Annotated in this window: 46 protein-coding genes (2 of these 46 cut by a window edge); 26 read left to right on the plus strand and 20 right to left on the minus strand. The window is 62.9% G+C overall.

Features of this window, described 5'->3' with window-relative positions; all coding sequences use genetic code 11:
• Positions 1-1,056, minus strand: partial view of a type VI secretion system contractile sheath large subunit gene (gene tssC / locus F757_RS0113100; RefSeq protein WP_027211777.1) — the 5' portion only. Its footprint begins 498 nt before the window's first position; 1,056 of the gene's 1,554 nt are visible here — the first part of the coding sequence; it begins with the start codon at positions 1,054-1,056; the stop codon falls past the left edge of the window.
• Positions 1,057-1,082: 26 nt separating this feature from the next.
• The gene (gene tssB, locus F757_RS0113105; protein ID WP_013338149.1) at positions 1,083-1,592 is read right to left on the minus strand and encodes a type VI secretion system contractile sheath small subunit; all 510 of its coding nucleotides are present in this window, start codon (positions 1,590-1,592) and stop codon (positions 1,083-1,085) included.
• A gap of 713 nt (positions 1,593-2,305) precedes the next feature.
• Between tssB and tssA the strand changes: the two genes are divergently transcribed.
• Both tssA and tssJ read left to right on the plus strand, forming a co-directional pair.
• Complete coding sequence (gene tssA, locus F757_RS0113115) at positions 2,306-3,907, plus strand: type VI secretion system protein TssA (RefSeq protein ID WP_027211779.1); 1,602 nt, start codon at positions 2,306-2,308, stop codon at positions 3,905-3,907.
• A 149-nt stretch (positions 3,908-4,056) separates the two neighbouring features.
• Entirely contained in the window at positions 4,057-4,668 is a 612-nt protein-coding gene (gene tssJ, locus F757_RS33450) for a type VI secretion system lipoprotein TssJ (RefSeq protein ID WP_035466740.1), read from the plus strand.
• Between the two features lie 68 nt (positions 4,669-4,736).
• On the opposite strand, the gene F757_RS0113125 is transcribed toward tssJ, so the two are convergent.
• Positions 4,737-5,948, minus strand: a complete 1,212-nt coding sequence (locus F757_RS0113125) for an MFS transporter (RefSeq protein ID WP_027211780.1) — start codon at positions 5,946-5,948, stop codon at positions 4,737-4,739.
• Between the two features lie 395 nt (positions 5,949-6,343).
• Between F757_RS0113125 and xdhA the strand changes: the two genes are divergently transcribed.
• Genes xdhA through xdhC form a run of 3 tightly spaced genes read left to right on the plus strand, consistent with a single transcriptional unit; the run spans position 6,344 to position 10,899 of the window.
• Positions 6,344-7,897, plus strand: coding sequence for a xanthine dehydrogenase small subunit (gene xdhA, locus F757_RS0113130; protein WP_027211781.1), 1,554 nt, complete (start codon positions 6,344-6,346; stop codon positions 7,895-7,897).
• A gap of 36 nt (positions 7,898-7,933) precedes the next feature.
• Entirely contained in the window at positions 7,934-10,300 is a 2,367-nt protein-coding gene (gene xdhB, locus F757_RS0113135; protein WP_027211782.1) for a xanthine dehydrogenase molybdopterin binding subunit, read from the plus strand.
• 14 nt (positions 10,301-10,314) lie between these two features.
• The gene (gene xdhC, locus F757_RS33455) at positions 10,315-10,899 is read left to right on the plus strand and encodes a xanthine dehydrogenase accessory protein XdhC (RefSeq protein WP_035466742.1); all 585 of its coding nucleotides are present in this window, start codon (positions 10,315-10,317) and stop codon (positions 10,897-10,899) included.
• Positions 10,900-10,971: 72 nt separating this feature from the next.
• On the opposite strand, the gene F757_RS0113145 is transcribed toward xdhC, so the two are convergent.
• The 3 genes from F757_RS0113145 to F757_RS0113155 form a co-directional block, all read right to left on the minus strand.
• Positions 10,972-11,925, minus strand: a complete 954-nt coding sequence (locus tag F757_RS0113145; RefSeq protein ID WP_027211783.1) for a LysR substrate-binding domain-containing protein — start codon at positions 11,923-11,925, stop codon at positions 10,972-10,974.
• A 217-nt stretch (positions 11,926-12,142) separates the two neighbouring features.
• Positions 12,143-12,787, minus strand: a complete 645-nt coding sequence (locus tag F757_RS0113150) for a 2-hydroxychromene-2-carboxylate isomerase (protein WP_027211784.1) — start codon at positions 12,785-12,787, stop codon at positions 12,143-12,145.
• A 100-nt stretch (positions 12,788-12,887) separates the two neighbouring features.
• The gene (locus F757_RS0113155; RefSeq protein WP_027211785.1) at positions 12,888-14,510 is read right to left on the minus strand and encodes a TAXI family TRAP transporter solute-binding subunit; all 1,623 of its coding nucleotides are present in this window, start codon (positions 14,508-14,510) and stop codon (positions 12,888-12,890) included.
• Between the two features lie 517 nt (positions 14,511-15,027).
• On the opposite strand from F757_RS0113155, the gene F757_RS0113160 reads away from it, so the two are divergent.
• Positions 15,028-15,381: a BON domain-containing protein gene (locus F757_RS0113160; protein WP_027211786.1), complete on the plus strand. Its 354-nt coding sequence runs from the start codon at positions 15,028-15,030 to the stop codon at positions 15,379-15,381.
• A gap of 258 nt (positions 15,382-15,639) precedes the next feature.
• On the opposite strand, the gene arsH is transcribed toward F757_RS0113160, so the two are convergent.
• The 4 genes from arsH to F757_RS0113185 are packed head-to-tail and all read right to left on the minus strand — an operon-like array spanning position 15,640 to position 18,691.
• A complete protein-coding gene (gene arsH / locus F757_RS0113165) occupies positions 15,640-16,404 on the minus strand; it encodes an arsenical resistance protein ArsH (RefSeq protein ID WP_027211787.1) in 765 nt (254 codons plus the stop codon).
• Between the two features lie 11 nt (positions 16,405-16,415).
• The gene (gene arsN2, locus F757_RS35115; RefSeq protein WP_084530840.1) at positions 16,416-17,243 is read right to left on the minus strand and encodes an arsenic resistance N-acetyltransferase ArsN2; all 828 of its coding nucleotides are present in this window, start codon (positions 17,241-17,243) and stop codon (positions 16,416-16,418) included.
• Between the two features lie 9 nt (positions 17,244-17,252).
• A complete protein-coding gene (gene arsB / locus F757_RS0113180; protein ID WP_027211789.1) occupies positions 17,253-18,323 on the minus strand; it encodes an ACR3 family arsenite efflux transporter in 1,071 nt (356 codons plus the stop codon).
• Between the two features lie 35 nt (positions 18,324-18,358).
• A complete protein-coding gene (locus F757_RS0113185; RefSeq protein ID WP_027211790.1) occupies positions 18,359-18,691 on the minus strand; it encodes an ArsR/SmtB family transcription factor in 333 nt (110 codons plus the stop codon).
• Positions 18,692-19,088: 397 nt separating this feature from the next.
• On the opposite strand from F757_RS0113185, the gene F757_RS0113190 reads away from it, so the two are divergent.
• Positions 19,089-19,337: a hypothetical protein gene (locus tag F757_RS0113190; RefSeq protein WP_027211791.1), complete on the plus strand. Its 249-nt coding sequence runs from the start codon at positions 19,089-19,091 to the stop codon at positions 19,335-19,337.
• Positions 19,338-19,361: 24 nt separating this feature from the next.
• On the opposite strand, the gene F757_RS0113195 is transcribed toward F757_RS0113190, so the two are convergent.
• Both F757_RS0113195 and F757_RS0113200 read right to left on the minus strand, forming a co-directional pair.
• On the minus strand, positions 19,362-20,150 hold the full coding sequence (locus tag F757_RS0113195) for a sulfite exporter TauE/SafE family protein (protein WP_027211792.1): 789 nt from the start codon (positions 20,148-20,150) through the stop codon (positions 19,362-19,364).
• Between the two features lie 199 nt (positions 20,151-20,349).
• Positions 20,350-21,072 carry a LysE family translocator gene (locus F757_RS0113200; RefSeq protein ID WP_027211793.1) on the minus strand — a complete coding sequence of 241 codons (723 nt, stop codon included), beginning with the start codon at positions 21,070-21,072 and terminating at the stop codon, positions 20,350-20,352.
• A 269-nt stretch (positions 21,073-21,341) separates the two neighbouring features.
• Between F757_RS0113200 and F757_RS0113205 the strand changes: the two genes are divergently transcribed.
• The 5 genes from F757_RS0113205 (at position 21,342) to F757_RS0113225 (ending at position 27,853) form a co-directional block, all read left to right on the plus strand.
• A complete protein-coding gene (locus F757_RS0113205) occupies positions 21,342-22,235 on the plus strand; it encodes a LysR substrate-binding domain-containing protein (protein ID WP_027211794.1) in 894 nt (297 codons plus the stop codon).
• Between the two features lie 227 nt (positions 22,236-22,462).
• Positions 22,463-23,458, plus strand: a complete 996-nt coding sequence (locus F757_RS0113210) for a hydroxymethylglutaryl-CoA lyase (protein ID WP_027211795.1) — start codon at positions 22,463-22,465, stop codon at positions 23,456-23,458.
• Positions 23,455-24,714: a CaiB/BaiF CoA transferase family protein gene (locus tag F757_RS33465; protein ID WP_035466745.1), complete on the plus strand. Its 1,260-nt coding sequence runs from the start codon at positions 23,455-23,457 to the stop codon at positions 24,712-24,714. Before F757_RS0113210 ends, F757_RS33465 begins: the two co-directional genes overlap by 4 nt.
• An 82-nt stretch (positions 24,715-24,796) precedes the next feature.
• Positions 24,797-26,278 carry an MFS transporter gene (locus F757_RS0113220; protein ID WP_027211796.1) on the plus strand — a complete coding sequence of 494 codons (1,482 nt, stop codon included), beginning with the start codon at positions 24,797-24,799 and terminating at the stop codon, positions 26,276-26,278.
• A 489-nt stretch (positions 26,279-26,767) separates the two neighbouring features.
• Entirely contained in the window at positions 26,768-27,853 is a 1,086-nt protein-coding gene (locus tag F757_RS0113225) for a glycosyltransferase family 4 protein (RefSeq protein ID WP_027211797.1), read from the plus strand.
• A 70-nt stretch (positions 27,854-27,923) separates the two neighbouring features.
• Here F757_RS0113225 and F757_RS0113230 read toward each other — a convergent pair whose 3' ends face one another.
• The 3 genes from F757_RS0113230 to F757_RS0113240 all read right to left on the minus strand — a co-directional run bounded on the left by F757_RS0113230 (position 27,924) and on the right by F757_RS0113240 (position 33,016).
• Positions 27,924-30,308, minus strand: a complete 2,385-nt coding sequence (locus F757_RS0113230) for an RICIN domain-containing protein (RefSeq protein ID WP_027211798.1) — start codon at positions 30,306-30,308, stop codon at positions 27,924-27,926.
• A gap of 126 nt (positions 30,309-30,434) precedes the next feature.
• A complete protein-coding gene (locus F757_RS0113235; protein WP_027211799.1) occupies positions 30,435-30,887 on the minus strand; it encodes a GDP-mannose mannosyl hydrolase in 453 nt (150 codons plus the stop codon).
• A gap of 110 nt (positions 30,888-30,997) precedes the next feature.
• Positions 30,998-33,016, minus strand: coding sequence for a hypothetical protein (locus tag F757_RS0113240; protein WP_442856641.1), 2,019 nt, complete (start codon positions 33,014-33,016; stop codon positions 30,998-31,000).
• Between the two features lie 844 nt (positions 33,017-33,860).
• On the opposite strand from F757_RS0113240, the gene F757_RS0113245 reads away from it, so the two are divergent.
• From F757_RS0113245 to F757_RS0113285, 9 genes are all read left to right on the plus strand, one after another.
• Positions 33,861-34,844 carry a helix-turn-helix domain-containing protein gene (locus F757_RS0113245; RefSeq protein ID WP_027211801.1) on the plus strand — a complete coding sequence of 328 codons (984 nt, stop codon included), beginning with the start codon at positions 33,861-33,863 and terminating at the stop codon, positions 34,842-34,844.
• Between the two features lie 95 nt (positions 34,845-34,939).
• Positions 34,940-36,475: a mannose-1-phosphate guanylyltransferase/mannose-6-phosphate isomerase gene (locus tag F757_RS0113250; RefSeq protein WP_027211802.1), complete on the plus strand. Its 1,536-nt coding sequence runs from the start codon at positions 34,940-34,942 to the stop codon at positions 36,473-36,475.
• A gap of 52 nt (positions 36,476-36,527) precedes the next feature.
• Positions 36,528-37,913 carry an undecaprenyl-phosphate glucose phosphotransferase gene (locus F757_RS0113255; RefSeq protein WP_027211803.1) on the plus strand — a complete coding sequence of 462 codons (1,386 nt, stop codon included), beginning with the start codon at positions 36,528-36,530 and terminating at the stop codon, positions 37,911-37,913.
• Positions 37,914-37,982: 69 nt separating this feature from the next.
• Entirely contained in the window at positions 37,983-39,122 is a 1,140-nt protein-coding gene (locus F757_RS0113260) for a polysaccharide biosynthesis/export family protein (protein WP_027211804.1), read from the plus strand.
• Between the two features lie 52 nt (positions 39,123-39,174).
• On the plus strand, positions 39,175-41,409 hold the full coding sequence (locus F757_RS0113265) for a polysaccharide biosynthesis tyrosine autokinase (RefSeq protein ID WP_027211805.1): 2,235 nt from the start codon (positions 39,175-39,177) through the stop codon (positions 41,407-41,409).
• Positions 41,410-41,465: 56 nt separating this feature from the next.
• Positions 41,466-42,584, plus strand: coding sequence for a GDP-mannose 4,6-dehydratase (gene gmd / locus F757_RS0113270; RefSeq protein ID WP_027211806.1), 1,119 nt, complete (start codon positions 41,466-41,468; stop codon positions 42,582-42,584).
• Between the two features lie 5 nt (positions 42,585-42,589).
• Entirely contained in the window at positions 42,590-43,546 is a 957-nt protein-coding gene (locus tag F757_RS0113275; RefSeq protein ID WP_027211807.1) for a GDP-L-fucose synthase family protein, read from the plus strand.
• 25 nt (positions 43,547-43,571) lie between these two features.
• On the plus strand, positions 43,572-44,714 hold the full coding sequence (locus tag F757_RS0113280) for a glycosyltransferase family 4 protein (protein ID WP_027211808.1): 1,143 nt from the start codon (positions 43,572-43,574) through the stop codon (positions 44,712-44,714).
• A 62-nt stretch (positions 44,715-44,776) separates the two neighbouring features.
• Positions 44,777-46,108: a glycosyltransferase WbuB gene (locus F757_RS0113285; protein WP_027211809.1), complete on the plus strand. Its 1,332-nt coding sequence runs from the start codon at positions 44,777-44,779 to the stop codon at positions 46,106-46,108.
• Positions 46,109-46,137: 29 nt separating this feature from the next.
• On the opposite strand, the gene F757_RS0113290 is transcribed toward F757_RS0113285, so the two are convergent.
• A complete protein-coding gene (locus tag F757_RS0113290; RefSeq protein ID WP_027211810.1) occupies positions 46,138-46,623 on the minus strand; it encodes a hypothetical protein in 486 nt (161 codons plus the stop codon).
• A 182-nt stretch (positions 46,624-46,805) separates the two neighbouring features.
• Here F757_RS0113290 and F757_RS0113295 point away from each other — a divergent pair, with 182 nt between their 5' ends.
• The gene (locus F757_RS0113295; protein WP_027211811.1) at positions 46,806-47,420 is read left to right on the plus strand and encodes a DapH/DapD/GlmU-related protein; all 615 of its coding nucleotides are present in this window, start codon (positions 46,806-46,808) and stop codon (positions 47,418-47,420) included.
• Positions 47,421-47,591: 171 nt separating this feature from the next.
• Positions 47,592-49,325 carry an FAD-dependent oxidoreductase gene (locus F757_RS0113300; protein ID WP_027211812.1) on the plus strand — a complete coding sequence of 578 codons (1,734 nt, stop codon included), beginning with the start codon at positions 47,592-47,594 and terminating at the stop codon, positions 49,323-49,325.
• 85 nt (positions 49,326-49,410) lie between these two features.
• Here F757_RS0113300 and F757_RS0113305 read toward each other — a convergent pair whose 3' ends face one another.
• Together F757_RS0113305 and F757_RS0113310 are read right to left on the minus strand one after the other, a co-directional pair.
• The gene (locus F757_RS0113305; RefSeq protein WP_027211813.1) at positions 49,411-50,628 is read right to left on the minus strand and encodes a glycosyltransferase; all 1,218 of its coding nucleotides are present in this window, start codon (positions 50,626-50,628) and stop codon (positions 49,411-49,413) included.
• Positions 50,625-52,067: a hypothetical protein gene (locus F757_RS0113310; RefSeq protein WP_027211814.1), complete on the minus strand. Its 1,443-nt coding sequence runs from the start codon at positions 52,065-52,067 to the stop codon at positions 50,625-50,627. The genes F757_RS0113305 and F757_RS0113310 overlap by 4 nt, the downstream gene beginning before the upstream one ends.
• Before the next feature lie 284 nt (positions 52,068-52,351).
• Here F757_RS0113310 and F757_RS0113315 point away from each other — a divergent pair, with 284 nt between their 5' ends.
• Positions 52,352-53,500 carry an acyltransferase family protein gene (locus tag F757_RS0113315; RefSeq protein ID WP_027211815.1) on the plus strand — a complete coding sequence of 383 codons (1,149 nt, stop codon included), beginning with the start codon at positions 52,352-52,354 and terminating at the stop codon, positions 53,498-53,500.
• Positions 53,501-53,579: 79 nt separating this feature from the next.
• Here the strand turns inward: F757_RS0113315 and F757_RS0113320 are convergent, their stop codons facing one another.
• Positions 53,580-54,782: a glycosyltransferase gene (locus F757_RS0113320; protein ID WP_027211816.1), complete on the minus strand. Its 1,203-nt coding sequence runs from the start codon at positions 54,780-54,782 to the stop codon at positions 53,580-53,582.
• Positions 54,783-55,149: 367 nt separating this feature from the next.
• On the opposite strand from F757_RS0113320, the gene F757_RS0113325 reads away from it, so the two are divergent.
• Complete coding sequence (locus tag F757_RS0113325) at positions 55,150-56,403, plus strand: oligosaccharide flippase family protein (protein ID WP_027211817.1); 1,254 nt, start codon at positions 55,150-55,152, stop codon at positions 56,401-56,403.
• On the plus strand, positions 56,403-57,485 hold the full coding sequence (locus tag F757_RS0113330; RefSeq protein ID WP_035466756.1) for a glycosyltransferase family 4 protein: 1,083 nt from the start codon (positions 56,403-56,405) through the stop codon (positions 57,483-57,485). The genes F757_RS0113325 and F757_RS0113330 overlap by 1 nt, the downstream gene beginning before the upstream one ends.
• Positions 57,486-57,494: 9 nt before the next feature.
• Here the strand turns inward: F757_RS0113330 and F757_RS0113335 are convergent, their stop codons facing one another.
• Positions 57,495-57,671 carry the end of a hypothetical protein gene (locus F757_RS0113335; RefSeq protein ID WP_232221401.1) on the minus strand. 792 nt of this gene lie beyond the right edge of the window, so only the last 177 of its 969 coding nucleotides appear in the window; its start codon lies beyond the right edge, outside the window — the gene reads right to left on this strand; the stop codon is at positions 57,495-57,497.

The following is a 57,671-nucleotide window of genomic DNA, read 5'->3' on the forward strand; positions in this document are numbered from 1 at the left end:
AATCTTGGCCTGGTTGCCGGTGCCCAGGTCGTACAGGTGGATCGGCAGGTCTTCGACCAGGCCGCCTGCCTGCGGACCGCGAATCTGCACGCACCAGCCGTTCTTGATGAAGCTTCTCACCATGTTGGCCGCAAACGCGAACGACGCGTTGGCCCACAGATAGCGCGTGTGGTCCGGGCCCTTGACCGCTTCCTCGTAGTTGAACGCGCGCACCGGCGTTGTGTCGGGGCCGTACGGCAGACGTGCCAGGAAGCGCGGCAGCGTGAGACCGATGTAGCGGGCGTCGTCAGACTCGCGGAAGCTCTTCCACTTCAGATATTCGGCGCGGTCGAAGTAATTGCCGATGTCGCGAATGCTTGCGACTTCTTCCATTGAATCCTTGCCGAAGAACTTCGGCGACACCGAGCCGATGAACGGCATATGAGCCGCTGCCGATACCTTCGCGATATTGCGCAGCAGCGCGATGTCCTGCGGGCTGCGGTCGAACTCGTAGTTCGAGATGATCGAGCCGATCGGCTCGCCGCCCGGCGTGTCGTATTCCTGAATGTAGGTGTGCAGGTACAGGCCGCTCTGGATTACTTCAGGCGTGTCCTCAAAATCCTGGCGCAACTGTTCCTTCGATACGTCCAGCACTTCAATGCGAACGTTCTTGCGGAAATCGGTGCGATCGACCAGGAACTTCAGGCCGCGCCATGCCGATTCGATCTGCTGGAACGTTTCGTTGTGCATGATCGCGTCGAGCTGACGGCTGATCTGCCGGTCCAGATGCGCGATGTGGAAGTCCAGCAGACTTTTGTCAAGACGATCCACCTGTTGCGACGATTCGTTGATCATCTTCAGGAACACGCTCATTGCCTGCGCGACGCGCTCATCGAGCGAGGATTCTGACAGCGAGTCCGCATTCTGGAAGGAGTCGAACGGACGCGTTTGCTTCACAGGCGTCAGGTTGATCTTTTCGCAGAGGGATTCGTAGACGCTCTTGCCGGGGGCGTCCAGCACGACTGTTTCCGCCGTGGTTGCAGCCGAATCCTGAAGTGCCGTTTCGTTCTTTGCCATATTCAATATTCCTCGATAAGCGGCGATTACTGTTGCGTAGCCGGTGCTGATTCACCGATTTGCTGCAGGTCCGAGCGCAGGCGGTCGGACAGGGCCGGGTCCTTGAGGATTTTCTCGAGCTCGCGACGAAACGTTGCGTTATCGAGCAGGTTGGATTTGAGGTCGCGCAGCAGGTTGCGGGCAGCCATCAGCGCGCGCAACTCCGGCACCTTGCCTGCCACGACATCCGGTCTGAAGTCGTCCATCGACTTGAATTCCAGGCTCACCGGCAGTTCGGAGCCGTCGCCTGCCAGCGTATTCTCGACAGCGATCTTCGCCTTGGGGCTGTAGTCGGCGAGAACCGAATTGAAGTTGTTCTTGTTGATGTCGATCCTGGCGCGTTCCGCGAGTGCGCGCGTGTCCTGGCCGTTGCTGTAGTCGCCCATGACCAGCAGCTTGAGCGGAAGCTCCACCTTTTTCTGCGCGCCCCCAGTATGCAGGTCAAGCTTGATATTGATTCTTGCTTTCGGTACCTCGTTCTGGAAGCTGTTTGCCATTTTTTATGTCCTTAGGATCTTGAGTGTCGATACATCAATCAGTACAACAAACATGAATATCGAATATGTAACACACGCGTTTCGTCTTGAAATTGCGTTTTTGAAAAATTTGATCAAGACGAAAAAAATTGCTCGAATCCTATTCACAGAATGGGCCGCAGGAGTTACCGTTGCTGCCCAAAACTCGCCTGGTGGTAATCATAAGCAGTACAGATAGTGCGAGTGCGCCGCGATACGAAGGGGGATAATGAGCGATGGCTGGTTTGAACGAACACGTCGGCGGGATCGAAGCGATCCCGCGAGCCGTAACGGGGCGGCAGTCATATTTTCTTGACGTAACCGGGCCTGCCAACGGTTGCGAAATTTCTGTCGTATCGTTCAGCACCGTCGAGCGTATCGGCGAGCCGTATCGCGTGATTGTGGAAATTGCGCATCCCGGCTCGCTTTCGCACGACGATTACTTGGGGCGGGATGGGATGTTGAGCTTCGGCCAGGCCGACGCAGGCGCCTCACGCTCGTGCGCATGGGCCTGGGCAAGGTGCCACTGCAGCTATTGGCGCCGCGCAACCGCGCCGCTATCCCGCAGCCGCCGGTTGCCCTGTCTGAAGCAGGCAACCGGCGGCTGATCCCTGCGCAAGCCGGTCTCCATTGCGCCATCGCACGTCCGTTCCGACCGGCAGTCGGGTCCCCCGTGCAGCCCCTCTCTCACGCCTATGCTAACGAACCTTCTGAGCGCGCTGTTCGGCGCGCGCCCGCCGTCCGATCTTGCCCGTTCGACACAAGGACAATGGGATGACTGGCTGCGTCCCATCAGCGATAACGCGCCCACCGGTGCCGACCCCGGTTACGACGACGACTTCCTCGCGATCAAGGAAGAAGTCGCCAGACTTTCCGACATCGACGACACGCTTATTGTCGAAACAGCCGAGCGCCTGCTCAAGCACAGCGCGAAGGATGTGCGTCTCGCGGTCTATTACGTGTATGGACGTATGCGCCGTGATGGCGCTGAAGGCGTGGCGTGCGGCTTCGAACTGCTGTCGGCGCTGATCGACCGTTTTGGCGAAGATCTACTGCCGGCCCGCGCCGAAACCCGCAAGGCCGCGCTGGAGTGGCTCGCGGGCAGCACCTTCGCGGACCGGCTGGAACGCGTACAAGGTCTGTCCGATGCGCTGCTCGAACGCACGCTCTCGGCGCTCGCGTTGATTGTCGAGCGCACCGCGCAATGGCCGGAAGCCGCACGTCCGGAACTGGATGCGCTGTTTCGCCGCTTCGAAAGTCGCGTGGAAACGCCGCGGCCTGCGCCAAGCATCAGTAATGACACGCTCTCTGGCGCTACGCCGTCGCCCGCGACCCTGGCGGCCGCGGCGCTGGCCGCTCCCACCGAAGTCGCTTCGACCCGCGAACTGCTCGACCGTGCGCGTCAAATGGCGCAGTTTCTGCGAGACCAGCCACACGGATATCTCGCAGCTTACCGGCTGATGCGCTGCGTGCGCTGGGACACGCTCACGGAAGTGCCGCCGCACGAGGCCAGTGGCAAAACGCGGCTCGTCGCGCCGCGCGCCGAATTGCGCTCCCATCTGAAACGGCTGCTGTTGCAGAAACAATGGCCGGAACTATTGGATCGGGTCGAAGCGGCGTTTGCCGAAGGCGCCAACCACTTCTGGCTGGATCTTCAGTATTACGCGTTCAGCGCGCAGGAGCAGGCTGGCGGCCAATATGCGCAGGTCCGCGACCTGGTCGCGACCGACTGCGCACTGATGCTCGAGCGCCTGCCTGGACTCGATCAGTTGGCGTTTTCCGACGGTTCGCCGTTTGCCGACGACGCTACGCTCGAATGGATCGCGCGCTACGCGACGGTACGTGACGTCGAGCGTGGCGAGGCAGTCGCGCCTGTGAGCTCCTCGTCGGCTCACACCGATTGGGCGGAAACCGAGGCGCACGCGTGCGATCTTGCCGCCCAGCAGGGACTCGAGGCGGCGTTTGCCTGGCTGCAGGGTTTGCCCGCGCAGCGCGGAGAACAGGGCGAGCGCGAACGCTTCCTGCGCCAACTGGTGATGGCGCGCGTGGCCGAGCGCGCCGACCGTGCTGACACGGCGCTGCATCTGCTGTCCACGCTCGAGCGCAGCGCACAGCGTTTCGAGCTTGGCGCGTGGGAGCCGTCCCTCGCGTTTGAAGCCAAGCATCATCTGCTGCGCTTGCTGAAAGTGAGAATGAACCGCAAGGACGCAGACAAGCCGGCGTTGAGCGCGCGCATCGAACTGCTGACGGGCGAGCTCACCGCGATCGATCCGGCGCGAGCCGTCACGCTGGCTTAAGCCATGCCGGACGCCGGGATATCGACATACCCGTCCAACTCGGCCAATGGACCGGCGGCACCTCACCGCACGCCGCCCGCCAGCGCACCCCCGCGCTCCCTGCCCACTGACAGGCGATCTGATTCATGCAACACACAAAGGACCAAACGATGATGCAGAAACTTCGGGGCGGAGCGATCGTCCTGACCATGCTTGCGCTCGCCGGGTGCGGAGTCGGGCAGACGGTCAAGGACAGCACGGTAGACGCAGCGAAATGGGCATTCACGACGCAGGTGAAAACGATGAACATCGACCTCGCGAGCCGCTCGTCGTTGAACACAACTGGCGATGGACAATCGTTGTCGACGGTGGTGCGGATCTATCAGTTGAAAACGGCACAGATCTTCCAGCAGCTCGACTACCAGCAGTTGCAAACCAACGACCTCGATGCGCTGAAAGCCGACGTGCTGGCAACCAGAGACGTCGTGCTGCGCCCGGACGCCAGCGCGAGCATTAGCGAGCCGATGAACGGCGACGCGCAATATGTCGGCGTCGTTGCCTTTTTCCGCAACGCGGGCAGCGACGCGACGTGGAAGCTCGTCATTCCGAAGAAGCAGTGGAAGAAGACGGACCCGGTGAAGATCGAGGCACGCGAGAACACACTCAATCTGATCGGCGCAACCGAGGACACCATCCGGCGCAACGCGCCGCAACAGAGCCTGCCGAATCCGGCACAGCCGAAGCCGCCTGCGTCGACCGGTCGCGCAACCCCGGCGGGCTAGTTCTTCCTGGCCAAAGGGAGGGCATCAGAAAGCGCCGCGCGCCAACACAGCCAGGCGCGCGCCCGCGCTCAAAGTGCCGCGGGCATCTTCCCCACCTTCGTATCGCGAAGATAAAGAAAACAGGACAGCCCGACAGCCGCCGCAGCAGCGATAGCCGCGAACAGGAACACCGACCCATAGCCGAACTCGCCGGCAATGTAGCCTGCCAACGGCCCGGTAATGCCCAACGAGAGGTCGAGAAACACCGAATACGCCGACAAGGCGGCACCCCGGCTGGCCGGCGGCACGAGGCCCACGGCCTCCACACCCAGCGCTGGAAACACCAACGCAAAGCCGAATCCGGTCAACGCCGCGCCCGCCAATGCCACGTGCGGCTCGGGCGCGAGCCACAGCATCAGCAAGCCGACGCATTCGAAGGAAAACGAAGCAATCGCGACCCGGAACCCGCCGTAAGTCTTGATGGTGTTGGCAAACAGCAGCCGCGCGCCGATGAACAGCGTGCCGAACACCGTCAGCGAGAGCGCCGCGTTCGGCCACTGCTTCGCCGCATAGAACAGCGTGATGAACGTCGCGATCGATCCAAAACCGGCGGAGCCGAGCGCGAGGCCTATGCCGTGCGGCAGCACGCGCGTGAATACGCTCCGGTACGACATCCGCTCGCCGTGCACGACGGGCACCGGCGCAATCGAGCGCGCAAGGTAGAAGCCGAGCGCTGCCAGCAGCATGACCAGAATGCCGAGCGCGGCAAAGCCGACGGTCCGCTCGATTGCCACGCCAAGCGGCGCGCCCACCGCCAGCGCGCCATATGTGGCAATGCCGTTCCAGGAAATCACCCGTGCGTTATTGCTCGTGCCCACCCGGCCGATTCCCCACAGAATCGCGCCCGTGCCGCACAGGCTTTCGCCGAATCCGAGCACCAGCCGGCTGCAGACCAGCAGCGCGAGGCTCGCCGCCGGCCAGCGTCCGCACAGGACCGCCAGCAGCAACAGCACGCCGCTCGCGCCGCAGCCGAGCAAGCCGATGGACACCGTGCGCTTCGGCCCGAGCGTATCTGCGGAACGGCCGGCGAGCGGCCGCGAGGCCAGCGTCGCCAGGTATTGGACGCTGATCGCCGCACCGGCGAGCACCGCGCTATACCCGAGGTCGTCGTGGACGTAGCCGGGCAGCACCGCAAGCGGAATGCCGATCGTCAGGTAGCAAAGAAACGTGAAAAAGACGACCGGAATGATCTGCATGGTCGTCGCAAATTCGCTGCGAGGTGGCGCTGAGTCGGTGGACATGGGGAAAACGAGACTTGAAAACCGCGGGAAGGCGTGATTTTCCCATGGAACCGAGTCTCGTGCAGCGCTCGCTTAATAATTGTGGGATGAAAGGCGGGCAGCAAGGGCTTCAAAAGCGTACTCGGGGCGCGAAAATGCGCCCCTACGGCCGCCTAAATCCGCTTCGACACCGCCCGAGAGTTGGCGTAAACGCACCAACCTTCGCTATAACGCCTGGAACAGGCCACTTCAACATAAGCGAACGGCGCGCTCAACCTGTCTCAATATCGTTTTGTGAATATGTCCCGCATGCGACTCGGGCTATGGGTTCTATTTATTGACGATGATAGTTTTTGAACCATCCGCGCGGTGCTGGCAGCCGCGCCCGAGATTCGAGAACACCGAGAGCCCGACACATGACTGAGCCGATTCGCTTTTATCACCGCAACGAGATCCGCGAGATCAAGGACGCGCCCGTCACCCGCACGGTTCTGCAGTATCTGCGCGAGGACGCGCGTTGCACCGGCACCAAGGAAGGCTGCGCCGAGGGCGATTGCGGCGCGTGCACCGTGGTGGTCGGCGAGCGCAACGAAGCGGGCGGCGTCGACTTCAAGGCGGTCAACGCGTGCATCCAGTTCATGCCGACGCTCGACGGCAAAGCGCTCTTTACCGTCGAAGACCTGCGCCAGCCCGACGGCTCGCTGCACCCGGTACAGCAGGCGCTGGTCGAATGCCACGGCTCCCAATGCGGTTTCTGTACGCCCGGCTTCGTCATGTCGATGTGGTCTCTGTACGAAAAGCACGGCCACGAACAGAGCTGCGCGAACCGGACGGTGCCGTCGCGCGAAGCGATCAGCAACGCGCTCACCGGCAACCTGTGCCGCTGCACCGGCTATCGTCCGATCGTGGATGCAGCCGTGCGCATGTTCGAAGCGCCCGCGCCGAAAGCGCCGCTGAACGCGGACGCACTCGCGGCCGCGCTTGCCACGCTGCAACGCGATCACACGTTTCACTATGAACACGACGGTCAGCGCTTTTACGCGCCGCGCACCGTCGAAGCACTCGCTCAGATCAAGCAGACCGAACCGGCCGCGCGCATTCTCGCGGGCAGCACGGACATCGGCTTGTGGGTGACCAAGCAGATGCGCGAGCTTGGCAACGTGGTCTACGTAGGGCAGATTGCCGAATTGCAGAAACTCGAAACGCGCGGCGACTGGATCGAGATCGGCGCGGGCGTGACCGTCGAAAAGGCCTACGCCGAGATCGCGAAGCAGTACCCCGAAGTCACGGAGATGTGGCAGCGCTTCGCCTCGCTGCCGATCCGCAACGCAGGCACGCTCGGCGGCAACATCGCCAACGGCTCGCCGATCGGCGACTCGATGCCGGGCCTCATCGCGCTCGGTGCGCGCGTGATCGTGCGCGGCGGCGCCAGCGAACGCGAGATGCCGCTCGAAGACCTGTACCTCGCCTATCAGAAGAAGGACATGGCGGAACACGAGTTCGTGGTCGGCGTGAAGGTGCCGGCTCGCACCGGCGCCCGCGCGCAGTTGCAATTCCGTACCTACAAGCTCTCGAAGCGCTTCGACTCCGACATCTCCGCCGTGTGCGCGGCGTTTTCGTTCATCGCCGACGGCACGCTGATTCGTGAGCCGCGCATCGCGTTCGGCGGCATGGCCGCCACACCGAAGCGCGCGACCCAGGCGGAAGCCGTGCTGCGCGACGCGCAATGGCACGAAGCCACCGTCCAGGCCGCGATGCTCGCGCTTGCTAACGACTACACGCCGCTCTCCGACATGCGCGCGACCAGCAACTATCGTCTGGAAGCCGCGAAAAACACCTTGTATCGCTTCTGGCTCGAAACCCGCCCGCACAATCCGCTGCCCAGAAGCGCGCTGGACGTGCGCGCGGTCGCGGCGGCTCGCGCGCCAGCCGACGCGCATAGCCAAGCCAACGCGGCAGCCGGCGCCTGACGCGCGCGATCCAGCAGAAACACGGAGAACACAACAATGAATCAGCATGCCGAACCTTTCCTGAAAGACGCTCAGGCGCTCGAAGACTTCACGCAGGTGCACGTGTCGCGTCCGCATGAATCGGCGCATCTGCACGTGAGCGGCCGCGCCACTTATACGGATGACATTCCCACCGTGGCCGGCACGCTGCACGCGGCGCTCGGCCTGTCGTCGAAAGCGCATGCGAAGATCGTGTCGATGTCGTTCGAGCAAGTTCGCGCGACGCCCGGCGTGGTCGCTATCTTCACCGCGAACGACATTCCGGGCGCCAACGATGTGGCGCCCATCGTCCACGGCGACGATCCGATTCTCGCGGACGGGCTCGTGCAATACGTCGGGCAGCCGGTGTTCATCGTGGTCGCGACCTCGCATGAAGCCGCGCGCCTCGCCGCACGGCGCGCCGAGATTGTCTACGAGGAACTGCCCGCGATTCTGACCGCGCAGCAGGCGCGCGCTGCCAACCAGTCGGTGCTGCCGCCGATGAAACTCGCGCGCGGCGAGGCCGGCACGAAGATCGCGCGCGCGGCGCATCGGGAGGCCGGCGAAATGCTGCTCGGCGGTCAGGAGCAGTTCTATCTGGAAGGGCAGATTTCCTACGCGGTGCCCAAGGACGACGACGGCATGCACGTCTACTGCTCGACGCAGCATCCCACGGAAATGCAGCATCTCGTCGCGCACGCATTGGGCATTGCTTCGCATAACGTATTAATCGAATGCCGGCGCATGGGCGGCGGCTTTGGCGGCAAGGAATCGCAGTCGGGCCTCTTTGCATGCTGCGCGGCGCTCGCCGCGTGGAAGCTGCTGTGCCCCGTCAAACTGCGCCCCGATCGCGACGACGACATGATGATTACCGGCAAGCGTCACGACTTCCATTACACCTATGAAGTCGGCTACGACGACAAGGGCCTGATCGAGGGCGTCGCGGTCGACATGACTTCGCGCTGCGGCTTTTCGGCGGACCTGTCGGGCCCGGTGATGACGCGTGCGCTGTGTCACTTCGACAACGCGTACTGGCTTTCGGACGTCGCGATCGGCGGCTTCTGCGGCAAGACCAACACGCAGTCGAACACCGCGTTTCGCGGCTTCGGCGGTCCGCAAGGCGCGTTTGCCATCGAGTACATCATGGACAACGTGGCGCGTTCCCTCGGCGAAGATGCGCTCGACGTACGCCGCCGCAACCTGTACGGCAAGACTGAGCGCAATCAGACGCCGTATGGTCAGATGGTCGAAGACAACGTGATTCACGAACTGATCGACGAACTGGAAGCGACGAGTCAATACCGCGCACGGCGCGCCGCGATCAACGAGTTCAACGCGAACAACGAGGTGCTGAAGAAAGGGCTGGCGCTCACGCCGGTCAAGTTCGGCATTGCATTCAACGTCACGCATTTCAACCAGGCCGGCGCTCTCGTACACATCTACACCGACGGTTCCGTGCTCGTGAACCACGGCGGCACCGAAATGGGCCAGGGCTTGAATACAAAGGTCGCGCAGGTCGTCGCGCATGAACTGGGCGTCGGCTTTGAGCGCATTCGTGTGAGCGCGACCGATACGAGCAAGGTCGCGAATACCTCGGCGACGGCGGCGTCGACCGGCTCCGATCTGAACGGCAAGGCCGCGCAGGACGCGGCGCGTCAGTTGCGCGAGCGTCTCGCCGCGTTCGCCGCCGAGCGGTTCGGCGCGGGCGTGGTCGCTGCAGCAGAAGTACGCTTTGTGCATGACCGCGTAATTGTGGGCGACGCTGTGGTGCCGTTCGAAGAAGTGGTCGCGAAGGCGTACCTCGCGCGCGTCCAGCTTTGGTCCGACGGTTTTTACGCGACGCCCAAACTGTACTGGGATCAGGCGAAGCTGCAAGGCCGGCCGTTCTATTACTACTCGTATGGCGCGGCTGTGTCCGAAGTGGTGATCGACACGCTGACCGGCGAAATGCGCGTGCTGCGCGCGGACGCGCTGCATGACGTGGGCGCGTCGCTGAATCCGGCGCTCGACGTCGGCCAGGTGGAAGGCGCGTTCATTCAGGGCATGGGCTGGCTGACTACCGAAGAGCTGTGGTGGAACGCCGGCGGCAAGCTGATGACGCACGCGCCGTCCACGTACAAGATTCCGACTGTCAACGACACGCCGCCCGAATTCAACGTGCGCCTCTTCAAGAACCGCAACGCGGAGGACAGCATTCACCGTTCGAAGGCGACGGGCGAGCCGCCGTTGCTGCTGCCGTTCTCGGTGTTCTTTGCAATTCGCGATGCGATTTCCGCAGTCGGCGGTCACAAGGTGAATCCGCCGCTGAACGCGCCGGCCACCAGCGGGGAAATCCTCAAGGCCGTCGGCGCGGTGCGCGCCGCGGCGTGCGCTGCGCGGCAATAATGAGGACGACCGCGATGGAAGACTGCTACCCAATGAGCACCGGCAGGCGCAGCGCTGTGCAAGCGCCACGCGCGGCGCCGCTGCATGTCGTCCTGTTTGGTGCGGGTCACGTGGGGCACGCGCTGATAGCGTTGCTCGGCACGCTGCCATGCGTGGTTCAATGGGTCGACGAGCGCGACGAACTTTTCCCCGACGAAACGCCCGCAAACGTGCAAGTGGAAGCCACCGACACACCCGAGGCGATCGTCGACTCCGCACCGCCCGGCGCCTGGTTTCTGGTGATGACGCATAGCCATGCGCTCGATTTTTCGCTCGCGCTTCGCATCATGCGGCGACGCGACTTCGCCTACTTCGGCATGATCGGTTCGAAGACGAAGCGCGTGAAGTTCGAGCGGCGTTTGCTCGAACGTGGCATCGAGCCTGAGCGGCTCGAGCAGATGACGTGTCCGATTGGCATTGCGGGCATCGTCGATAAGGCGCCGGCTGCGATTGCCGTGGCGGTGTGCGCGGAGTTGCTGCAGGTTCGCGGGCAGCGCGAAATCACGTCACGGGTTGCGGCTTTGCAGCCCGAGCGGCAACGGCCCGCCATCAGCGTGTAGCAGCGGGCCGGATGGCGCCTGAACAGTCATTCGCCCATCCGCCCGATACGTCACGCACGTCACGCGCTTCGCTCAGCGCACCGGCTTCACGCGCCGCGTCTTCTGTGCGACCAGGCCGTGCGATACCTGGGACATCAACGCGCGCAGCCAGCCGAGATCGCTCGGGCGATCCGGCTGCGGATGCCACATCTGATAGCACTTGATACGCGGAAACGGAATGGGCGCCTCGACCACTGCGAGCGGCAGAATGCTCGCGTAATGCATTGCAAAGCGGCGCGTCGTCGTGAAGATCAGATCCGATTGCAACAGCGTCTGCGGCACGAGCCCGAAGTAGGGCAGCGTGGCGACGATGCGTCGTTGCGCTTTGGCACGTGCAAAGCCGATGTCGATCGCGCCGCCGCGTCCGCCGCTATAAGGAGTCGGCGCGAGGTGTGGCGCGGCGAGATAGGCCTCGCGCGTGAGCGGCGCATGCGCGAGCGGATGATTCGCACGCATCAGGCACACCACGGTGTCCGAGAAAAGATCGCTGCGCTCAAAACGCGCATCGGGCTTCGGCCAGTTGCCGATCACGAGATCGAGCTCGCCCGCGTCCAGCGCAGCGCTATGGTCCAGCATCGGATTCAGAGAATCGATTTCGAGCCGGGCGTGCGGCGCCGCCTCGCGAAACTGCGCGATCACGGTTGGCATGAAGAAGTCATTCAGATAATCGGGCGCCGCCACGCGAAACGTGCGGCGCGAACGGCCCGGATCGAAGTCGCCGTGGGGCGTCGCCACGAAGTCCACCTCGCGCAGCACGCGCTGCGCGGAGGCCAGCAGCGACTCGCCATATTCGGTCGGCACCATGCCCGACTTGCCGCGTACGAGGATCGGATCATTCAGCGTCTCGCGCAGCTTGCGCAGCGCGGTACTGATTGCGGGCTGGGTCTGATTGAGCCGCAGCGCGGTCTGCGTGACGCTGCGCTCGACGAGCAGCGTGCGCAGCACGCGCACGAGCCAGATATCGAGGGAGGCGGCGGTGTCGTCCATGGTCAGGAAGGAAGCGAAGCGCCGGGCTGCTGTCGCAAAGCACGAACGCCTGTTGGGGCAGGCGCGCGCATGCCCTGCAACAACGCGCGAACCATGCATGGCGCAAAGGTTATAACCTTAGGCCCGATTGCACCGCGGCCGCCATAGCGCGCGCGGTATGACCGGCATCAGCCACGTCCAGGGCGTGTGTCCTGCCGCCGTCCGCCGCGCTCGCCGTTCAGATGTCCGCGGCACCCCAGGGCAGCGCACTGATCCGCTTGACCTCGCTCGATTCCAGCCAGTTCGGCGTACGCGCGCAATAGAGCACCATCGGCAAGGCATCTTCGCCCCAGAACAACTGATCGTTCAGACGGAAGGTCGGGACGCCATACACGCCGAGCCCGATTGCATCGGCGGTATTGCGCTGCAACTGTGCCTTCACTTCCTCGCTTTTGATGAGCTCGGGCCCGTCTGGCATGCCCACGCGCTCGCACAGTTCGGCGAACGCCTCGTCGCCCGACGGATCGCGGCCCTCGCGCCAGATGAAGCGGAAGATCTCGCGCACGCAGACTACGTCGGCCTGAGCGGCGGTGGCGAGCAGCAGCGGCTTCATCGAGTCGAACGGATGGGCGGGCGGCATCTTGTACGGAATGCCGAGCTGCTCGGCGCGAAAGAGGGCGTGCCGGTACATGAACGTGCGCTTGGCCGGCACGCTGTAGGCGGGCCGTTGCCCCCAATGGCGATACAGGTCGTTCAGCACCACCGGCGTGAAGACGAAGTCGAAGCCCGGCCATTTGTCATGTTGCTCGAGTAGCAGATACGTGAACGGCGAGACGAAATCGTAGAACCACAGCGGCTGCGCGGCGTCGATGCCAACGGTCATATATGTCTCCCGGATTGCCTGCCCGACGGGATCGGCGGATGAATCTGCTCGAACGTCGGAATTGTAATGATCTTACGCGGTGCGGCTCCGCCTTGCACCGTCAATCTGACTGGCGGCGCTCGCGCACCGGTGTTGCGTCGCGGGTTTCGTCGCGGAGTTCGCCACCTTCGCCGACTTCGCCGATCTCGGCGGCTTCGTTCGGCGCAGCGGGCGGCGTGCCGTTATGCGTGCCGGCCGCGTCCGCGCGATCCGCTCGGCTGGCTTCGTCTGCATCTGTACCGGCGCTGGCCTCGACGGAGTCGTCGTCCGCATCGTCGCCGGATATATCCCGCCACGTATCACGCTTTGTATCGCCGCTCATATCGCCGCTCATATCGCGGCTTCGCATGAGCCTCGCCCGCACAAAGCCGATATGCTCGCGCAGCACGTAGAACTGGTCGGCATAGGCGAGCGGCATCTTCAGACCATTGACCGAATCCTCGATGGTATCGAGCCGTTGCCGCAAGGAAGCCCGCTCGGCCGCCGAATGGTCGCTGAGCGCGCTGCGCTCGATGGCGATCAGCGCGCCATACCAGCGATAGATGCGCGACTTCACACGCCACGCGTAGAGCGACGGCACGAGGCGCAACGCCGGAATCAGCAGCACCACGAGCGGCACGACCACCACCAGCAAGCGGTCGGCGAGGCTCGCGAGCCAGAACGGCAACAGCCGGTACAGGAAGCTCTTGCCCGACTTGTAGTAGCGCGCGGCGTCGTCGCTGATCGGGAAATCGTGAGCGAGCGGCGCGGGGAATTCGCCGGCGCGCTGCATGATGTTGGCCTTGCCGTGCACCTCGCGCGCGGCCTCGATCAGCAAGTCCGACAGCGCGGGATGCAGCGAGGTGCGCGCCACCAGTTCGGCGGTCGGCGCGACCATATGGATCGGCATGGACGGCAGATTCTTGCCGAGGTCGAACGCGCCCATCGGCAATTCGAGTTGCGTCAGATACGGAAAGCGCCGCGTGTACGCGTCGGCCTGCGTGAAATCGTAGAACTGCACGTTCGGCGTGCGGTAAAGCTTGCCCATGACGGCGGGCTGCGCCGAATCGCCGGCAAGAAACGCCGCGTCCACCTTGCCGGAGACGAGCGCCTGCGCCGCGTCGTCGCCCGAGAGCGGCAGCAGGCGGGTTGCACCGCCGGGCTCGATGCCGTTGGCCTTGAGCAGCGCGAGCGCCAGTTGGCGCGTGCCGCTGCCCTCGGCCCCAACCGCGAGCCGCTGGCCCTTGAATTCGGACAGCCGCGTGACCGTGGGCCCGTGATAAAAGATTGCGAGCGGCACATACGACACGCTGCCAAGCGACATCAATCCATTGCTGGCCGCGCCGGGCGCGATGCCGTCCTGCACGAAGGCAACGTCCACATTCGAATCCGGGTCCGAGAGCCGTTGCAGATTCTGCAAGGAGCCTTCAGAAGGCAGCACGTTCAACGTGATGCGGTTGCGCGCCAGAATTTCCTTGTACTTTTGCGCGGCATTCCAGAATGTGCTGCCCTGCGGACCGGCGCTGATGGTCAGCGTGCTGGGCGGCGCGGGCTGGATGAGGCGCACGGCGACCCAGATCGCGGCCACGGCGATCAGGAAAATCGGTCCGAACGAGACCGCGAGATCGCGCCACGAGATCGCGACGAAACGGGCGACGAGGCGGGTAGGGCGCGTTGGATGTTTGCGGCCGGCGGCTGGCTTCATCGGATGACGGACGGCTACGGTCGAAGGTGAACTTGAAGGGCGGCTCTGTGCGTGGCGCCGATGGTACCTGAGATTGCCGCGGCGGCGGAATTGCAGGGCTGGCGGGGCGCCGAGAAAGCCGTAACAAAAAGTGACGACACACGGATGCGATCAACGCCCGTTCGCATGCTCCATGAGTAAACCCTTTGCGCTTCTGGCCCGGCTAGATTAAATTGTGCATCGCTGCCGCGAACACAGGTTTCGCGCGGCGCGACCCGGCACGACACACAAGAACCGGGCGCGTCGGCGGATTTCGCGGCCTGCCGGTTTCCGTACCGCATCGCATGCGCGTTGTCGTCATCGCATGCGGCACATGGCAGCCGGCCTCTCTTAGCCTCTCGCACCTCGTGTCGCAGCCACAGCCGGCCATTGCCTCGCCGCGCGCCTTGTCGCGTCCGGCGTTTGGGCATGGCCGCAGGTAGTCGTAACGAAGCCGCTTATTCAAGCGGTCCAATATGAAGCTAAGGAGAGAAGAAACATGAAATCGGTCGGTTTTCTGAAGACGCTGGGCTCGGTGGTGGCAATGGTGGTGGCATGCAATGTCTACGCTCAGGCAAGCGATGCAACGGCAACGGGCACGACAGCCGCCCCTGCCACGACCGCGAAGGCGAGCAAGAAGGCCAATAGCCAGCTCGGCCGCAAGGTGCGCGCCGCCATTTCGAAGGTGCAAGGCCTCGACGTGTCGAACATCGCCGTGCGCGCACGCGGCGGCGCCGTGACGCTGACGGGCTCGGTGCCCGACCAGGGCCAGATTGACGCGGCCGGCGAAGCAGCCAAGGGCGTCGCGGGCGTGACCTCGGTGTCCAACAAGCTGACGGTGATGCAGCAGTAAGCACGGCATGCGGGCTTTCGGCAAGCCCGCTGCGACGGCGCATTGATCGGGGCATGCAAGGGGGCGCGGATGTCAGCGCTTGAGGCGGTTCCCGACGCAATGCGCCGTTTCCCCAGCGGTCCGCCACTGGTCAGCCACCGGTCCGCAATCGATCCGGAATCGGTCCGCCGCCGGTCAGCCACCGGTCCGCAATCGATCCGGAATCGGTCAGCCATCGGTCCGCAATCGGCCCGCCACCGGCCCTATCGCCCCGCGGGGCTACTCGACCTCACTCTCGTCCGTGTCGCCAATCTCTGCGCCGTGCTCATGGCTCATGGCCGCATTGGCGAGCGATCTCACGTTTGCCGGCATGCGCTCCTTGCGCTCGCTGTATCTGTCGGTCAGGTAGTCCGAACGATCGCGGATGAGCAGCGTGAACTTGTAGAGCTCTTCCATGACGTCCACGACCCGATCGTAGTACGACGACGGCTTCATCCGCCCGTTCTCGTCGAATTCCTGAAATGCCTTGGCGACCGAACTCTGGTTGGGAATCGTCACCATGCGCATCCAGCGGCCCAGTATGCGCAGCGCGTTGACTGCGTTGAACGACTGTGAACCGCCGGACACTTGCATGACCGCAAGCGTGCGGCCTTGCGTGGGACGGATGCTGCCGGAATCAAGCGGCAGCCAGTCGATCTGGTTCTTGAAAACCCCTGTGAGCGCGCCGTGACGTTCCGGGCTGCACCACACCTGTCCCTCGGACCATAACGACAGCGCGCGCAGTTCCGCTACCTTGGGGTGCTCCGGCGAAACGCTGTCGGCAAGCGGCAGGCCGTGCGGATCGAATACCCTGGTTTCGGCACCGAGCTGCCGCAGTATCCGTTCGGCTTCGAGGGCAAGCAATCTACTGTACGACGTCGGCCTGAGCGAGCCGTACAGAAGAAGAATGCGCGGAGGGTGTTGCGAGTGCGCGCGTGGCTCGAGCTTCGCGAGATCGGGTGTGTCCAGATGAACGGCGCTGATGTTGGGTAGATCCGTCTGCATTGGCAATGGCGTTAGAGTGTGATCGCGCGCGACAGCAGGACAGTGCTCGACGGGCACAAACCGGCTGCCTGGCGTGTGGCGAGTATGGGCGCCGGGGCCGCGTCGCGGCTGACAGGCTTGAAACCGGACTTTTCAAAAAACGCGCGTTCGTTCAGTGTGAGCAGCCACGCGGTTCGTGCGCCCGCGTCGAACGCCTCACGCAACAGCACCGCGAGCATGTTTCGTCCGATGCCTTTGCCGCGATGCTCCGGCAACACGACAAGTGAGCGCACAAGCGCATCGCGACCGCATTGCTCGAAACCACCATAGCCGACATGCGAGCCTGCCAGTGTGGAGAAGGTGAAGAACGAGCGGCCCGCTTCGTTCAGGTCATCGGTGGGAAGCCGGGCGTCGCGCAGGGCTTGCGCCAGTCCAGCGTGGTCGCCCGCAATGGGACGAGCAACGATGAAAGGAACACCTTCGTCCTTCAGTATCTCGCGCTGCGGCAGGTTCGCGAGCAGGCCGGCCACTGCGTCTGAGGGCCGGCACAGACGTGTGCCGCGGGGCGTGACGACGATAGGCCGGTTGATCAGAACCGGATGCGCGAGCATTGCATCGATTAGTTGCGCGTCGCTCAGTGCACAGTTGCCGAGTCCGAGTTCCTCGTAGGGCGTTCCCTTCTTCCGGAGGACGTCCCGTACGGCCATTCCGCTGTCCGCTATCAGGCGCTCGAGCGTCGCCCGATCTGGCGGATGGCGCAGATACTCGACGACCTGCGGATTCTCGCCGGCCTCGCGCAGCAGCGCGAGCACGTTGCGCGACGTGCCGCAGTCGGGATTGTGATAGATCGTCACAGTCATCGTTTGTGCTCAATGGGTTCGCGTTTCATACCAATGCTGGGAGCGGTTCACGACGCCGACCACCAGCAGCATGACAGGCACCTCGATCAGTACGCCGACCACCGTTGCCAGCGCTGCGCCCGACTCGAAGCCAAACAGGCTGATGGCGGTTGCCACGGCGAGTTCGAAGAAGTTGCTCGCACCGATCAGGCTGGACGGACCGGCAACGCAGTGCGCAACGCCGAGTTTGCGGTTCAGCAGATAAGCCAGACCCGAGTTCAGGAAGACCTGGATCAGGATCGGCACGGCGAGCATTGCGATTACTAGCGGCTCGCCGATAATGGCCTGGCCCTGGAATGCGAATAGCAGCACGAGGGTTGTTAGCAGCGCGCCGATCGAATACGGACCTAGTCGGGCGACCGTGCGTTCGAACTGAGCCGCGCCGGATCGCAGCAGCCGGCGACGCAGAATCTGCGCGATGACCACGGGGATCACGATATAAACGCCCACCGAGGTGAGCAGCGTGTCCCACGGCACCGTGATCGCGGACAGGCCAAGCAGTAGCGCAACGATCGGCGCAAACGCGACGACCATGATCGCGTCGTTCAGTGCCACCTGCGAGAGCGTGAAATACGGGTCGCCCTTGCACAGCTGCGACCAGACAAAAACCATCGCGGTGCATGGCGCCGCGGCCAGCAGGATCAGCCCTGCGACGTAGCTGTCCAGTTGCGCTGCCGGCAACCATGCTGCGAAAACATGCCGCACGAAAATCCAGCCAAGTAGCGCCATCGAAAAAGGCTTGATCAGCCAGTTGACGAACAGCGTCACGCCAATGCCGCGCCAATGCTCTTTGACCTGGGCCATCGCACTGAAGTCGATCTTGATCAGCATCGGTATGACCATGACCCAGATCAGCACCCCGACCGGAACGTTGACGTGCGCCAGTTCCGTGCGACCGATGGTTTGGAACACCGCCGGCAGCCAGTGCCCGAGCACGATGCCGGTCACGATGCAAAGCGCGACCCACACGGTCAGATAGCGTTCGAAGAAGCCGATACCGGCAGCCCGGGAATCGCCTGCCGCCTGGTCCGGGCTACTCATATGCGGTGCCGCAATGCGGGCGTCGTCGCTGCGCGTCACGTCGCCGCTCCCCGGCATTGCGGCGCGGCGCCTGCTTCACATGCCGCGCCCCCGCAGCAGTTCTCAGTAAGAAACGCGATTAATCCGTTCATCGCGCTGAAGTTGGCCGAGTAATAGATAAAGCGCCCCTGCTGCTGACCCGTGACAAGTCCGGCATGGGAAAGGTCCTTCAGGTGAAACGACAGGCTGGACGGAGACAGCCCGAGTTGCTGCGCAATTTCACCTGCGGGCAGACCATCGGGGCCGGCGACAACCAGTGCGCGGAAGATCGCGAGCCGGGATTCATGAGCCAGCGCGCCGAGCGCGCGTACCACTAGGTTGGAGTCCATCACCGCATCATAAAACGGTTGGGTTCGTCAATTCAAGAAATATCGAAATGACGGCCGATCTTGCGATGCCGGCAAGTCGATTGGCGTCGCGAGGCCGCGGCGCACAGGCGGGAGCGTCTGCGATGCCAGCCCGTCACTGCACATCACTGCGTGCGCGGCGCGCAACGGCTCCGGTTCGACTCCTCGTGCCGCCGCTGACCGCGTCAGCTTTCAGGGCGACAACGGTTCGGGCGACCCGAGCTTTTTGTTTTCCTCCAGACGATTTTTGAAGCGACGATGATGGGGGAACACACGCCGCCGCTGCGCGCCGGGCGCCGTTGTCCGATTGTGCGCGACGACACATTTCCGTCGCCGCCCAAGGCGTACTGTGTGTGTGTGAAGACACGGAGTGACCGCCATGCAAACCACGGCCTTGCGCTATACCGACCTGCCTATCGACGACCGCGCCGCCTTCGAACTGGTATGCGCGCGGCACGGCTTCGCGCCCGCGCATTTTGACATCAGCATTCATGCCGATCCCGCCGACGTCGCCCGCGAGAGGCTCGTCACCGTGCGGCGCGGCGGCTGGGCGCAGTCCTACTATGACAGCCACGGCCAGTGGGTCCGGCAGTTCGAGGCCGATCTCACCTGCCGCTTTTTCAAGTGACGGCGACGAGCGCGCCTCGCGCGGTCAGGCCACCACGAGACGCAGGCCGACCAGCGTGAGCGTGGCGGCAAGCAGATTGCGCAGCAGCGCATCCGGCGCGCGCGCGGACAACATGCTGCCCACCGCGATGCCCGGCAGCGAGCCGAGCAGCAGCGACAGCAGCATCCACCAGTCCACGGAGCCGAGCAGCCAATGGCCAGCGCCCGCGAGCAGCGTGAGAGGCACCGCATGCGCGATGTCCGAGCCGACGATGCGCGTGGTCGGCAGCATCGGATAAAGCAGCAGCAACACCGTCACGCCGATGGCACCCGCGCCCACCGAAGTGAGCGACACCAGTACGCCGAGCACGGCGCCTGTCAGCATGGTGAGGAGGAGCGTGCGTCCCTGGTTCGGCGCGCGCCGCCGGTGTGCCGCGAGCGCCGCGAGCTGCGGGCGGAACACCAGCGCCACCGCCGTCACCAGCAACGCGGCGCCCAGCACGAGCTGGATCAGCCGGCTCGCGCCCGGCGTGTCCATGCCGTAGCGGTGCAACAGCAGCAGCGTGACCGTGGCCGCCGGTACGCTGCCGGCTGCAAGCCGCAGCGTGACCTGCCAGTCGACGGAGCCTTTCAGGCCATGCACCAGCGTGCCGGTCGCCTTGGTGGCGGCCGCGTACAGCAGGTCGGTGCCGACCGCGGTGGCCGGATGCACGTTGAACAGCAGCACCAGGATCGGGGTCATCAGCGAGCCGCCGCCTACGCCCGTCAGTCCGACCAGAAAGCCGACAAAGAGGCCGGAGACGGAATACAGCAGATCGATATGCGCAAGAGCCATTGAAGAGACCGCTGGCGGTCGGTGGATTGACGGTTAAGGCACGGGCGGCGCGCGTGCCTTAAGCGCCGACACGGATCGGCAAACTGGAAGGAAGGCTGCGCCCGGCGCGGCGAAAGGCGCTATTGTCGCAAAACTGAAGCCAAAGCGTACGGAATGCGAGGAAGCGCGAGTGCCGCGCACGGTGCGCGCGGCGCCCGGCTCACAGCGCGCGGCGAATCTCCACGACGCCGAACGCCGCCAGCATGATGCCGACGAGCCGGTCGATCGCGAGCCGCAGCTTGCTGCCGATAGCATGGCGCGCGAGCGACACCACCGTTACGAGGAAGCACCACCATGCAATCGAGCCGCAGAACACGCCGCCGACCGTGGTCAGCGCAATGGCCGACGAGAAGGCGCCGCGCGGCGCGAGCGTAGTGAAGAGCGCGGCGAACATGATTACCGTTTGCGGGTTGGTCAGCGTGAGCAGCAGGGAGCTCGCGTAGGCGCGCAGCGCGCCTGCGCGGCCCACTTGTGCGAGCTTGCCGTGGGTGCCGCTGCTGCTGCTGCTGTTGCTGCTGCCGCTGCTGCTGTTGCCGCTGCCGCTGCCGTTTGCGCCGCCGTTGCCGTCCTGTTCGCCGTTCGCTGTGTCGGCAGGCGCCTTCTGCAATAAAGTGCGCACGCCGAGGTAGAGCAGAAACAGGCCGGCGAGCAGATGTAGCGGCCGGTCATAAGCCAACATGAACTGCGAGATGCTGACGAGGCCCAGCGCCGCAATCAGCCCGTAGAAGGCATCGCCGCTCGCAATGCCGAGGCCGATCGCGAGCCCCGCGCGCGGGCCGCCCGTCAGCGTGCGGCGGATGCAAAGCATGCCCATGGGTCCGACCGGCGCGGCAATCGCGAGGCCCACGCCGGCGGCGGTGAAAAAGAGGCTGGTCATGGACATGGCAGGTTCCGTTGGCTTGTTGTGATGGACAGTGTGTCGCAGCGCGCCTGGTGCGCCACCGCCTTGGGGCGGCTCGACGCGAGGCGCCGCTCGTCCCGCGAGCATCGCTCAGCATAGCCAGAGCCGCTGCCTTGAGCAAGCCTGCAGCCGACGCCTGGCGATTGACCGTGGATACCCTGGGATCTCTGCGTTCGCCGCGCATACTCGGGCATAATTTTCTGCACCCATTTTCCTACTCCATTTCCCACTCAATTCCTGGAGCCGTCCGCATGTGGCAGATCGATCAGGTGACGTTGCGCTTGTTCATCGCCGTGTGCGAGGAAGGCACGATTGCACGCGCTGCTGAGCGCGAGTTCATCGCGCCTTCGGCGGTCAGCAAACGGCTTGCCGATCTGGAGGCGCTCGTCGAAGTCGCGCTGCTCTCGCGCAGTCAGCGCGGCGTGCGCGCCACCGCCGCGGGCGAGGCGCTGTTGCGGCACGCCCGGCTCATCATGCGCGGCCATGAGCGCATGCAGGCCGAACTCAGCCAATATGCAGCCGGCGCACGCGGGCATGTGCGAGTGCTCGCGAACGTGTCGTCGATGGTGGAATTCCTGCCCGAGGCGCTGTCCGAGTTCCTGAAGGCCAATCCGCAGATTCGCGTGGATGTGGAAGAGCGCGTGAGCGCGGAGATCGTGCGCGGGCTCGAGGAAGGCGTTGCCGACCTCGGCATTTGCCGCGACGTCGTGCCGATGGGCAGTCTCGACGCGCTGCCGTATCGCGCGGACCATCTCGCGCTGATCGTGCCGCGCGGTCATCCGCTTGCTGGCGAGCCGAGCGTCGGCTTCGAACAGACGCTCGCTTACGATCATCTGGGGCTGTCTTCGAATGCGTCGGTCAATGCGCTGATGCAGCGTATCGCGGCCGAGAAAGGGCGCGAGCTGAACTACCGCACATACGTGTCGACATTCGACGCTGCGTATCGCTTCATCCAGGCGCGCCTCGCGGTCGCGATTCTGCCGGGCGAGGCGCTGCCCCGTCATGCCGCCGACGAATACGGCATCGTCGCGGTGCCGCTGCGGGAGGCATGGGCCGAGCGGCGCTTCGTGATCTGCGTGCGCGACCGCGGCGCGCTGACGCTTGCCGCGTCGCATCTGCTGGAGCATCTGCTCGCCTCCGTCTGAGCTCTCGCGGGCGTTGACCGGTTCGGACTTCACGCGCGGCGCCGCGCTCCTTGTGAAAAGCCCTTAAGGGTTTCCCCTTTACGTCCTCGCGGGCCCGTCGCGCCTGCTTCGCGAGCCATCGTCAACGGCGATGGAGTGCTTCGTCAACGCAGACTTTGCGATGCGCGCTCGCGCAGGCACGCTGTGACCCGTGCTTCATTTCCCGCCTATTTCGCAGGATTCAAACCATGAGTGATACGAGGGAGCGCGTTGTCGTGACCGAAGTCGGCATGCGCGACGGCTTGCAGAGCATCGCGCGCGTCATGCCCACCGAATTCAAGCGCCGCTGGATAGACGCCGGGTATGCCGCTGGCGTGCGGCATATGGAAGTGGCGTCGTTCGTTCCGGCCAGGCTGCTGCCGCAAATGGCCGACGCCGACGAGGTGATCGCTCACGCGCTCACTTATGACGACCTGATCGTGACTGCGCTTGTGCCGAATCTCAAGGGCGCACAACGCGCGCTCGAAGCGGGCGTGCATCGCATCGTTGCGCCCATTTCTGTGAGCACCGCGCATAGCCTCGCGAACGTGCGCAAAACGCCGGCTCAAATGATTGATGCGTTTGCGGACATGCGCGCGGCCATCGACAGTGCGGCGCGCCACGCATCGAATCCGCGCGCGGGGCATGTCGAGCTGATTGCCGGCTTGTCAACGGTATTCGGCTGCACGCTACAAGGCGCGGTGCCTTATGACGATGTTGCTGCCATTGCGCGCGCCGCCGTGAACGCAGGCGCCGATGTGATCGCGCTCGGCGACACGACCGGCGAAGCGACGCCGCGCCAGGTGGGCGAGATTATCGAACTCGTGCGCGACGTGGCCGGCGACAGGCTGCGCGCGCTGCATTTGCACGACACACGCGGGCTCGGCCTCGCGAATACGCTGATTGCGCTGCAACACGGCATCCGCGAATTCGACGCGTCGCTCGCAGGGCTTGGCGGCTGTCCGCACGCGCCTGGTGCCACGGGCAACGTCAACACCGAGGACCTCGTGTTCATGCTCGACAGCATGGGCTACGACACGGGTATCGACCTCACGCGACTGCTGGCCTCGCGCGAGGTGCTCACCGACGCATTGCCGGGTGAGCCGCTTTACGGTTATCTCGCGCGCGCCGGTGTGCCGAAGCAGTTCGCGCATGCGCAACACGCCGACGCTTCCATCTCTTTCCGTTCGCAGGTCCTGCAATGAACGCCTCTACCTCCGCTGTGACTGCCGCTGCCGGTTCCGATGCGTCGCACAACGCGTTGCCGCTTGCCGGCATTCGTGTAATCGAGCTCTCGCATATGGTGATGGGCCCGACGTGCGGGATGATTCTCGGCGACCTTGGCGCCGAAGTGATCAAGGTCGAGCCGCCGCGTGGCGACGGCACGCGCCGTTTGCTCGGTACGGGCGCCGGCTTCTTCCGCACCTTCAATCGCAACAAGAAAAGCGTTGCGCTCGATCTCGACAGCGAAGCGGGACTCGCCGCACTGCACGCGCTGGTCGACAGTGCCGATGTGTTCGTCGAGAACTTCAAGCCGGGACGCATGGCGAGCCTCGGCCTCGACTATGCGGCACTGCGCGAGCGCAACCCGAAGCTCATCTACGTATCGCACAAGGGCTTTCTCAACGGTCCGTATGAACAACGCCTCGCACTCGACGAAGTCGTGCAGATGATGGCCGGTCTCGCGTACATGACCGGTCCTGTGGGCCGTCCGCTGCGCGCCGGCAGCTCGGTGAACGACATCATGGGCGGCATGTTCGGTGCGATCGGGGTGCTCGCCGCGCTGCATGAACGGCACGCAAGCGGGCGTGGGAAGGAAGTGCAGAGCGCGCTCTTCGAAAACTGCGTGCTGCTCTCGGCGCAGCACATGCAGCAATATGCGGCAACGGGCGTGGCGCCCGCGCCGATGCCGGAGCGCATCAGCGCATGGGCGGTGTACGACGTATTCACGCTCGCCAACCACGAGCAGATGTTCATTGCGGCGACCGGCGACGGTCAATGGCGCGCGTTGTGCGGCATTCTGGGGCGCGCGGATCTGCTCGCCGATGCACGCCTTGCGACCAACAACGACCGGGTGCTCGCGCGCTCATGGCTGTTGCAGACGCTGGGTGAAACGCTGCGTCAGTTCGAAGGCGTGGCGCTCGCGCCGCAGTTCGAGCGGGACCACATTCCGTTCGCCTCAATCGTGAAGCCCGAAGAACTGTTCGACGATCCGCATCTGAATGCAAGCGGCGGCCTTGCGCGCCTCACGCTCGACGACGGCAGCGAAACTGCCATGCCCTTGCTGCCCATTTCAATCGACGGCGCGCGTTTGCAGCCGCGTCAGCCGATCGCGAAGATCGGCGAGCACACGGCAGAAGTGCTGCGCGGGCTTGGCTATGACGACGCACAGGTCGCGTCCATCGTGTCCGCCACGTCGCCGACGGACGGTTCGGGACCGGCGCCGCGCGCAGCGGCCTAAGTGAATTCGCAAGCAGGTCTTGCGCAGAACCCAGATCAATCATGCTTATCCGGCGAGAGACCGGCATTCAAGGAGACAGACGATGAAGTCGTCGAATCAGGCGGTGTACGCAACAGCGCTCGGCGATGCCGGCGCGCTCGATCTGCCTTCGGGCAGCGGCGCATCGGCGGATAGCCGCGCCGAGGAAATCGCACTGGGTGGCGCGCGCATTTCGGCGCGGCTCGACCGCCTGCCTGCCACGCGTTCCATCTGGAAGCTGGTGATGCTGCTGAGTCTCGGCCTCTTCTTCGAACTGTACGACTTGATGTTTTCCGGCTATATCGCGCCCGGACTCGTCAAGAGCGGCATTCTCACGGCAACCACGCATGGCCTCTTCGGCACCAGCGGCGTAGCGAGCTTCATTGCGGCACTGTTTGCCGGGCTTTTTATCGGCACGGCCGCCTGCGGCTTTCTGGCGGACCGCTTCGGGCGGCGCGCAATTTTCACCTGGTCGCTGCTCTGGTACACGGCGGCGAACATCGTCATGGCGTTTCAGGACACGGCGCTCGGGCTCAACGTGTGGCGCTTCATTGCGGGCATCGGGCTTGGCGTGGAGATCGTGACGATCGGCACGTACATCTCCGAGCTCGTGCCGAAGCATGTGCGCGGCCGTGCCTCCGCATGCTCGCAGGCGGTGGGTTTCTGCGCGGTGCCGATCGTCGCGTTTCTCTCGTATCTGCTGGTGCCGCATCAGTACTTCGGCCTCGACGGCTGGCGTCTCGTAGTGTTGACCGGCGTGGTCGGCGCAGTGTTCGTGTGGTGGATTCGCCTTGGCTTGCCCGAGAGCCCGCGCTGGCTCGCGCAAAAAGGCCGCATCGACGAAGCCGATGCAATCATGACGCGGCTCGAAGCGCGAGTCGAGCGCGAATACGGACGAGCGCTGCCTCAGCCGGCCTTGCCCGAGCCGGTGCGGGCGCGCGCCGTGTTCCGCGATCTTCTTGCGCCGCCGTATCGCAAGCGCACCCTGATGCTGATCATCTTCCACGTGTTCCAGACAATGGGCTACTACGGCTTCGCGAACTGGATTCCGACATTGCTGATCAAGCAGGGCATTACCGTGACGACGAGCCTGATGTACGCGAGCATCATCGCGATAGCGGCGCCGCTGGGTCCGCTGCTCGGCCTGCTGATTGCGGACCGTTTCGAGCGCAAGACGGTGATCATCTGCATGGCGGCGGTGAACGTGGTGTGCGGGCTGCTGTTTAGCCAGGCACGCGAGACGGTGCTGCTTGTCAGCCTCGGCGTATGTCTCGTGCTGGCCGGCAATATCATTTCGTACAGCTATCACGCGTATCAGGCCGAGCTTTTTCCAACCAGCATTCGTGCGCGCGCTGTCGGCTTCGTCTATTCGTGGAGCCGCCTCTCCGCGATTTTCTCCGCGTTCGTGATCGCGGCATGTTTGCGGGAGTTCGGCGTGAACGGCGTGTTCGCGTTCATCTGCAGTGCGATGGTGATCGTGATGCTGGCCATCGGCACATTGGGACCGAAGACGCGCGACGTCGCGCTGGAGGACATTTCGAAGTAGCGCGCGTCGCGCGGGAACCATACCCGCACCAGCGAATGGCGTCAGCCGGCCCGTGCCTGTACCTGAGAGCGCGTGGGCCGGCTGACGTTTTTTTTGTGCGGTCGCTTTACCTTGCGAAGATCATCGTTACAGCGAATGTGCGCTAACGCTCGTTTATCTCCGCCACTGCTGCTGTAGGCTCATGAGGCCGCCTGGATCGCCGACGGATAGCCGGCGCATATTCGCATGACGAGTGGGCGATACCGCTCACTTCACAGCCGAAGAGGTCTTGGCCTTGGCGCAAATTTGCAGGATGTTCGGTGTAACGTTTTCTGGCGACAACTGCCGGCGCACCAGCTCACCGGCGAGTCGCGGGTTTCGGAAACGACGCGCGCCGCTACAGGCACGCGCCATATACCAACTATCGGATGAGGGCGCCGCGTGGGCCGCAGGTCACGAGGCACACTCATCTGGCCGCTGCAAGGCGGGCGGTCACTAGAGAGATAAATCGTGAGGATTCTTCAACTGGTTCACGCACCACGATTGTCCGGGGCAGAAGTACTCGTAAAAGGTCTTGCCATTCACCACCAGCGGGCCGGGCATGATGTCTGTATGACTTCGCTGTTGCCGCAGCAGGACGATTTCGCCGATATTCGTGCGGAGCTCAATGCGGCCGGCGTCACGTGCCGCTTTCCCGGCGTGCGCCACGGCCGGGTCGGCAAACTGCTGCACCTGTACCGGGTGGTGCGCGAGTTCCGCCCCGATTTCATCATTGCGCACGCCACGCTGGCGGCGCTGTATGTGCGTCTGCTGCCGGTGCACACGCCGATTGCCTGGGTGATGCACTCGGGCGTGAACGACTTCGAAAACGGCGCGCTCAAGCGTGCGGAGCGCCTGCTCTCGCGCCGGGCGAGCGCCGTTATCGGCGTATCGCAGCAGAATATCGACGACTACATGCGCGAGATCGGCAAGCATCCGTCAATGGTTGTGATTCCTAACGGTGTGGACGCGTCGCTCTTCGCCGCGCACGAGGCTCCGGTAGCGCGCGACAGCGAGGTGCCGTCGAAGCAGATCGTTCAGCTCGGCCGGTACATAGAAGGGAAAAGCCAGCTCGATACCGTTCACGCGTTCCAGCGCGTGTTGCAGGCGGAGCCGGATGCGCGTCTGCTGCTGTGCGGTGTGGTCGAAGAGATCGATTACCATCGCGCAGTGGTCGAGCTGGTCAGGCAGCTTGGGCTCGAAAGCAAGGTCAGCGTATGCGGGCCGCGCTCGGACGTTGCCGCAGTGTTGCGCTCGTCGCGCGTGTTTGCGATGCCCTCGCGCTTCGAAGCGCAGAGCATTGGCTTTCTCGAGGCACTGGCGTCCGGCATTCCGGTCGTGGCGAACCGTATTCCCTCGTTCGGTTTTGCGAGCAACTTTGCCGGCGTCAGTCTGGTCGACACGACTGACGCGCAAGCTTACAGCCACGCGCTCGTCAATGCGCTCAATACGCCGCGCGCGCACCGGCAGCTTGCTGGTTATACGCTGCATGACACCGCGGACCGCTACATGTCCATCGTGCGCAAGTTCGCGGAGCCGCTGCGGGTATCTGCCTGAAATTGATCGACCGGCCGCGCGGGCGTTATTGCCGTTATCGCGGTCATTGCCGTTATTGCGGTTATTGCGGTTATTGCGTAAGCCGGTCGATCCTCACTGTCTCCGAGAAAAGCCCCGGCATTTCGCCCAGATCCTGCGGCGAGCCTACCGCCAGATTGCCGGTCAGCGGATAGCGTGACAACCCAGCAGCGCCTCCTGTGAAGTAGAAATCGCCGAGCGTGGCGTCCACCCTCCGGTAAACCACGAGCGCTGCCCCATGCTTGTCCTGCACGTAGGCAGGAAACACGTCTGACCATGACATGCCTTCCAGCGAAGCCACGTGCACGGGCACGGCTGTCGGGTCGGCAATGTCGAGCGAGGCTATGTCGATAAGCGCCCCGGCGTCCGCGCCCTCCAGACGCGGGGTGAGCAGCATGAGCGACTCGGCACGCTCGCCGTGCGACGGAGCAATGGCCGCTTTAACGAAGCCGGGTGCGAAATCCGCCGGCAAGTTCCTGCGTTCGCCGATGGTCATGCCTTTGGCGTCGTTAGCAATCACAGTGAGCGATACGCGCTGCTGCCCCGCCTCTAGTGCGACGAGCGACGAGCGCGAACCTGCCTTGCCGAACGGCAGCAGCAGCGCGTTTTGCGCAAGCCCGTTGGCTTCGGCGGCGCGTGTGGGCGCGGTGGCGCCTGTCGCGCCGTTCGACGACGCAATCCACAAGTCCAGTCCGCGATCGGCACGCTTCTGTGCTATCAGCACACTGGCTCTTCTGGTGCCGGTGAAGTCGGCGGCCACGTATTGCTGCGTCAGTTCGGGCCTGAATGCGGGGCTCGTTTGCAACCACAGGCGCGGGGCGTCGAAGCGATCGCCCGCGCTACGCAGCAGCCAGAAGGCGGTGCCGTTCTCGCGCGCGGTCACGACCATCAGATCCGCCTTGCCGTCGCCATCGAAATCGCCCAACAAAAACCGCGCGCTGTCAAAGCAGAGCGTGTCGCCGGCACAACTCGGTGTGGTGGCGCGCGGGTCGAACGACACTGAAGCCGAATACCACAGCGCAGGCGCTTGCTTCTTTTCGAGCGACGCCGCATACACGCCGAAGCCTGGACCGTCGTGCTGTCTCTGCACATAGACGGCGGACGTGGTGCCTGTACCTGTCACGTCGCCATACATCGCGGTCGCGAGCCGGAGATCGTTGGCCTGGATGCGCTGCGTCGTTGCCCAGCGGTAGCGCGTGGTGAGCGAGGTGCAGCCGCGCATTGTCAGCTTGCCGCGGTTTTCGCCGAGGCACTGACGCATTGGCGAATAGACGAGCCCGAAGTCCCACGGCGTCCACCGTTGCGCAAGATCCCACTGATCGCAGCTTTCCGCGCGTAGAAAACCGTCGCGTTCTGCAATGCATTGCGACGTGGCCACGCTCACCAGCGCAGCATTGCGCGCATTGCCTGGATAGGCCGTGACCGGTTCCCATCGCCATTGCTGTGCTGGCGATCCATTGCACGCGGCGAGCGTAGGTGCCTCACCGATCCCGTTGGCGCTCACGCAGCGGTTCGTCGCGACATTGAATAGCTTGACCGGGCGCGCCTCAAAGTCCGGCACGCGGCGATCGCTGCGGTCCGCGAACGCGTAGCGTCGCGCGATCCAGTTGCCGTCCCATTGGAACTCGCCGAATACATGCGAGGACTCGCTTCCGTCGATAGAAAAGTAGCTCGCGACGATATCGCGCTTGCGTTGCACCTCGGCGGCGGGGAGATTGCCTGGCCAGCCGCCGGTCGGGTATGTCACGTGGTAGACGATCGGCACGCTCTTGCCGAGCGTCTGCGCAACATGACGCGTAATGCGCGCCGCAAAAATGTGGTCCGGATGCTCGACGAACGGTACGGTGTCAGGATTAAGCGTGAAGATCTGCGAGGCCTCTGAGAGGATCGACCTCAGTGTGGCTGAGAGCGCATTGCTGTCGTATTTCATGCGCCCGGTACCGTCGGTGTTCATGGGGTAGCTGGACAGCGTGGCTCGCTGTTCCCATAGCAGGCCGAGCGGCTCGCGGCCGCCGCGCACGCCGCCACCGGGCAGCCGCAGTTCGAGCAGGCGAACCTGTGGCTTCGCCTTCAATACCATTTGATGCACGAGCTTGCCGGCGACCTCGACGTTGGACTCGTCCCACAGGTCAGGCACGCCTGCCATGCGTGCATAGGCGAGCCGCGAAGCTCGTTCGCGCGTGAGCACGTAGGAGAAGTTCGCGCCGTTCGCGCCGCCGATCAGATGCACGGTGGTGATGCACCATCCCGCGTCGAGGCGCTCGCTGATCGCGGGATCGATGAACAGCAGGTCGTCGTCGAGATGGGCAACGACGGTGACGAGCATGCCCGCGTTGCAGTTCGCCGCGCGCGCCGCCGCTGGAAACAGAGTCAGGGAAAGCAGCGCGATGAGCGCAACGCATGCACTCCGCGCAAGCCTCGTCGCCGATGATCGCATGTGGATTCGAGCCGTTATGGTTGGCCCGATCATACTTTAATGATCTGATGTTCTGACGTTACCGGCCTAACACTGCGGTTAATTACGCGCGCCGGTCTCGCGCCCAGGCGGGCGCGTGCGGCGGCTTCAACGGAAATAGGCCTTGGTGTTGTCGTGGACGTCGTCGCGTACGAGTAGTTGGGCCGGCGTGAGCCATAGGTAGCCGTTGTGCTGATCGGGCCGGCCGAGTCGTTGCGTGTCCGGAAGCGACAACGCATAAGCCAGCACGATGTAATGCGTCGAGACGCCAGACTCGCCTGCAAAGTTGTCGCTGTAGTGATGCTCGAAGACGCCCTCGAATCGCGCGGACGAACGTGCGAGCCTCGGCACGCCGAGTTCGGCGTCGGCAATGCGCGAGAACGCGGTGTCGAGTGTCTCGTCTTTGAGAATACGGCCGCCCGGAACAAACCATGTGCCCTGCGCAGGCCGGTTGCGGCGGTGGCCGATCAGAATGCGTCCGTCAGCATCGCTAACTATCAGGTCGATCGAGACGAGTGGCGTCAAACGAACAACATCGAGGAAGTCGAGCTCCGTCAGCATATCCATTCCTGAGCGAGGGCGTTGTGAGCATGGTCCATGAAAGCCGTCCATGGGGCGGCTTGAGCGCGTCGGGACAAATGCTAACTTCAGCGATGGCGGTTTTCTGTGCGCTACCTAGCTATCGTGCGTGTGGCAGGGCGAGCCTGGCCACTTGCGGCCTGGGGCGTCGGCTCTGCTCTGTCGCGCGCGACGTAACCTTCCGGCGTGGTGACGGCGTCGTTGAATACTTCGGCGTTATTCGACACCACGTACACAGGTGCAGGGGACAGCGTCAGGCTCGCGACGCCGTCGCGATACGGAATGGCAGACGCGTTGCCCATCATGTCCAGTGCCGTTACGTCGCCGCTCGTGCCGGGAGCGTCGACACGCAAGCGGTATTCGACGCTTTGCCCCGCGTTGAATCCCGTTCTCGAACTCCATTTGTCGTTGTCATGAGTCCATAGTGCAGTGACGACCTTGCCGCCGCCAAGCCGGCGAAACGCGTAAGCGTAAATGCCCTTTGGCAAGCCCTTGAGCGGCCCGAGCGTATTCGTTCCGTCGACAATGCGTGTCATTGCCGCCACCGCCAGCGCCGCGGGCTTCGGGCTGATGTGCGTCGGACCATAGGCGCCCTTCGGGTGCTCCAGCTCGAAGAAGAGGCCATATCCAGGCGCGGCGTCGGGCATGTCCGCGAGGTAGAACACGTAGGTCATGTCGGCGCCTTCGCCGAGCAGGATCAGATGCGTGCGCGCCACTACCGCGGCCTGCGCATACAGCACGTCGGCGCTCGGATAGCTCTTGCCATACGATTGGCCGATGTCGTAACTGATGCCTGTTTCGGTGACGAACAGCGGCGCGCCAGGCTTCAGGTATTGCCGCATTTCATGGCGCAACGCGCGCATCGAAGCCGCGAGCGCGCCTGGCACGGTGCCTTCGTTGCGCGTGTCCGCCACGCGCTCCGGCGGATGCGACGGCGTTGTGCCGATGTCGTAATAGCCGTGCACGGTCATGCCGTCCATATAGCGGCCGATGCCAAGCGGACCCAGACGGCGCATCCACTTCACGTTGCCTTGCACCGAAGAATACGTGAGGCCCATCACTACGGCGTGCGGGTCCGTCTGATGGATGCCTTCCCAGACCGCCTTGTACATCGCGATGAAATTGGCGTCGCTGTCGCGCCACGGCAATCCGCCGTCCGCGTCGGGCTCCCATGTGACCTGATAATAGTTGTCGCGCTGCGTCGGGAAGTAGGTGCTGCGAACCCGATTCGACTCCGTACCGACCTTTGCCATGTACTCCTTCATCTGCGCGAGCGAAGTGGGTGCATAGCTGTGGGTTTGTCCGGCCGTCGGACTCGCCCACTTGGGAATGCCGTCGAGCTGGATCAGACGCATGATGTCGCCGCGCTGCAAGTAGGGCGTGAGCTGCTTGGTTGCGGGATCGAAGGTGCCGGACTTGTCGGGCTCTTCCATGTACCAGTTGCGATTGTCGTTCGCCCACGCGAGGCCGAGCGCTGTATAGACCGGGCGGTAGCCGTCGCCGTCGCAACAATGCTGGCCGGGCGCCAGATAGGCGGTGCCCTGGCCGCCGAAGCGATGCAGGTCCTGATACGGGTAGCGCACGGCCGGCAAGGCGGCTGCGATGTCGGGCAGCACGCCGAAGGTCGCAATGCCGCCGGGGCGCGTGCCGCGCGATTCCAATTGACCACGTGCACCTTCAAGCGATGCCGACACCGCAAAGTAGCCTGCCACTGTAGAGGTGCAACTGAGCGTCGACGAGATCGCGCCGGCTGCAACCCTGAAGCTGCCACTTGCGCGCACTCCATTCCATGTGTCGCGTATCTGCCAGTTGAGCGTGTCGGGTTGCGGCGCACGCGTAGTGAATACAAGCGCGAACGGCTTCGCTGCGGCGAAAAGGCGTGTGCCGTCCCCGGGTGTATCGGCCTCGACGGCATCGCCACTGGCAGCCGCGCGTGTTTGCGACGAGGGCGCAAAGCAGCGCAGGCCCGGGCGCTGACCCTGCGGCTGCGGCGCTTTCATATCGACACGCACCGCCGATGCGCCCGCGGTCGCGGATGCCGCTTCGCCCTGAGTCGCTGAAAAAGCGAGCGCGGCGACCATGATGGCGGCGCGAGACATTGGTGCGAGCATTGCCCAATGGCTCATCAAGCTTCGCGTCCCCCGGCCTTCGCTCGAAATCGACATATGCTTCCCCGTACTGTTAGCGTCGCGTGGCCTCGCACGATCGTCGTCAAACTGCTAGTTCACCAGGCCAGAGCCGCCTTGAGATAGCGTCCGTTGCCCTCTGGCGCGCCAAACACATAGTGCATTTCGGCAATCCGCTGGCGGTTTTGGACCGTCTCTCGCGGTGCTGCGGGCGCCCTGGGTCCGTCTATTGCACTGCCGCCTTAACGGCCGTTATTTCGATGTTTCAGGACTGAAACATTAATCGCCGTATTTATATTCAATGCGGGCAATTAGAGCAAATTAAATAAGCTCAACGCCCTCTCAAGTGCCTATATTAGACACTGCTTCGCGTTATCGAAGTGCGCGGTGCCTATCGTCAGCCGGAATAGACGCGACAAGTTCTGCGGGAAATAGAGGCGCTGGTAAAAAACTTCGTCACAGCGGGGCTTTGCCGGAGAAATCTGCTTTTTTATGGCGGAATCGCCCCGCGATTGGATTGTAACCGCCCTTTTTTGAGTAGCGATGCAGTGTGCGGTGGCGAACGAAATCGGCTTTGGGTTTGCACTAACATTCGCACAACGCCAATTCATTGATATGTGGAATCGGCAATTAATTCGGTGCAATACGGTGAAGGCGGAATATTCCGTAAATCACTGACAGGCTACTCCCGTGAATGCGCCAACATGTCAGCACTATCGGTCATGGCGGCTAAATACTGGACGGGTGGTGGCTATGATGCACTGCTCAGAGTCGGCCCCTGCGTGGCCGTTGATGGTGAAAGTAAATCCGTTTTCTGGTGAGGATAGCTATGACCTGCGCGAGTCTCGAGTCTGCCATGCTGCGTTGGGGGCACGTACCGAACAAAGGCATGCGTCGCATCGCGATACTGATGTTCAACGACTGCTCGCTGCAAGGCGCCGGCGTGGTAGCCGAGGTATTCCAGGCGGCGAACGAACTCGCTTCCTCGTCGCCGGGCGGCTGCTCGTACGAGGTGTGCTTTCTGTCCGCGGACGGCGGCATGGTGACGTCGTCGTCGGCTCTGCGAGTATGGACCGATGGACTCGACGCAAGACATTACAACGGTTTCGACGCGCTGTACGTGGCCGGCGGGAAAGGCGCAATTGCCGCCGCGAGGGACGAGCGCCTGATTGCATGGCTGCGCCGCGTGCGTCACAACACCGGCATGATTCGCCCGATTGCGGAAGGGCGCGCGCTGCTCGACGCGGCCTACGTGCCGGACGCAGTGGAGAGACAGGAATTGCGCGAAGCGTCGAAAGCGCCGCGCCAGACGGAACAGACCGCCGACGCGGGCGACCGCCTGGAGTCGATGCGCAGCGCGCTCGCCATGATCAAGCGCGACCTGGGCGCCACCACCGCGCGCACCGTTGCCGAACGTCTGCTTGCCGATTCGTGCTCGAACCTCGCGCCGCTTCTGAGCGATGACGGCGCGCTCACGCCGGGCGACAAGGTCCGCGCAGCAGCGCGCTGGCTGCAGGAAAACTGCCAGCAGTCCATTTCGATTGCAGACGCCGCGCAGTTCGCCGCGATGAGCGAGCGCAACTTCCTGCGCCGCTTCAAGATGGAAATGGGCATTACCCCCTCGAGTTTTCTGCTGCACGAGCGTCTTGCGGTGACGTGCAGTCTGCTCACCGAGTCCGAATTGCCGGTCGACAAAATTGCGCGCCGCACCGGCATGGGCAATGGCGATCGGCTCGCCAAGGTGTTCCGCAAGCGAATGAGGATCTCGCCTACCGAATTCAGAATACAAAGCCGCCGCATGGTGGGCCAATAGCGTCGACGGGGCCAGCTGGAGGCCGCATTACATTTTCTGCATGTGGTCTTTGGTATCTGTCCGGGTGGATTGAAAGAATCATAAGGATTGCAAATATGTTGAATCAGGGAGCAGGAAACAATACATCGCCCCATGCCGGCGACGACGCAGCCGGCGCGGTTTGCACGCGCATTGTCCCGGTCATTCTCGCGGGCGGATCGGGTACGAGGCTGTGGCCGGTATCGCGCGAGAACTATCCGAAGCAGTTGATCGACGTGGTGGGCTCCGATTCGCTGCTGCAAGCGACGGCACGACGCATGAACGGTTTTCCGGCGGGCTGGCAGGTCGATGCTTCGCCGATCATCGTATGCGGTGAAGAGCACCGCTTCGTGATTGCGGAGCAACTTCACGAGAACGGTGTAGAAGCGCGGCTCATGGTCGAGCCCGCTCGCCGCGATACCGCACCCGCACTGACGCTCGCTGCATTGCTTGCGTGTGCGCAAGGCGAAGACGGCATTCTCGTCGTGATGCCGGCGGATCATTCGATTGCCGACCTCGACGCTTTGCAGGCCGCGCTACAAAACGCGGCACATTACGCGCAACGAGGCTCGATTGCGACGCTCGGTGTGCCGCCGACGCGGCCGGATACAGGCTTCGGCTATATCCGCATCGGCGCGGCGCTCGCCGACGGCGCCCATGCGATCGACGGCTTCGTGGAAAAGCCTGCGGAAGAAATTGCGGCGCAGTACGTCGCGGCAGGCACGTATTGGTGGAACAGCGGCATTTTCATCCTGCGCGCGAGCGTGTGGCTCGACACGCTCAAACGTCTGCAGCCAGACATGCACGCGGCCTGCGAGCGCGCGTTCCGTGACGGCCGCAGCGAAGGCGGCTATTTCCGCCCGCACGTCGATGCATTTCTCAGTTCGTCGGCCGATTCGATCGACTATGCCGTGATGGAGCGCCTGACCGAAGCAGCGGACGAGCCGCGTGAGACCAACGGTGCAGCGCCTGCGGGAGTGGTCGTCAGGCTCGAAGCCGGCTGGTCCGATCTCGGTTCATGGGACGCCGTCTGGGCTGCGATGGAAAAAGATGCCAACGGCAATGCGGGGCGCGGCCGCGTGACGTTCGAGGGTGCGGTGTCGAGCTATGCGCATTCGGAAGGGCGCCTCGTTGCGTGCGTCGGCACGACCAATGTCGTCGTGGTGGAGACCGCCGACGCCGTGCTCGTAGTGGACCGCTCGCACGTGCAGGACGTCAAGGGACTCGTGTCGCGCATCAAGGCGCAACACGCGCCGGAAGCCGATGCGCATCGCAAGGTGCACCGTCCTTGGGGCTTTTACGATTCGATCGACCACGGCGAGCGTTTTCAGGTGAAGCGCATTGTCGTGACGCCGGGCGCGCAGCTTTCGCTGCAACTGCATCACCATCGCGCCGAGCATTGGGTCGTGGTGCGCGGCACGGCGCTCGTCACGCGAGGCGACGAGCAATTCTTGCTGAGCGAAAACGAATCGACGTACATACCGCTCGGCACGCGTCACAGACTGGAAAACCCGGGGAAAGTGCCGCTCGAGATCATAGAGATCCAGTCGGGCACCTATCTCGGCGAAGACGACATCGTGCGATTCAACGACAACTACGGCCGCTGTTCATAGACAGCGGAGCCGGCAGGTGTCGGCAGGCAACGGCCAGTACGAGGTAAGCAAAATGCGCAGGTTTCAGGATTTGCTCGCGCGAATGTTCGATGTCGCGCTGGTGCTCGCGGGTGCGGCGGTGGCGTCGCAAATCCGCTTCGACGACCTGGCTCAAGCGGGATTCTATTGGGCGCTGGTGATGTTTGCGGCTGCGTTTGCGCTCGCGATCTTTCCGGCGTTCGGCGTGTATGAATCGTGGCGCGGCCGCTCGAAGCTCGCGCTCGCGGGCCAGGTGTCGCTTGCGTGGCTGATCGTGCAGGGCAGCGCGCTCGTGCTGATGTATTCACTGCATCGCAGCGACGTCGTTTCGCGTTTGTGGTTTTCGTACTGGACCGCCGTGACGGGCGGACTGCTGATCTCGTACCGGCTCATTACGCACGCGGTGCTGGCGCGGGCGCGCGGCGCGGGTATGAATTTGCATCAGGTCGCGATTGTGGGCAGCGGCTCGCAATGCGACGCGCTGATTCGCCGGATCGAATCGGCACCCACCACCGGTTTTCGCGCGGCGGCCGTCTATAACACGAGCCCGCAAAACTCGCCGGTGACAAGTACCGGGGTGCCCGTTTTCGACAGCGTGGATGCGCTTGCTGACTACATTCGCACCAACGATGTTCATGAACTGTGGCTGATGCTGTCGCTCGCGCAAGAGCCGCTCATTTGTTCGCTGGTCGGCGAGTTCCGTGACGACCTGGTGAATATCCGCTTCATGCCGGACGTGCGCAGCCTCGCACTGTTCGAAGGCAGCGGCGTGATAGAGCTGCTCGGTGTGCCGGCGATCAACCTGGTTGCATCGCCGCTGTCGGCGAGCTCGATGCTGAAGAAAGAGATCTTCGATCGTCTTTTTGCAGCGGCCGCGCTCATCTGTCTTGCGCCGCTTCTGCTGGCTATTGCCATTGCGGTCAAGGTTTCGTCGCGTGGACCGGTGTTTTTCAGGCAGAAGCGCAAGGGCGCCGATGGACGCGTCTTCACGATCTACAAGTTCCGTTCGATGCGTCTGCATACCGAGGAAAAAGGCACGCTCAAACAGGCGACGCGCAACGACCCGCGCGTGACGAGAGTCGGCGCGTTCCTGCGCCGCACGAGCCTCGACGAACTGCCGCAGTTTTTTAACGTTTTGCGTGGCGACATGTCGGTCGTGGGACCGCGTCCTCATGCGCTCGAGCACGACGACCTCTATCAGAAAGTGGTCGCGGGCTATATCAATCGCTATCGGATCAAGCCGGGCATTACAGGTTGGGCGCAGATCAACGGCTTTCGTGGCGAGACCGACCGCATCGAAAAGATGGAGCGTCGCGTCGAACATGACCTGTATTACCTGGGCCATTGGTCGTTCGCACTCGACATGCGGATTATCGGCGCGACGATTGTCGCCGGACTGGTGCATCGAAACGCTTACTAGTTGTTAACAAAGCACGCAAGGCGGTGCCTCTTTCCGGGGACATTCGCTCTTGCGCAAGGAGGAAAAGTTATGAGCTCGCTTGGTACACGCACGGGAAGTCTCACGGTTTTCGCCATCGCTGCACTGCTTGCGGGCTGTGCTGCCGCTCCCGGCCAGCGGATGGAAACGCCGGCCACATTACAGGAGACGGGCGGCGATTTCAGCACTGAACCGTCACAGCAGCAGACGATACCGATTACCGATATCAACCTGTCACTCCTGCGCAAGATGCAGACGGCGCAGGCTGCTGCCCCGTTGCCGCCGGCCACGCTCGCGCTGTTCGGCAAGCCGGGGCCCTACCGGGTCGGCCCCGGTGACGTGTTGCAGATCGTCGTGTGGGATCACCCCGAACTCGCGGCGGCGCTCGGCCAGCCAGCGCAGAACGGCAAGCCTTCGGATGCGGCCTCGGGCTTTCTCATCGACGAGAAGGGCGACGTGCAGTTCCCGTATGCGGGCACGGTGCACGTGGCCGGCAAAGACGTCGGCACGATCCAGAAGGAACTGTATAACCGCTTGAGCAAGGTGTACCAGAAGCCGGAAGTGACCGTGCGTGTGGCGTCTTTCCGCAATGCGCAGGTGTTCGTGGACGGCGAAGTGCGCACGCCGGGCGCTCAGTCGCTCAACGACATCTCGATGACGCTCACCAGTGCGATCAGCCAGAGCGGCGGCTTCAGCCCGAACGCGGATCGCAGCCGCGTCGAGCTGATCCGCAATGGTGTCACGTATCAGCTGAACATGGACGATCTGCTCAAGCGCGGACACAACCCGTCGAACATCTATCTGCAACCGGGCGACGCAATACGCGTGGCCTCGCGAGAAGACAGCGGTGTGTACGTGATGGGCGAAGTGAACAAGCCGGCCACCGTCACGCCGATGCGCAACGGTTCGCTGACCCTCTCGCAGGCCATTTCGGACAGCGGCAGCTTCGACCAGGCCACGGCCGCTACACGGCAACTGTTCGTGATCCGCAATTCGACGAGCGAATCGCCGCAGATTTATCACCTCGACGCATCGTCGCCGGTGTCGATGATCCTCGCCAATCAGTTCGAACTGCAACCGAAGGACGTGGTGTACGTGGGCCAGGGCGGGCTGGTTCGTTTCAACCGCATCCTGAACCTGCTGCTGCCCGCGATCAACGCGGCTGTCACAGGTGTCGTGGTAGCGAAGTAACAACCGTATAAAGCAAATCAGAAAAACCGCGGGTTATGCTGGGTGACCAAAAATGGCAATCAACTTCGAGAACCGTTATACCGACGTGTCCGGACCGGACGAGCTGCATCTGTCGGACTATCTCCGGACTATCGTACGGGGCTGGCGCACCATTGCAACGGTGACGCTGATCGCGCTCGCGCTGGGGTGCGCGTACGCTTTCCTTGCTCCGCCGACGTACCGGGCGGACGTACTGTTCCACGTCGAGGACAAGACGGCCAATGCCAACGCGAACGGTAAGGATTCCTTGCCGCCGCTCACCGGCATGTTCGACACCAAACCGTCGACAGCCGCGGAGATCGAGCTGCTCAAATCGCGTCTCGTGACGGAGGAAACCGTCAAGAAGCTGCATCTCGACATCACGGCGACGCCGCGCTATATGCCGCTTGTCGGCGGGCTGATCGCGGGGCTGGTGAACGGGCAGTGGGGCTTCAAACTGCCCCAGTTCATCAACTTGTCGGGTTATGCCTGGGGCAACGAAAGCATTTCCGTATCGCGCTTCGATACGTCGAAGGACATGTACGACACGACGTTCACGCTGATCGCGGGCAACGACCGTTCGTACGTGCTGCGCGACAGGAACGGCGTTGCGATCCTGTCCGGGCATGTCGGCGAAACGGTGGAAACCGACACGGCCGACGGTCCTATCGCCTTGCGGGTGGATGCCCTGACCGGTGCGCCGGGCGCGCAGTTCGAATTGCAGCGTGCGTCGACGTTGAGCACCGTGGACCGTTTGCAAAAGGCGCTCGTCGTCCAGGAGACCACGCTTCAGTCCGGCGTGATCCGCGCAAGTCTCGAAGGCAGCGACAGCGCGCTGACCGCTGCGATCGTCAACAGCATGGCGCGTGAATTCGTGCGCCAGGACGTTGCGAACCGCTCGACGGAAGCTGAGCACATGCTCGCATTCCTCGACCAGCAATTGCCTGGCTTGCGCAAGGAGCTTGACGACGCGGAACAGCGCTATAACAAGTTCCGCAACACGCACGGAACGGTGGACCTTGGCGAAGAAAGCCGCCTGCTGCTTCAGCAGATCGTCGACAACAAGACGAAGCTGCTCGATCTGCAGACGCAGCGCGCTGAGATGTCCCAACGTTTCACCGCGAATCACCCGGCTGTAGCCTCGCTCGATGCGCAAATCGCGGCCCTGCAAGGCGCGCAGAACAACATGAACCGCAGCGTTTCCGTGATGCCCGACACCGAGCAGACCGCGCTGCGTCTGTTGCGCGACGTGCACGTGAACACAGAGCTGTACACGAACCTGCTCAACAGCGCGCAGCAGTTGCGCGTCGCCAAGGCCGGCCAGGTGGGCAACGTGCGCGTGGTGGACTTCGCCGAGGCCCCCGATGAGCCGGTGCGTCCGAAGCGGGTGATTGCAATCCTCATCGCGCTCGGCGGCGGTCTGGTGCTCGGCATTCTGCTGACCTTCTTCAAGCGCGCCATGTACGGCGGCGTGGAGCGTCCGGACGAACTGGAAGCGGTGCTCGGCGTGCCGGTATTCGCGGTGGTGCCGCGCAGCCAGACGCAACTGCGCTTGCAGGAAAACGTCATGTTGCGCCGTCGCGGTCTGCATGTTCTCGCACAGCAGGCGCCGGAAGACATTGCCGTCGAAGGTGTGCGCAACCTGCGTACCTCGCTGCAGCTGTCGCTCGACCACGCGGCGAACAACGTGGTGATGATCACGGGCTCGCGGCCCGATGCCGGCAAATCGTTCCTCTCGGTGAACCTGGCGGCGCTCGTCGCATCGGCGAACAAGCGTGTGCTGATTATCGACGGCGACATGCGGCGCGGCGACGTGCACTCGCATTTCGGCATCGCGCATCAACCTGGTCTCTCCGATGTGCTGAGCGGCGGCGATCTGACCGCCATGATCCAGCGCGACGTGCTGCCCGGCCTCGACGTGCTCGCCAAAGGCACGCTGCCTTCGCATCCTTCCGAATTGCTGATGAGCTCGCGATTCGAGTCGATGCTGGAAGAACTGAAGACCCGTTATGACCTGGTCATCATCGATACGCCGCCGGTACTCGCCGTGACGGATTCGACGCTGATCGGCAAGCATGCGGGCACGACGCTGCTGGTGGTGCGCCACGGCCGTCATCCGTTGAATGAAATTGCCGAAACCGCCAAGCGTCTTCGTAACGGCGGCGTCGGACTCAGAGGCGTACTGCTCACCGACGTACCCCAGGAAGGGGCGTTCCTCGGTTCGGGGTACCAGGGTGGCTATTACGGGTACGACAGCATCGCGGGCTGAAATCGCGACGAAGTTTCTCGCTACAAGTTTTAAAAAAGTTAACTGGAGAAGCCTTCATGAAACGCAAGGTCGCGCTGATCACGGGGATCACGGGGCAGGACGGGTCGTACCTCGCCGAGCTTCTGCTCGCCAAAAACTACGACGTGCACGGCATCAAACGCAGGTCGTCGCTCTTCAACACAGACCGGATCGATCATCTGTATCGGGATCCACACGATCCGGAGCAGCATCTCTTTCTGCATCATGCTGATCTGACCGACTCGACCAGCCTTCTGCGTGTGATTCAGCGCGTGGAGCCGGACGAGATCTACAACCTGGCGGCACAAAGCCATGTTGCGGTTTCCTTCGAGGAGCCGGAATACACGGCCAACGCCGACGGTCTTGGCGCCCTGCGGATTCTCGAGGCGATCAGAATCTTAGGTATGCAGAATAAGACGCGCTTTTACCAGGCGTCGACGTCCGAACTTTACGGGCTCGTGCAGCAGGTGCCGCAGTCGGAGACCACGCCGTTCTATCCGCGCAGCCCTTATGCCGTCGCCAAGATGTTTGCATACTGGACTACGGTCAACTATCGCGAAGCCTATGGCCTTTATGCATGCAACGGGATTCTGTTCAACCACGAATCGCCGGTGCGTGGCGAGACTTTCGTGACCCGCAAGATTACCCGCGCCATTGCGCGTATCGCGGTGGGTATGCAGAAAACGTTGTACCTCGGCAATCTCTCGGCGTTGCGTGACTGGGGCCATGCGCGTGATTACGTCGAGATGCAATGGCGCATGCTGCAACAGGAGCAACCCGAGGATTTCGTTATCGCCACCGGAGTGCAATACAGCGTGCGCCAATTCGTGCAGCACGCTGCGGCCGAACTGGGCGTGACCGTGCGTTTCGAGGGCAGCGGCGTCGACGAAATCGGCATTGTGGAGAAGGTCGAAGGGCGCGAGACGAGGATGTCGCCCGGCGACGTGATCGTGCGGGTCGATCCGCGCTACTTCCGGCCGGCCGAGGTCGAGACCCTGCTTGGCGATCCGTCGAAAGCGCATGCGAAGCTCGGCTGGCAGCCGACCACGCCGTTCGCCTCGCTCGTCAAGGAGATGGTGCGCTCGGACTTCCAGATTGCACGTCGTGACGCACTCGTCACGCTCGCCGGCTTCACGGCGCTCGAACATCACGAGTGATTGCGATGAACAAACAATCACGCATATTTGTCGCGGGCCACCGTGGCATGGTCGGCTCTGCTCTCGTCAGACAGCTCGTGGCAGCTGGCTATACGAACGTGGTCACACGCTCGCGCCTGGAGCTGGACCTAATGGATCAAGCCGCCGTGAACCGCTTCTTCCAGGGGGAGAAGATTGACGTCGTGCTGCTTGCCGCGGCGCGCGTGGGCGGCATTCTTGCCAACGCGTCGCGGCCGGGCGAATTCATCTATCAGAACCTGGTGATAGAAACCAATGTGATTCACGCTGCGTATCGAGCGCAAGTCGAGCGGCTGGTGTTCTTCGGGTCGTCGTGCATTTATCCGAAGCAGTGTCCGCAGCCGATTCGTGAAGAGTATCTGCTGACCTCGTCGCTGGAGCCGACCAACGACGCCTACGCGATCGCGAAGATTGCCGGACTGAAGCTGTGCGAGGCATACAACTGCGAGTACAACACGCAGTACGTCTCGCTAATGCCGACCAACCTGTACGGTCCCAACGACAACTACGACCTGAAGAGCAGCCACGTGTTGCCGGCGCTTTTGCGCAAGGCGCACGAAGCGAAGCTGAGCGGCGCCGACAGCTTGACGGTATGGGGCTCGGGCACGCCGCGCCGGGAGTTCTTGCACGTCGACGACCTCGCAGCCGCCACTCTTTTCGTGCTCGAGAACAACGTGATGGAAGGGCTTTTTAACGTGGGGGTCGGCGAAGACCTGTCGATTCGCGAGCTCGCGGAGTGCGTCTGCAAAGCGGTGGGCTTCGGGGGCGAGCTTGTATTCGACACGTCGAAACCCGACGGCACGCCGCGCAAACTGCTGGATGTATCGCGCCTTGCGCAGATGGGCTGGCAAGCCAGAATTGGCCTCGAGCAGGGAATCGCGTCGACGTATCGGGAATTCGTCGAATCCCATGCCGGGTCGGCGACCGCGGCTGCCATGCAATGACGTGTTTTCGAGGAGCAGCATGAAAATGAGTGCATCAGTCACCATCTTCCACAACGTCGTATGGTCGCGTCACAAGGGTGTCGTCTTTTCTGCGCTGCATAATATTTCGGCATCCGGAGCAATCCGCTATTCGATGGTGCAGATTGCGGATACCGAGCATGATCGCCTCGGTTTTTCCGAGGTCGATTATTCATATCACCGGTATCCGATGCAGAAGCTGTTCGACGGCTGCTACGAAGACGTGCCCACGTTCAAGATGATTGCGCGGCTCACGTGGGAAGTGCTGAAAGCGAAATCGGACCTGATTGTGTTGCCCGGCTATCACCGTCCGGAATACTGGGCGATGCTCGCGGCGTGCATCGTGACAGGCAAGCGGCGCGCGGTGTTCTGCGATTCGACCGGACGCGACCGTCCGAAGAAGCTCATCACGTCCATTCCGAAGCGGGTGTTTTTCTCGCTTTGCGACGGCTACTTCGGGTTCGGCGAGCGCAGCCGCGAATATCTGCTCTCGCTCGGTGCGAAGCGCGACAAGATTTTCGTACCGTGTCAGGCCGCTGCGTTGCCCGGCTCGTTTTCGCCGGAGCGTGCGTTGGCGGAGCGCGTCGCCGCGCGTACCGGCAACTCGCCCGTGTTTCTGTACGTTGGGCGTCTTTCGGAAGAGAAAGGGGTCGGCACGTTGATCGAGGCGTTTGCCGGTCTGCGCAAGCGCATTCCCGCCGCGCGCTTGCGCATTGTCGGCACCGGGCCGATGGGCGATGCCTTGCGCGCAAAAGTGGCCGACCTGCAACTGGGCGATGCGGTGACTTTCGCAGGCAGCCTGCAGGACGAGCCGCTCACGCGCGAATACTACCGCGCGACGTGCCTCGTATTGCCGAGCTTCAGCGAACCGTGGGGCCTGGTGGTGAACGAGGCACTCGCGCATGGTTGCCCGGCCGTGGTGAGCGAAAGCTGCGGCTGCGTGCCGGAACTCGTGACAGACGGCGTGAGTGGCTATTCGTTCACGGCCGGCGACGTGCCGGGATTGCAGCGCACGCTGCTCAAGGCAATGGAAGCCTTTGCCGATGCGAGCGGAACCGCACACCGTTGCATGGATGTCATTCGCCGCTTTGATCCGCCTTCTGCAGCCGCCAACATTGCCCGGGGCTGTGCGCTGATGCTGAGCGATTGACGGGCCTCGCGGCGCCGCCGCGAGGTCGGGCATGGAAGCCTTAACACGTTCAGACACGCACAATGAAGATCCTGATCTACGGCCTTAATTACGCGCCCGAACTCACGGGAACCGGCAAATATACGGCCGAAATGGCTGCACTGCTGGCGAGTCGCGGGCACAAGGTGCGGGTGGTATGTGCGCCGCCTTACTACCCGGAATGGCGCGTTTCCGCGGGGTATGCCGCATGGCGCTATCGGCGCGAGGAACGCGATGGTGTCTCGGTCTGGCGCGCGCCGCTGTGGGTGCCGTCGCGGCCGGGCGGCCTGAAGCGGATGATTCATCTGGCAAGCTTCGCGGCAACTTCGCTGCCGGTGCTGGCATGGCAGACATTCTGGCGACCTGACGCGGTCCTGTTGATTGCGCCGACTTTGATGTGCGCCCCGGCGACGCTCGCGATCGCCCGCCTCACGCGTGCCAGTGCGTGGCTTCACATTCAGGATTACGAAGTGGACGCCGCATTCGAACTCGGCCTGCTCAAAGGCTCGCGTGCGGCGCGCTTCGCGCGGTGGATAGAAAGCCAGTTGTTGCGGCGCTTCGATGCTGTCTCGTCCATTACCCGCCAAATGAGTGCGCGCGCGACAGCGAAAGGCGTGGCGCCTTCGAAAGTGGTGTGTCTTCCCAATTGGGTCGACGTGTCGACAATTTACCCGCTGACGCGCGCGAGCGAGTACCGCAGCGAGCTCAAGCTCGCCGACGGGCAGAAGGTCGTTCTGTATTCGGGCAACATGGGCGCCAAGCAGGGTATCGAAACGCTCGCGGAAGCGGCGGCGTCGCTCGCAACGCGCGCCGATCTCACGTTTGTCTTCTGTGGCAATGGGGCCGCTAGAGACAGCCTCGCGAAGCGCTGCGCGGCGTTGCCCAACTGCATCTTTCTTCCGCTGCAGCCGGCGGAGCGGCTCAACGAATTGCTCAATCTGGCGGACATTCACGTGCTGCCGCAGCGCGGCGACGCCGCAGATCTCGTCATGCCGTCGAAGTTGACCGGCATGTTCGCCAGCGGCCGCGCGACGATTGCAATGGCACGGCGCGGAACCGCACTGCACGAGGCGGTGCATGCGCGCGGTGTGGTCGTGCCGCCAGACAATGTGAAGGCGCTGGTGGGCGCAATCAATGCGCTCGCAAACGATACCGAGCGGCGCGCGGCACTTGGCCGCGCAGCCCGCGATTATGCGGAAACCGCGCTTTCGCCGGATACGACGATAAGTGCATTTGAGGAGCGTGTCGGCACGCTTTGCCGCGCGGCAGGAAGAAAACGCTGGAAGCCGAGCACTACGTACTTTGACGCAAGGCCTTCCGCGGTAGCGGTGCCGCATGCGAAGCCGGCCACCACCGAGGATGCCGCGCCGGAGTGAACCGGTCCGCGGCCGTCATGAACGTGTGCTTACCACGGCGACCGGTAGACGGAGCGCTTACCGGTCGCGTAGGGATCGGAGTAGGTCGCTTTGGCGGCGCCTTCGGGCAGCAGCTTCTCCGCAGCACGCGGACGAGCTGCGGCATCGGCGACGCGCAACTGGCCCTCGGGCGCCTTGCGCTTTACGGCCGCACCTTGCTGGCCGCCTGGCGCAACACCGTTCGCGGTCATGCGTTGTTCGTCCAGCAAGGCTGTGCGGCGCGCGTCGTCGAGGTTGCCGTTTTGCGCAATGCCAACGTCGTATGCGTCCGGTGCTCCGAGCAGGCTCTGCTCCCGCTTGCGCTGCGTCGCACGGCGATCGAGGGGAGCGGGCACGGGCGCGCCGTAGCCGGTCGGAGCCGTCGCGGTCATGGCCGGTGCGCGGGCGGGAGCGGCGTTCTGAGCAAGCGTGGGTGCTGCGTACGCAGCAGTGACGAGAAGCGTGCAATAGGCGGTGTGGCGAAGCGTAGTGGTCATTGTGGTCCCCGGGGTCGATGCAGTCCAATGAAGAGATCGTGCGCCAAAATCCATGCACGCAGCCGCCAAAACGCTTGCCTGCACGGCCACTTTGAGAAGATCGCGAGGCGGTCCATGACACACAATCAAATTGATTAGTAACCCTGTGTATTGCAAGGGCGTACAGGAAGAGGATGAAAACCATGGGCAACATTGCAGACGATCCGCGGCTCGTATATGCGCCGCAAACCGCAGAGGGCGGCGCTGAGCCTCGCGTAATCGACCTCAGTCTCGCGGGCAAGGGCAATTACAGCGCGCAGCGCAGTGCGTTGGTCGAGCTTGTATGGTTTGTGCTCGAGGCCTGCGTGATCAACAACAAACTGCTGCCGTTTTCATTTTTGCGCGTTGCGTTGCTTCGTCTGTTCGGTGCGCGCATCGGTAGCGGATGCCGTTTTGTTCATCCGTTGCGTGTGAAGGCGCCGTGGAATCTGGAAGTAGGCGACAAGTGCTGGTTTGGCGTCGACGTATGGATCTATAACCAGGCGCCCATTCGTATCGGCTCGAACGTATGTATTTCTCAGGGCACGTTCCTCACGGCCGGCTCGCACGACATGAGCACGACGATGGACCTGCATGTTGCTCCCATCGTCATCGAGGACGGTGTGTGGATCACGTCCAAATGCGTTGTGCAAATGGGTGTGACGATCGGTCGCTCGGCGGTGGTCACGCCTCTGTCCGTCGTGCATCGCTCTCTCGAAGCCGGGGGAGTGTATGGCGGCAATCCGTGTCGTTTCCTACGGAAGCGTTTTCTTCCGTGACCTGAAGCACAGAACTAGATCCGCAGCCTTTATACGCTGAGGAGACCGACGTCGTGGCAAGCGCGGCAGTTATGCGCGAGGCCACGGCATAGGGGTGCAATGGGCGCCGGCCATCGGCTGGCGCGCTGAAGACGCCCTACAAAATCATGACGAAGAAAACGGGAGCTGCGGATGTACATTGATACTCGCAATGTCGAACAGAATACGGTCATCGAAACGACGGTTTGCATCATCGGGGGAGGTGTGGCGGGTATCACGCTCGCGCGTGAAATGTCGAATGCCGGCGTGGACGCGTGCCTGCTGGAGAGCGGCGGCTTTGCGCCCGACGAGGACACACGCGACCTATACCGCGGAGAAAACGCAGGGCTGCCGTATCGATTCGCCGATGGCTCGCGCAGCCGCTATTTCGGCGGCAGCAGCAACTGCTGGGGCGGCTGGTGCCGCCCGCTCGATCCGTGGGACTTCGAGAAACGTGACTGGATTGCACACAGCGGCTGGCCATTCGGGCTCGACGAACTCGCACCGTACTACGCGCGCACACATGAATTGCTGAAGCTCGGGCCGCAAAACTTCGACCCGGCATACTGGGAACGCGAAATCGGCCGCTCCGACGTGCGGCGCATACCACTTGGCAGCGGCGACATGCGCGATACGATTGCGCAGTTCAGTCCGCCTCTGCGCTTTGGCAAGGTGTATCGCGAAGAGTTGGGCCGCTCCTCGCGTGTGCGGGTCTTCCTGCACGCAAACGTCCTGAATATCGACGCCGATGCGCAAGGCACGACGATTACCCGCGTGCAGGTGGGTACATTGAGCGGCCAGAGAATGTCGGTGAAGGCGCGCATTTTCGTACTCGCTACCGGCGGAATAGAAAACGCGCGGCTGCTGCTCGCGTCGAACAACGTCCACGCAGCGGGACTTGGCAATGCTAACGATCTGGTGGGACGCTACTTCATGGACCACCCGCGCATGATGAGCGGAAAGGTCCGTTTCCGGCCAGGTGTGGCGCGCAACAAGCTCTACGACATCAAATATCACTACCAGAACGCGGCGGTGTCCGCGCACGGTACGAAGATATCATCGCAATTCGCACCGAAGCAGGAGATGATGGAGCGCGAAAAACTGCTCAATTCTCGCGTGTGGCTTTATTCGCGTTGGTACGGCGAAGGCAGCGCGGGCTCCGAAGCGCTGATCCGCTGCAAGGAGGCGCTCATGCACAAGGACCAGCCGGGGCGCAGCCTGAGGGCCGACATCGCGACAATGGCAGCGCATCCACTGCATACGGTCGGATACGGCCTGACCCGACTGCTGCAATGGCCCGCGCTCATCACCGACGTGACGCTGCAGGCGATTGTCGAAGCCGTGCCCGACCCGGACAGCCGCGTCACGCTTAGTGCCGACAAACGCGATCGTTTCGGCATGCCCCGGGTGAAAGTGGAATGGCGCCTGGGCGACCAGGTAAAGCGTACGTTCGACAGAACATTCGCCGGGCTGGCGAGAGAACTGCAACTGGCGCGCATTGCCGACGTGGAGCTCGATGCCCCGCTCGAAGGCAGAGCGTGGCCCGAGAAGCTGGAGGGCACCTGGCATCACATGGGCACCACACGTATGCACGATTCGCCACGCGAGGGTGTCGTCGATCGCAATTGCAAAGTGCACGGCATCAGCAATCTGTATGTGGGAGGCAGTTCGGTGTTTCCGACTGTCGGCGCCAATTTCCCGACCATCACGATTGCGGCGCTCGCGCTGCGGCTTGCAGGGCATCTAGCGCGGCAACTGGACGTTCCGCATATCGCCGGCAGTACTCGCGTCGATGCGGCCCATAGCCCGGTCGTGCCGGCGCAGTCTCCGGTCGAGACACTGCCGATCGCCGCGTCGACCTTGACGTCATTGATGAAAGAGCAGTGAAGTAAAAACGATGAAGACGGCGCGAACGCGCCGTCGCTGCAAATCGACACGGCGCTCCTGCGAGCGCCGTGATTTTTATTGCGGGTCAGCGGCCGGGCTGAGCGGCCTCGTGCAACGCCGGGAGCGTGTCGTTCTCCAGCTCAGCAGGCTGGGCACCCTTCGTTTCAAGCAGAGTCGTTAATGCGCTCACCATCGTCTCCACGCGAAAGCGCGCATTGAATGTGCGCGCGGCCTGCACACGCATGGCCTCGCGCGCTGCGTCGTCGAGTTCGAGCCAGCGTACGAGACTCCGTTCAGTACCATCGACGGTATCGGGTGCGACGAGCCCGGCGCCGTCCTGTTCGATTTCACGCCATACGTTGACCTTGTCGGAGATCAGCGCGGGCAGCCCGCAGCCCAGCGCCTCCGCTACCGCCACGCCAAAGTTCTCCTGGTGCGACGGCAGTGCGAAAACGTCGCTCGCGTGAAAGGCGCCCCATTTCAGATCGCCTTGCAGCATGCCAGGCAGACTCAGGCGATGCGGGATTCCAGCCGCCTGTGCCTGAGCTCGCAGGCTTGCAACCCAGCCGGTCTCGTCGGGGCCGGCAATCACCAGATGCAGCGTGGGCTCGCGCTGGGCCACGCGCGCGAACGCGTCGATCAGCAGGTCGCAGCCCTTTTTCGCATGCACGCGGCCGAGGAACAGCACGACACGTTTGCCGCGCGCTGCGGGCACAGCCTGCAAGAACGCTTCGCGCACCGATGCTGCATCCACCTCGGGAACGGTGGTGCCGAAAGGCACGATACGCTCGCGTGCCCGATAGAGCCAGAACGACTGACGCGCTCGCGTGCGCTCTTCTTCGGTCGTGAAGATTACAGCACGCGCGCCGCGAAGCACGCGATACTCGGCCCACGGCCAGTAAAGCCACTTCTTTAGATGCTTGAGCGGGTACGCCTGCTTGAACCACGGGTCGAGCATGCCGTGTGCGTACACGTAATACGGTACTTCGCTGTCGTGCAGCGCTTTCCACGTCGCGAAGCCGTGGTATTGCCACAAGCCATGCACGATGACTGCGTCAAATCGCTTCCCGTGACGGGCCAGCCAGGGCGCGAGATGGGCGCTATAGCTGTAGCGGTTCGAGGCCGGGCCGAATGCATGGACGGGAAACGGGAAGGTCGCGAGATAGGCGTCGTCCGGGGAATCGCAGGTCGCAACTTCGATGTCGTGTCCCGCATTCTGCATGGCAACGCCGCTGCGGCGAACGCCCTCAACGGGACCACCCGCGCGTGGGTCGACGCTTGCAAGCACGTGGAGTATTTTCATCGCGCAATGTCCGCCCGGTTGGAGCCTGGCAGTCGCGCCGTGTGCGACGTGCCGAGCGTGCTGGCAAGGTCCGCACGTCCCATACCGGGTTGAATGCGACCAGGTAAGTCCGGCATCGCGGCGGGCCGCATAGGACGAGCCGTGCGCATGTGCTTTGCGCGTGCCGGCAACGCAAGCTGCAAGCGCGTGAACGTAGCGATCATGAGACCCAGTCCGACACCGAATACGAGACCCGAGAAGCGTGGCCCGAGCGGATTGCCGCCAATGGAGGTGGCCGGCAATGCGGCAAACAGCATGATCGCGCGGCCGAGCACCGGCAGCATTGGCGCATTGGGCACGACCTTGCGCCAGTAGCGGTATGAGAAGAAGCACAGCGCAAGCGCGCCGAGCGTCGCAAGCGGCATGGCAATGCCGAACACGAGCCCGCCTGCGAAGAACTGATAGACCCAGAAGTTGTGACCCGCGGCCCATTCGTTGATCGCGTAGAAATCCTGCTTGCTGAATTGGCCCGCAAGATCCGGCAAATAGTCGGGCGAATAGCGGTAGTAGTGTCCATAACCCGCGCCGAATAGCAGCGTTTCGGGCGTGGCGGTTACCTGGTCGTACTGGTCGCGCATTTCGGCAAGACGCGTGATGGTGGTCGGATCTTTGCCTGAAACCGTTGCTTCCGAGAAGAAGATACGTTGCGACCAGTGTTCCGCGACATTCGGCACCGCCAGTATCGCGATACCTGCCACGCCCGCCAGCACCGTGGCTACCACTATGCCGCGAGCGACAGCGCGCCATATCTGCCGTATCGACGGCGCGCTGAGCGCCATTGCGATCAGAAACAGCAGCACCGTGCCCACGAGCAGGCTACGCGTGACGCTCAGCAATTCGACAATGACCGTGACGGCAAACACGGCCACCGTGTATGGCGTGTAGCGCTTTGCGACGACGAACTCATGCAGCAGCACGCCCTGCAATCCGAGCAGCGTGACCGAGATGATCCGGAAGCGTACGTCTTCGAGACCGCCGCCCGTTGCGATGCCGTACACGAAAGTAAATATCAGGCTGATCACATTGCCGGCGAACAGCGCCTTTTCGAAGTGAGCAATCCGCTGCTCACTCCACGGTCGGCATGCGACCAGATAGCCAAGCAGAAACAGCACGAACGGCAGCAGCACGCGCAGATAATTGCCGCTGTCGTTGTCCTGAATGAGCTGCGGAACGACACTGCCGAACACGCACAGGAACATGCTGGCGGTGACGATTGAGCGAAGCCGGGAGCGCTCGTGAAAGCGCGGTGCGATCAGCAGAAGGGCGAGTCCCGCTGCCACTGCTGGAACGACAAAGATGAACTGGGCGAAGTGCCCGGTGGTCGCGTTGGTGGCCTTATAGTCCAGCGCAAGTGGTAGCAGGAAAATCCATATCCATGGCGTTGCATACTGATGGCGCATTCTTGTTTCCTCCCCGTCGCCGTCATTTGCCGTCGTCTATAGCGGACGGTCTCGCGTCGGGTCATTGTGCGCGCAACTTTATGCTTGCGCGCAGGACCATTTGCGGTTCGTCGCCGCCTGCCTGGATTCTGGCGACAGTGGAAAGGGCTATGCCTGCAAGACGCACGCAAGCTCTCCGATGTTGTCGGTGAATGCCTTGATCTTGGCGCTCGTATGGGCTTGCTGCCGCCGAAGATGCAAACAGGTTAAGGCGTCCGAATAAACTGAAATCAGGGGAGAACAACATGAAGCTATTCGGCGGGACGGGACCCGCAAAGGCCGGGCGAGCGATCGAGCTGGATTTCGTTCGCGGCATCGCGATCATTGCGGTGATGGGCTTTCACTTTCATGCTGTTCACACCAGTAACGTGGTGATTCAGATTATCGAGTACCCACTCAAGAACTTCGGACGAGAAGGTGTCAATCTCTTCTTTACTCTAAGCGGCTTTCTGGTAGGCGGACTGCTGCTTCGGCAATACGCGGAGACGGGCCACGTCGACGCGCGGCGCTTCATCGTTCGGCGTATGTTCCGTATCTGGCCGGCGTATTACGTACTCGTTCTGTTTCATGTGTTAGTCGGCAGGCATCCGTGGAATACCTTTCTATTCCAGAACCTCACGCATTTGCAGAACTATCTGGGCACGTCGATCACGCAGACATGGAGTCTTGCGGTAGAAGAGCATTTTTATCTGGCACTGCCTGCGCTCTTACTGGTTTTCTCACGCTGGCGGCTCGGCGCATGGACAATTGTCGGCGTGCTTTCCAGCATCTGTGCGGTAACGCTCATAGCGCGTTGTTTTGCGGTCGCGGGCGGCAACCTGGAAGGCGCCTTTGCGTACACGCAGTACCGCATCGACAGCTTGCTCATCGGCGTGATTCTCTCGGCTATCTACTGGATGAAGCCCGGCATCTATCATCAGATCGCGCGGCGCAAGTGGCTATTGATCGGCAGTGTGGTGCTGCTGTGTGCATGGCTCGCGTTCGCCACGAAGAACATTGCGCTCGACGAAAGTGTCGGCTATACGATTCAGGCGCTCGGTTTTGCGGCGCTTATCGTGCTGGTGCTGGAGTACTCAGGATCGCTGCGCAAGACGTGGATGTATCGCGGCGTCGCGTGGGTCGGTCTGTATTCTTACGGTATTTATCTGTGGCATTCGCTGGCGCTTGCTCCCGGCGACATGCTCATTCGCAAGGCAACGTCGCTCGGCTTCGCGCCGGCCGTGATCTGGCTCGTTGCGCTTGCCGCGCAGTTCGCCATTGCTATTGCCATCGGCTATGTGACCACGCGGGCGATCGAATACCCGTTTCTACTGATGCGAAATGCGCTGTTCCCCGAGAAACGCAGCAGTTCCGTGCGGGAAGAAGTGCCGGTCGCGGGCGGGCAGTTATCCTGAGCAGTTATGCATGACGGTTCGACGTGCCCGGCTCGGGGCCGGCGCACGGCACGTGCGCTTCATGCGGGCGGTCTTCGAATCACGCCATCTGCTGCAGCAAGGTTTGCTTGAATTCACCGAGCGTATTCTGCGAAAGCAGATTGTCGCGTGAAGCTGCCGCTGCGTGCGCGTGAGGCCATGAGGTCATTGCCTCGGTAATGGCCTTGCCAATCGACGCAGAGCTCAGGTCGCTCAGTATCGGTCCCAATTCACAGCGCCTGCTGAACCAGCCAATCAAGCCGTCTTCCGTCGCGATTACCGGCTTGCCGAAGCGGTAAGCCTGCACCAGCACGCCGCTCATGCCGTAATGACCTTTGTAGCCGAGCCACACCGCATCGCAGGCCGAAAACAGGTCGCGCTCCATGTCGTTGGAAATAAACGAGTCGAGCACTACGGGCGCGGGCGTGAGACTGCGCACGTGGTTGCGCATGAAATGCCGGATGCTTGCATCCTGTTCGCCGGCGACGATCAGCGTAGGCCCGTGCTCAAGGCGAGTCATCGCGTGAACCAGCTCGTAGATGCCCTTGCGTTCCGTGATTGCGCCGTACACCAGCAAATAGCGCTGCTCCGGGTCGAGGCCGAGCCGCTCGCGGGCGAGTGCCGGGTCTTCGGCGCGCTCGTCAGGAAAGGGGTCGGCCACATAGGCCACCTTTGCACTGCCTTTCGGTGCATTGAGCGTTGCCCATTCTGGCAAGGTCGGATCGATGCTCAACAAGGTGCGCAGACCCGGCGTGCGAATGGCACGCCTGAACAATCCGGCCTTGATCGCGTTGACGACTGGCCGATCGGGCGCCTTGATGCCGACCTTGTGGTGATGAAACGTGGAGCGCATGGTAATGCCGATCCACGGTGTCTTGCCGAACGGTGAGCCGAGAAATGGCAGCCCATTGAAGAAATAATCGGCGTAGGGCACGACAACCAGCCGGATCGATTGTGCGCGACTCAATAACTGGTACGCACGCTCGAAATAGTGGTGAAAGCGCCAGTACTGATTGCGTTCACGCAAACGGTGAGTCCGGCTTTCCTCGGCATCGACGAAAGCGATCTGCTGATCGGGGCGATCAGCGGCGGTAATGCGGCGCGCGAGCCGGTGATCTTCATTGGCGCATTCAGTGACCAGAATGCACGGATAACCCGCGTCCGCGCAGGCCTGCATGATCCACTCCGCGTAGCGCCAGCGGTGACCCGTCAGATTGGGCTCAACGATCAGGACAAACTCAGGTTCTATCATGTGGGTAGGCATAGGCGGATATGGACGTGCGGAAGTTGACGAATTGCACCAGTCATTCAGCGGGCCGGGACGCAACTGTCCGAGCCGCGGGCTCTGTTGCGCAATCAGATGAATAACGTTAGCACTGCCCGCCACGGCGAAACTGGCTGATTCGCGCGTTGTGTGGGAAAACGAACCACCGCGCAAGGGCTGCGTCTGAAGCGGCCTGGCTGATGGCGGTTGACGGCGAATCTCTCGCGGTAAGGTCATGCCTACGGTTCCAGATGAACCATTGCCAGGTTGCTGGCGCAACCTATTCAATCAGCCGCGGCGGCATCAACAGCGAGTGACAAAAGCTGGATTAACTGCTGAACGGCAACGTAAATCGACGGAGAATCACTTGCGGGCGATCAGGCTTCCCGCGTTCTCGATAGCGAGCAGCTTCGGGGCGAGCGCGGCGACGTGGGTGTTATTGCAACAGTTCGCAGTGCGTGGGCTGGTGGCGATCAAGTTTCTGGCGATTGGCCGCATGCTCGGGCCTGAGGCGATCGGCAGCGTGAGCGTGGCTTTGCTCGCGGTCGCGATTGCGGAGGCGCTGTCCGACACGGGGCTTGCGCAGGCTGTGATTCAGGGCGAACATGCGCCGACGCACTCGCAACTCGGGGCGGTATGGACCACGCTCACCGCACGCGGCGTGTTGATTTCATTACTGCTGGTCGCACTGGCGCCGTTGCTGTCGAGTCAGTTTCATCTCGACGGCTCGCTCGTGCTGATCCAGCTCGCTGCGGTACTGCCGCTGTTGCGCGGCCTCGCATCGCCGGCCTATTACGTCGTGCAGCGCGAGCGGCGCTTTCAGCATATTGCAGGCGTGGAAGTGGCGGCGGCTTTTGTCGATTGCGCGGTAGGGCTCGTGCTCGCCTATCTCGGTGCGGGTGCAGCTTCGGTGCTGATTGGCCTCGTCGCCGGAGAAACCTTGAAAAGCACGCTGACGTGGGCCACGATGAAGCCGCGGCCGCCGGTGCGCGCAGTATGGTCGGGCATCGGCCAGTACGTCAATTTCAGTCGATGGATCTGGGCGAGCAGCGTGATCAACCTGTTGCTCAATCAGTTCGACAAGGTGGTGGTCGGCAAACTGCTCGGGCCGACGCAACTTGGTGGATATCAGATGTCGTCGCGCCTCGCGCAGATGCTGCTCGCCGATGCGGCGATCGCGATGTCGCAATACCTGTTTCCCACTTTTGCCGCGCATCATCGGCGCAGTGCCCAGGCTGCTTCGAGGCTGATCAGGATCTATCTGCTCGTGGCCGCAATTGGACTTGCTGTTTTTGTCGAAGTGCTGCGGCTGGTCGCGCAACCGCTGTTTTCGTTGATTCTGGGCGCGGCCTGGCTACCCGCGGTGCCGCTCTTCAGGATTCTCGTCATCAATATGGCAATTGGGGCGTTGATTGCGGTGCTCGTGTCCTATCTGCGCGCAATCGGCGACGCGAGGGCCACTGTACATGCGTCCGCGATTCAGGTGGTGGTGCTGCTTGTCAGCGCGCCGCTCGGGGTTCGCTGGTGGGGCGTGACGGGTATTGCATGGTCGATGACGCTGGGCCTCGGCTGTGCCGCGGCATGGATGCTTTATAGAACGTTGACGGCAAGGACGGCATGATGCGTGTCTTCCATCTTGTACTGGCACCGCGTTTGTCCGGGGCCGAAGTGCTCGCAAAAGATCTCGCGCTTGATCAGTGCGCTGAAGGCATGGCTGTGTGCGTGGCATCTCTGTTGCCTGCGCATGCCGATTTCACTGCGCTCGCGGACGAATTGCAACGGCACGGCGTGCAGTGCTGGTTTCCGACGAAGCGGCATCACGCGCTCGGCAAGCTGTGGAATCTGTTTGTCGCCGTGCGGCGCTTTCGCCCCGACGTCATCTTCGCACATGCCACCATTCCGTCGTTCTATGCGCGAGCTTTGCCGCTTGGCGCGCCGGTAGTCTATGTAATGCATTCGGCGACCAACGACTTTGAGCGCCCGCTTTTCAGACGAGTCGAGCATCTTCTGTCGGGGCGCGCGAGCGTGGTGATCGGCGTATCGCAGCAAGGCGTGAGGGACTACATAGAGGCAATCGGCGTGCATCCGTCCATGACGGTAGTGCCCAACGGCGTCGATCTCGCGCGCTTCGCATTTACCGACGGGCGCCAACGCGTTGGCAGCGTGCCGCAGATCGTGCAGATTGGCCGCTATGCGTCGGTGAAGAACCAACTGCTCACGGTGCAGGCTTTCAGCGAGGTACTCTCCCGGGTCGGGGACGCGAAACTTACGTTATACGGGGTGGTGGAAGACCCTGACTATCAGCGCGAGGTCGTTGCGCTTGCAACCAGGCTGAACATTGCAGAGCGCGTGCTGGTAGCCGGCCCGCGCAGCGACGTGGCGTCGGTGCTTTCTGAATCGAGCGTGTTCGTCATGCCGTCGCGCTCGGAAGGGCACAGTGTGGCATTTCTCGAGGCGTTGGCGTCCGGCGTGCCGATTGTCGCAAGCCGCATACCGGCGTTCGCGTTCGCTAATGGCTTTCCTGGCGTGCAACTGGTGGATACGGACGATACGAGCGGCTACGCGGAGGCTATCGTCACAGCGCTCGGACAGCAGCGTGTGCAAAGATCGCTTGCCGGGCTCACGCTGAGAGACACGGCCGAGCGATATCGCGCGATTGCGCGGCAGGTGTGCCCAGCTGTATCGGCGCGTCAAACGCTATAAAGCACTCGCTCAGTGATGAGCGTTGATGTCGCGTGTGTCCGATGCAGGTTCCGGCTCTGGCGTTACCGTTTCGACAATCGCGAGCGCTGACTCGTGCATGGCGAGCGTGACGAGATGGCGCGCTTCCTTGCTGCTCGAATCCAGCTCTAGCGCGCTGCTCGCATTGCTTGCCACGCAATCCCAACG

This window comes from Burkholderia sp. WSM2232 (assembly GCF_000472545.1).
GTDB lineage: Bacteria > Pseudomonadota > Gammaproteobacteria > Burkholderiales > Burkholderiaceae > Paraburkholderia.

Coding starts and splice junctions, on each gene's coding strand:
- tssB (WP_013338149.1), bottom strand. CDS start 1,592: ATGGCAAACAGCTTCCAGAACGAGGTACCGAAAGCAAGAATCAATATC.
- tssA (WP_027211779.1), top strand. CDS start 2,306: ATGCTAACGAACCTTCTGAGCGCGCTGTTCGGCGCGCGCCCGCCGTCC.
- tssJ (WP_035466740.1), top strand. CDS start 4,057: ATGATGCAGAAACTTCGGGGCGGAGCGATCGTCCTGACCATGCTTGCG.
- F757_RS0113125 (WP_027211780.1), bottom strand. CDS start 5,948: ATGTCCACCGACTCAGCGCCACCTCGCAGCGAATTTGCGACGACCATG.
- xdhA (WP_027211781.1), top strand. CDS start 6,344: ATGACTGAGCCGATTCGCTTTTATCACCGCAACGAGATCCGCGAGATC.
- xdhB (WP_027211782.1), top strand. CDS start 7,934: ATGAATCAGCATGCCGAACCTTTCCTGAAAGACGCTCAGGCGCTCGAA.
- xdhC (WP_035466742.1), top strand. CDS start 10,315: ATGGAAGACTGCTACCCAATGAGCACCGGCAGGCGCAGCGCTGTGCAA.
- F757_RS0113145 (WP_027211783.1), bottom strand. CDS start 11,925: ATGGACGACACCGCCGCCTCCCTCGATATCTGGCTCGTGCGCGTGCTG.
- F757_RS0113150 (WP_027211784.1), bottom strand. CDS start 12,787: ATGACCGTTGGCATCGACGCCGCGCAGCCGCTGTGGTTCTACGATTTC.
- F757_RS0113155 (WP_027211785.1), bottom strand. CDS start 14,510: ATGAAGCCAGCCGCCGGCCGCAAACATCCAACGCGCCCTACCCGCCTC.
- F757_RS0113160 (WP_027211786.1), top strand. CDS start 15,028: ATGAAATCGGTCGGTTTTCTGAAGACGCTGGGCTCGGTGGTGGCAATG.
- arsH (WP_027211787.1), bottom strand. CDS start 16,404: ATGCAGACGGATCTACCCAACATCAGCGCCGTTCATCTGGACACACCC.
- arsN2 (WP_084530840.1), bottom strand. CDS start 17,243: ATGACTGTGACGATCTATCACAATCCCGACTGCGGCACGTCGCGCAAC.
- arsB (WP_027211789.1), bottom strand. CDS start 18,323: ATGAGTAGCCCGGACCAGGCGGCAGGCGATTCCCGGGCTGCCGGTATC.
- F757_RS0113185 (WP_027211790.1), bottom strand. CDS start 18,691: ATGGACTCCAACCTAGTGGTACGCGCGCTCGGCGCGCTGGCTCATGAA.
- F757_RS0113190 (WP_027211791.1), top strand. CDS start 19,089: ATGCAAACCACGGCCTTGCGCTATACCGACCTGCCTATCGACGACCGC.
- F757_RS0113195 (WP_027211792.1), bottom strand. CDS start 20,150: ATGGCTCTTGCGCATATCGATCTGCTGTATTCCGTCTCCGGCCTCTTT.
- F757_RS0113200 (WP_027211793.1), bottom strand. CDS start 21,072: ATGTCCATGACCAGCCTCTTTTTCACCGCCGCCGGCGTGGGCCTCGCG.
- F757_RS0113205 (WP_027211794.1), top strand. CDS start 21,342: ATGTGGCAGATCGATCAGGTGACGTTGCGCTTGTTCATCGCCGTGTGC.
- F757_RS0113210 (WP_027211795.1), top strand. CDS start 22,463: ATGAGTGATACGAGGGAGCGCGTTGTCGTGACCGAAGTCGGCATGCGC.
- F757_RS33465 (WP_035466745.1), top strand. CDS start 23,455: ATGAACGCCTCTACCTCCGCTGTGACTGCCGCTGCCGGTTCCGATGCG.
- F757_RS0113220 (WP_027211796.1), top strand. CDS start 24,797: ATGAAGTCGTCGAATCAGGCGGTGTACGCAACAGCGCTCGGCGATGCC.
- F757_RS0113230 (WP_027211798.1), bottom strand. CDS start 30,308: ATGCGATCATCGGCGACGAGGCTTGCGCGGAGTGCATGCGTTGCGCTC.
- F757_RS0113235 (WP_027211799.1), bottom strand. CDS start 30,887: ATGCTGACGGAGCTCGACTTCCTCGATGTTGTTCGTTTGACGCCACTC.
- F757_RS0113240 (WP_442856641.1), bottom strand. CDS start 33,016: ATGCTCGCACCAATGTCTCGCGCCGCCATCATGGTCGCCGCGCTCGCT.
- F757_RS0113245 (WP_027211801.1), top strand. CDS start 33,861: ATGACCTGCGCGAGTCTCGAGTCTGCCATGCTGCGTTGGGGGCACGTA.
- F757_RS0113250 (WP_027211802.1), top strand. CDS start 34,940: ATGTTGAATCAGGGAGCAGGAAACAATACATCGCCCCATGCCGGCGAC.
- F757_RS0113255 (WP_027211803.1), top strand. CDS start 36,528: ATGCGCAGGTTTCAGGATTTGCTCGCGCGAATGTTCGATGTCGCGCTG.
- F757_RS0113260 (WP_027211804.1), top strand. CDS start 37,983: ATGAGCTCGCTTGGTACACGCACGGGAAGTCTCACGGTTTTCGCCATC.
- F757_RS0113265 (WP_027211805.1), top strand. CDS start 39,175: ATGGCAATCAACTTCGAGAACCGTTATACCGACGTGTCCGGACCGGAC.
- gmd (WP_027211806.1), top strand. CDS start 41,466: ATGAAACGCAAGGTCGCGCTGATCACGGGGATCACGGGGCAGGACGGG.
- F757_RS0113275 (WP_027211807.1), top strand. CDS start 42,590: ATGAACAAACAATCACGCATATTTGTCGCGGGCCACCGTGGCATGGTC.
- F757_RS0113280 (WP_027211808.1), top strand. CDS start 43,572: ATGAGTGCATCAGTCACCATCTTCCACAACGTCGTATGGTCGCGTCAC.
- F757_RS0113285 (WP_027211809.1), top strand. CDS start 44,777: ATGAAGATCCTGATCTACGGCCTTAATTACGCGCCCGAACTCACGGGA.
- F757_RS0113290 (WP_027211810.1), bottom strand. CDS start 46,623: ATGACCACTACGCTTCGCCACACCGCCTATTGCACGCTTCTCGTCACT.
- F757_RS0113295 (WP_027211811.1), top strand. CDS start 46,806: ATGGGCAACATTGCAGACGATCCGCGGCTCGTATATGCGCCGCAAACC.
- F757_RS0113300 (WP_027211812.1), top strand. CDS start 47,592: ATGTACATTGATACTCGCAATGTCGAACAGAATACGGTCATCGAAACG.
- F757_RS0113305 (WP_027211813.1), bottom strand. CDS start 50,628: ATGAAAATACTCCACGTGCTTGCAAGCGTCGACCCACGCGCGGGTGGT.
- F757_RS0113310 (WP_027211814.1), bottom strand. CDS start 52,067: ATGCGCCATCAGTATGCAACGCCATGGATATGGATTTTCCTGCTACCA.
- F757_RS0113315 (WP_027211815.1), top strand. CDS start 52,352: ATGAAGCTATTCGGCGGGACGGGACCCGCAAAGGCCGGGCGAGCGATC.
- F757_RS0113320 (WP_027211816.1), bottom strand. CDS start 54,782: ATGCCTACCCACATGATAGAACCTGAGTTTGTCCTGATCGTTGAGCCC.
- F757_RS0113330 (WP_035466756.1), top strand. CDS start 56,403: ATGCGTGTCTTCCATCTTGTACTGGCACCGCGTTTGTCCGGGGCCGAA.